Genomic DNA, 52,813 nt, shown 5'->3' on the forward strand with positions numbered 1-52,813 from the left:
TTCCGGTTTTTCCTCCGCCGCAGGGGTTTCCTGCTTAACCGTCTCAGGCTTTTCCTGTTCGGCGTTCGGTACCGGAAGCTTGTAGCCATACTGTTTAAGGACTTTCTGGATCAGGCTTTCGATGTCCAATTTGGAGATGTCGTCACCGTTGTTACGGATGACTTCTCCAGCTACATATGTATGCAGGGATACACCTTCCACGTTGATCTTCTGGAATTGTTCGTTTTCTGTTGTCTGCTGTGCTTGCGCAGTGAGGCCCGGCGTAAGAAGCGTCGCGCTCATAGCGAGAACGGAAATCGTTTTTTTCATTCTCAATTCCTCCCTTCGGCACCATCGTACACGAAGGAGCGGATGCATATCGTTCCAGCACTTTCCTCCAAGACCAGTCATCCCCCCGGACTATGAAAATAGGCGTCCTGCCGGATGATTCATAGGAAATCTCCGGCAGGACGCCCGACTATTTCATATTAAGTGCTGTTGACATCAGAGCATCAGAGACCGATAGAAGCAGATCAGGATTTCCTGATCTTCATCAGGAAGAGCGGAAGAACGAATGCGATCTTTGATTTCAGTGAACTTGGTTTCACGGCCTTTTCTCAGTCTCGGATGGGTCAGCCTGTCGGCCAGCTCATCTTCGGCAAGGGAGGAGATTTCCTGGATGGACGATGCTTGCTGCGCTGCCTCCCTTCCCTTCCACAGTCTGCTGTATGCCGAAATCAGACGCTCTTGGTCATTCATCGCCCGCACCCGGGACACGGATTTCGGAGAGCCCTTCACCGATCAGGACAAGATTTGCCGGCATGTTCATGTATTCCGGAATCCACTGGACCATCCCATATGCATATTGGAACAGCGATGGATATTTGTTTCCCTCAAGAGGTACATAGCCCTTCATCCGGTATACCGTCTCCGGCAGCGACCGGATCCAGTCCTCAAACGCGTCCCGGCCAACCGGCTTGCTGAATCTCACAAGGCGTGTGCCGATCGGAAGGTGGCTGCCGATGCCCGCTTTCTGCACCGGGATTCCAGCCGGTTTTTGAGTCATGATGCGTAGAGCATCCAGAGGAACTTTGCTGTTGATGGTTTCCACAATCCGGGCACCGGGATTCAGTGACTGGATGCCCATAACGGCTTCCGCCTTCTCTGAATCCGTCAGCAGGTCGCTTTTGTTCAGAAGGACGAATCCGGCATGCCGGATCTGTTCAAGGAACAGCATGCGTACCTGGGGTGTCATGCCGTCAGCGGCAAGGTAGCGTCTGCCGTCAGCCACGGTAACGATTCCCTTCACATCGAGTTTGTCTCCGAACAGCGGTGAATGGACGGCATCGAGAACCTCCACCGGATGCGCAGCCCCGGTCGTCTCGATGAAAATGATGTCTACTTCCTCATGCAGCAGAGCCTGCATCTGTGACTCGGTCTTTTCCGAGCCGGTGCAACAGATGCATCCATTCAGGATTTCCTTTAGCGGCACGCCGTCTTCCACTGCTTCCGAATCAAATGCCAGTTCTCCGAGTTCATTCATGATAACCCCCGGTTTCAGCCCTTCCTCCTTTGCTTGCCTGATCAGCCAAGTCAGCAGGGAGGTTTTTCCGCTCCCCAGAAAACCGCTCAGGATATACACTTCGGTCATTGGTCAGTCATCCTTTCAATGAAGCGGGCGGAATCCAGAATGGACTCCGCCCGCCAATATTACTTTAGTTGTTCGTGGAGAATTTCCTTGGCTTTTTTCATCATCGGATCATCGGTCTCGATCTTTTTGCGCAGCTTGTCCATGAGGGCATAGGTTGTATCCCCTTCAAGTACGCCAGTTTCCTCGAGTCCGGCTTCCGACTGGAGATCACGGACCGCTTCTGCCGTCGCTTCGTCAAAGACGCCGTCCGCTTCTCCCGGATCATAGCCCACCGCGTCGAGCATCTGCTCGGCGGAGAGGATTGTCATCGACGTATCGCCGTCCTCCATCGCTTTTTCCGGGTCGATATAAGGGAGTTTCACGTATTCCGGATAGGCGACCGGGTCGGTCGGCTCGATGCCTTTCTCGTGGATCCAGTTGCCGTCAGGCGTCAGCCACTTGGCAGTTGTCAGCTTCAGGTTCGAACCATCTTTGAAATCCTGGGGAGACTGTACGGTACCTTTGCCGAAGGACTTCTCACCGACGCTCCGGATGCCCGCTGATTCCATAAGGGCACCTGCCAGAATTTCGGATGCAGAAGCGCTGCCCCCATCAATCAGCAGGACGACCGGCATTTTCAACTTGGTTCCGCCGGTTGCATAAGTAATCTGGGGCTTCTTGCCTTTTTCCTCGATCTGGAATAATCCCTTGCCCTCCTCTACGAAGAGGTTCGAGATATCGATTGCAGTGCTGAGAAGCCCTCCGGGGTTCTGCCGGACATCAATGGCCATCGCTTCCATTCCCTTTTTCTCCATGGCTTCGATCGCTTCAAGCAGCTCATCGAATGTGTTTTCAGAGAAGCTGGTGATCTGGATATGGGCGACTTTGTCATCTGCCATCTCGGCATAAACGGTCTCAATCGGAATAACGTCCCGGGTAATCGTGACGTCGATCGGCTCTTCCAGTCCCGCCCGCTCGATTTGCAGGGTGACTTCAGTGCCTTTCTCGCCGCGGATCAGCGTCACGGCCTCGGTCGAGGACTTGCCCTGAAGGCTCTCGCCGTCCACGGACAAAATGACGTCATCCGGCTGCAAATGCGCTTTTTCTGCAGGAGAATTTTTAATCGGCGATACGATCATGATTTTGCCGTTGCGCTCCTGGATTTCCGCACCGATTCCCTCGAAACTCGAGGAGATGCTTTCATTCAGGTGCTGGGCTTCCGTCTGGTCCAGGTAATCCGAATAAGGATCCCCCAGCGCATCGACCATTCCGTTGATTGCCCCGTTCACGAGCTCTTCGTCATCCACGTCTTCAAAGTACTGCTTTTTCACCGCATCATAGGCATTATAGAGTTTGTCGAACTCGCCGCGATCGGTCTTCGGCGAAACGACCTCGACCACTTTGTCCTCCCCGACGGTCAGTGCAAAAAATGTCACGCCTGCAGTCAGGAGGACGAGACCGAACATGAGCATCAGGAGAAAAAACGGCTTGATGCGCAAATAGCGCCCTGCGGGTGTCTGATGTTTTTCCTCCGGACTGTCGCTGTTCCGGCCATGATTGTTTTCATCCATGTTGTTTCACCACTTTCAACCGATGGCCCGCACTTCGTGCACGGGCCGATATGCGGAAAAGACCGCCACCGTCCGATGGCAGTCGATCCGGGTCATTCCTGGATGGCCGCATCGAGGGCGACTTCGATCATTTCGTTGAATGTCGTCTGCCGCTCCTCTGAGGATGTTGCTTCGCCCGTAAGGATGTGATCGCTGACAGTCAGGACGGCAAGTGCCTGGCGGCCGAATTTTGCGGCGAGCGTATAAAGTGCTGCCGTTTCCATCTCGACAGCAAGCACGCCGTAGCTTGCCCACTTTTCGTGTTCCGCATCTTCACTGTAGAAGAGGTCTTCTGTAAATACGTTGCCGACTTTCAGATGAAGGCCCTTTTCGCGTCCTGCCTCGTATGCTTTCAGGAGCAAGTCGAAATCCGCAGTCGGAGCGTAGTCGATCCCCTTGAAGATGATTTCGTTCATCTTCGAGTTTGTCGAAGCACTCTGGGCAAGGATGACGTCGCGGACCTTGACGTCTTTCTGGATCGCCCCGCACGTTCCGACACGGATCAGCTTCTGGACGTCATATTCCTGCATCAGTTCCGTGATGTAGATGGAGATTGACGGAACACCCATGCCTGTTCCCTGCACGGAGATCCGCTTGCCTTTGTAAGTACCCGTGTAGCCGAACATATTCCGGACTTCATTGTACTGAACGACATCTTCAAGGAATGTCTCAGCAATGTACTTTGCACGTAGCGGATCGCCCGGCAACAGGATCGTATCGGCGATATCGCCTTTTTTTGCATTGATGTGTACACTCATTTGGTCAAACCCCGCTTTCACAAATTCTTTTCCATCATATCGTGTTTTGGGAACGCCCGCAATCACAACACAGGCGTCCGCCATAAACGGACGCCTGGTTTTAGTCGGTTTCCCGGTATTCTTCCCAAAGTTCGTCGAAAACACGTGAAGGCATGTCCGGGTCCGCCCGCTCCTCCAGATATCGCGACAGCGGGTCAAATCCGGTTTCCGTCTTCGGGAACCCATGGTCGAGAAAAGCCGCTTCTGCAAATAGCGCTCTCGGATCATTTCTCGGCCCTCCCCGATGGGACATGAGGTACTGATAAAATGTCCGCCTCACCGGACCACCGCCCTTCCGTATTGTTCCGGAAACTGCCTGGCCGGAAAGCTCATTCCCCAAACAGCTTCAGATAGTTTCCGTATCCTTCCTCTTCCAGCTTGTCCTTCGGCACAAAGCGGAGGGCTGCGGAATTGATGCAATAGCGCAGTCCGCCCGCTTCCCTCGGTCCGTCCGGAAAGACGTGGCCGAGGTGGGAGTCGGCAGTTTTGCTGCGTACTTCCGTACGGCGCATTCCGTAGCTGGTGTCAAAGTGCTCTGTGACTTCCATGTCTTCGATCGGCTTCGTAAAGCTTGGCCAGCCGCAGCCGGCATCGTATTTGTCTTTGGATGAAAACAGGGGTTTGCCTGAGACAATGTCGACATAGATTCCATCATCGAAATGGGCATCATACTCGTTCTGGAACGGCGGCTCCGTTCCATTTTCCTGGGTGACCTTATACTGCATCGGTGTCAGTTTCTGCTTCAGATCTTCTTTGTTCATCGTGTCACTCCTCCCACATGGTCTCCTGGAACGCTTTTCTTCCCGAACCCGCGAAATAGCGGTTGTAATGGGCCGGGTTTTTCAGATAGTAATCCTGGTGTTCTTCTTCCGCCGGGTAAAATTCCTTGGCAGGGAGAATCTTGGCTGCAATGGGGCCGTCAAACCGGGCGGATGCTTCCAGCTCTTCCTTAGAGCGCTCCGCGGCTTCACGCTGGTCCTCGTTATGATAAAAGATTGCCGTCCTGTAGGAATCCCCGCGGTCGAAAAATTGTCCGCCGGGATCGGTCGGGTCGATCTGACGCCAGAAAACATCGAGCAGCTCCGAATACGAGATGATGTCGGGATCAAACGTGATTTCGACCGCCTCATAGTGGCCGGTCGTCTCCGAGCACACCTGGCGGTAAGTCGGATTCGGCACATGCCCGCCGGTGTAGCCGGACACGACCGCTTCCACCCCGTCATATTTGTGGAACGGCTTCACCATGCACCAGAAGCAGCCCCCTGCAAATGTTGCTTTTTCGGTTGCCATATATGCCTCCTATTTCCGCGGAATGAGAATCTCAAGCTCGATTTCATCCTGCGGAAGATTGATTTCTTTTGCCCTCACCTGGATGCCCCCTGATACAGGAAGCCTGGACAGGTCGATAAACAGTTCCTCTTCCTTCGGGCGCACGATCATCCAGGCCGGCATCCCGACCGTATCGCCGAGAAGCTTGAGAATGGTCGAAGGCGGAATCGTCAAGTTCCCGACCTCCACCGATTTCTGCTTGAGTGACAAGTTGCCATCTTCAAGCACCACCGGCTCAAAATGCATCATGACCGGCAACTGTACGGCAAATACCGTCAGTTCGGAAACAAGGAGCACATCGTCCTCGAATTCCAGCGTGACGGGAATCCGGTCATTGTTGATGGCCTGCCGGATATACGTATTGGCGATGCCCTCCAGGTCTTCCCGGGTTGCCTTCACGGTCAGCCTGTCCACCTCTTCGCCGGCCGGAGCGGCCTCGGGGAGCGGAGTCCCTTCGACCGGCCGGCTGATCCAGAAAATAAACGCCAGGACGCCGGTAACGATCAGTGCAGCCAAAAGAAAAAACGCGATTTTCCATTTGTTCAACCGGCATCCCCCTCTCAAAACTCCAATTCCCCGCCGGACAGCCTGTTCAAACCGCAACGGGACAGAGATTCCATGATCCGGTCTGTCATACGGCTGTACCCTTTGCTGTTCGGATGGAAAAAGTCAGTGTGGTAAACCAGATCGCGGTTGGAGACGAACAAGTCGTCCACAGGGACGAAACATGCCCTCCCGTCCGCAACCGCAGCGTCTTCGAGGACGCTGTTCCATTCGGAAAGGATCCGGTCAAAGTCGCTTTCTTCGTCGGTCACGACCGTCAGGGGGTTATAGAGCCCCATGATAATGAGTACGGCATCCGGATTGGCCCTGCGGACCTGGAACAGCGAAGTCGACAGGCGGTCCATGAACGGTTCCAGCTTGCCTTCAAAGGCTTTCGCGTCGAGATTGAACAAATCCTTCTTGATGACCTTCATCAGGTCGTTTCCGCCGATGGTCAGTGTCAGGATGTCTGCCTCGGCGACGGCCTCCCTGACCCTGGGGTCGGAAAGCTGCTCTTCAAGCTGATCGCTTCTGCGGCCCCGCTTGGCCAGGTTCCGAACCTCCACATTTTTGACGCCTTTCCACTCCTCCATCCTAACCGCGAGACGCCCGACGTATCCTTCCCGTTTCCTTTCATCTCCGACTCCCTGTGTGAGGGAGTCCCCGAGCCCCACCAGCACGACAGTCCTCGGTGCAAAAGTCGGCGGCACGACATATTCGCCGAAGCCGCTTTCGCCAATCTTCCCAAAGCTGCCCGGATCGCCTCCCGGTATGCAGCCGGTCAGGAAAAGGACTGCAGCCAGCATCCAAATCCATTTTTTCATTTCTCTATTCCCCTTTTCGAAACAAAAAACGGGGAACCGCAGGCTCCCCGACTACCATGCTCAGTCCCAGTAATACATGAATCCAATCGCACCGGGACCGGTATGGGTACTGATGACGGGAGAAGTGAACATCATCTTCACGTCATTGAATCCGTCCTCTTCAATCATTTGCTTGAGCGGGTCTGCCATCGCCAGGCCGTTAGCATGCGAGATGCCGACTGCCCGGAGCTTGCGGCCGACCGTCTGCTCTTTGAAGCTTTTGAACAGTTGTCGCACAACCTGCTTGTGACTTCTTGCCTTCCCTACAGGTGTATAGACCCCGTCCTTCAGGGCCGCAATCGGCTTGATGTTCATAAGCGAGCCGATCATGGCCTTCCCTTTTCCGATTCTGCCGCCCTTGACGAGGTTTTCAAGTGTATCCACCACCACATACAGTGCGGTGTTTTTCCGGATCGTGTCAACCCGCTCCAAAATCTGCTCGAAGTCTTTCCCGTCCTTCGCCATTTTGGCAGCTTCAAGAACCTGGAACGACAGGCCGAAGGAGATGAACTCCGAATCGATCACGGTTACGTCGGCATCGGCCAGTTCGGCTGCCGCACGTGCCGACTCGACGGTCCCGCTCATGCCGCCGGTCATATGGATGGACAGGATCTTTCCGCCGTCCTTACCGAGAAGCTCGTACAGTTCCTTGAATACACCGACGGGCGGCTGGGAACTCTTCGGCAGTTCCTCGCTTTTCCCCATCATGTCCAGGAATTCTTCCGGAGACAGATCGACCTGATCCACGTACGTTTGGCCGCCGATCTGGATGGAAAGCGGCACGACGTGGATGCCGAGCTCGCGGACGGTCTCCCTGCTGATATCTGCTGTTGAGTCTGTTACGATATGAATGGTTGTCATCTTGTCGCCCCTTAAGATTGCGCTGATTCGCTTGCTGGTATTGGTGGTAAGAGAAGAATAGAATCCGGCGGACGGCAAAGTCAAGAAAAGAGAGGTGGAGGCATTGGCCTTTGACTACAAAAACAACAGGGAAGAGTTGTGGAATGCCATCACGCACGCACTCGGTTTCGTCCTGAGCATTCCCGCACTTGTCTTCCTCATCCTGAAAGGAAGCGAATATCGGTCTGCACTTCATGTGACCGCCTATACCATTTTCGGCGTGTCGATGCTGGTTCTGTACCTCATGTCGACATTGCTTCATAGTATGCCAGCCAAATATAAGCGATTCTTTTCAATCCTCGACCATTCGTCGATTTATGTGCTGATTGCGGGCACCTACACCCCGCTCGTATTGACCTCACTCGGCGGGGCGCTTGGCTGGACCCTGTTCGGTATCGTATGGGGACTTGCAATCCTGGGAATTCTGTTCAAGGTATTCTTTATCCACCGGTATGAAGCGGTATCCCTCATCTTCTATATCGCAATGGGCTGGCTGATTGTCTTTGCAATCCGCCCTCTCCATGCGGTGATCGGCACCGGCGGGATTACGTTGCTCGTCATCGGCGGCCTGTTGTATACCGTCGGTGCCATCTTCTATGCCTGGCGCCGAATTCCTTACAACCATGCCATCTGGCACCTGTTCGTCATCGGCGGAAGCGCCGCGATGTATATTTCCATATTGCTTTATGCGTGAAAGGCAGCCGGGTTCCCGGCTGTCTTTTCGTTTGTCCGGATTTAAGCCGTCCTGCCGGGTTCCTGTTGCCGTTTTTCCGCGGCCCGTTCTGCCGTAGCTTCGCGGATCCTGTCTTGGATGAGCCGGGTGATTTCTGCTGCTGATCGGCCGAGGATCTCCTGGTGGCTGATCGGCTCCAGAACATCCACCGTGACATGGGCCGGACGGATCCGGTTGTTGTTCTGCTCCATGATGCTTGAAGTTCCATGGATGGCGACCGGGACGATCGGGACACCGCCCTCTTTCGCGATACGGACGAATCCGGTCTTGAAGTCGCCCGGCTTTCCGCCCCGGCTCCTCGTCCCCTCAGGGAAGATCAGCATGGAATGACCGGAACGGAGTTTTTCCGCCATATCCCGGATGGAACGGACGGCGCTGCGCCTGTCCGACCGGTCAATGAATACGCAGTTCATTTCTTCCATCCACTTTCGGATAACCGGCAGTTTCCTGACTTCTTCTTTCGACATGAATCCGAACGGCTTCGGCAGACGGGAGATTAAAACCGGGATGTCAAAGTTTCCTTCATGGTTGCTGACGAACAGCACCGGGCCGTCCGGCAATGCCTCTCGGATCGACATGCTGATGTCACTGTTTGTCCTGTTCAAAATACCGGTTGCCCACTTTCTCGGCTCCCTGCTGACCGTATCGGCCAGCTGTTCCGGAGAAGCATTGTGCTTGATCCGGCGAACTTTCCTGAGGGCCGGGATGGTAAAAGGCAGATAACCGAAAAGATAGCCATATGTCCGGATGGATCGTACCACGTTCAAAGAGTCTGCTTCCTTTCGTAAATCCGGTAGTCATACCGGATGCCGTCACCTGATTCATGTTCTTCCGACCGGGAAACGAGAACCCAGCCTTCCTTGTAGTCGGGGAAATAGGTATCTCCGTCGAACGGCTGCTTGATGAGTGTGATGTAGAGCCGGTCCGCCCGCTCCATCAGTTCATTGAACAGTCCCGCGCCACCGATGACCATCACTTCCGGCGCATATTCTTCTGCCCGGCTGATCGCTTCCTCAATGGAGTTCACGACAACCGCACCGTCCGCGCAATAGTCTGGATTGCGGGTGACGACGATATTCAGACGCCCGGGGAGCGGACGGCCGATCGATTCGAACGTCTTGCGTCCCATGACCATTGCCTTGCCCATCGTCTGTTTTTTAAAATAAGCCAGGTCACCAGGCAGATGCCACGGCAACTGATTGTCTTTTCCGATCACGAGATCCGGATCGTGTGCCACAATATAGGAAATCATCAATAGTCCTCCTTTTGATCAGACTGCAATCGGCGCTTTGATCCTCGGGTGCGGATCGTATCCATCCACGCGGATGTCCGACGTTTCCAGCTCGAAGATCGACTTATCGCCAGTCTCAATGACCAGCTTAGGCAACTTTCTCGGTTCGCGGGACAGCTGCTCGTTCACCTGGTCGAAGTGATTGGAGTAGATATGCGCATCGCCGAGCGTGTGGATGAATTCTCCCGGTTCAAGTCCGGTTTCGCGTGCGATCAGATGGGTCAGGAGCGCATAGGAAGCGATGTTGAACGGCACCCCGAGGAAAACATCCGCACTGCGCTGGTAAAGCTGGCAGGAAAGCTTGCCGTCAGCCACATAAAACTGGAACAATGTGTGGCACGGCGGCAGCGCCATGTCTTCCACCTCAGCCGGATTCCATGCACTCACGATATGGCGCCGGGAATCCGGGTTGTTCCGGATCGATTCAATGACGTTCTTGAGTTGGTCGATTGTCCCGCCGCGCCCGTCCGGCCACGAACGCCACTGCCTGCCGTAGACAGGTCCGAGGTCTCCATAAGCTTCCGCGAACCGGTCATCCGACAGCACCTTTTCACGGAACTTATCCATTTCCTCATTCAGAATTTCCTTGAATTCTGGATCCTTTGCTGCACGGCGGCCGAAGTCTGTCATGTCGGGACCGCTGTATTCCTCGCTTTTCACGTATTTTTCGAATGCCCATTCATCCCAGATCGGGTTTTTTTCCGCGATCAGTGTCCGGACATTGGTGTCCCCTTTGATGAACCAGAGCAGTTCCGAGACAATCAGGCGGAACGCTGTTTTTTTCGTTGTCAAGAGCGGGAACCCATCACTCAGGCCGAACCGCATCTGATGGCCGAAAATGCTCCGAGTCCCGGTACCCGTGCGATCCCCCTTGTCTGTCCCGTTTTCCAAAATCGTTCTGCAAAGCTGCAGGTATTGCTCCATCGATTCAACCTCCCATGGTCCGAATCCGGACCGTACTCCATGCAGGATTTTTATGTATGTCTTCTTTCCGGAAAAACAGGTTTCCGCATTCTTATTGTACGGGAGAATCGGAAGGGAATAAAGAAAAGACCCGACTGGGAAATAAGTCCCATTCAGATCTTCACGACAGCCATTTCGGCGGTGTATTTTTGGACCAGAAGATATCGCCCAGCTCGATATGGCGGCTATATCCGTCTTCAGAAGTGTGATAGTGAAAATTGAAGAAATACCCGTCGAGCGGACGCTTGTCCGTCCGGACGTGGAAGCGGATCAGGTCCTCGCCGCTTTCTGTGTCGAAAATGTGAAAGATTTTTTCCGAATAGCCGCCTGCCGGCTGTTCGCTGATGGAAAGTGAGCGGACCGCATCATCATCAATAGTAGCGAGCGTCATCTCGATCGCTTCTTCAATCTTCGGGAGGATGACCTGATCGAACTCGCCGGAGATTGCCGGCCCGATTTTGGAACCGAATTTTTCGTAGGATTGATCACGCGCTGCAACTTTTGCCAGCTCCGAAAATGGTGCTTCATCAGATTCTATAAGCGTTGCCGGCAATTCTGCAGCAACAGCGGCGCCGGTAGTGCCTGCAATCTCCTTCTGGCCACGTTCGTCCAGCAGCTGATCCCAGATTTCATGGCTCGGAGTAATAAAGCCGAAGGTGACAAGCGCAACGGCAGCCATCAGTGATTTCTGGATCCACTTCTTCATGGTCTTCCCCCCGTTTTCTTCTATTGGCCGGCAGATCCTGCCTCTGTTTTGTATAGTGGTTTCCTTCTCGCTGTTTTCATTGTACAATAGACGAGGACTGAATATAAATAGTTCCCAAGCTCCAAAGGAGGTACAATGATGGACGCAAGCATCTGGATCGGAATCGGCTTCCTCGGGCTTCTTGCCTATCTGAGCTACTTCAACTTCACCCACTGATCAGCAATCAAACGCCCCCCTTTTCGGGGCACGAGAAACTCCCTGAGCATACCGCTCAGGGAGTTTCTTCTATAGTTACGGAAACCGCTTTTTGATCCATCAGCCGGTTGTAGGCATTTTCCTCTTCAACAGGGCGGCAGACAGAATCTTATGGGTTGCCGAAAGGTAAATGGCCGCGGCTTCCGTGTTGCCCGCTTCCGCCTCCTCGATTCCCTTAGGGATCTGTTCAAGGAGCAGGTCTATTTTTGCCCTTGTCCGCTCGCGGGCATCGTGGATCTGATGAAGCCGTTCAAGTTCCTGTTCAAATTGGTCACACATTGCGATATCTCCTTGTATCTTCCGGGCTCATTTGATTACAGAAACTCACATCATTTTCTTTAAGCGATCATCAAAACCCGCCGTGCAATATTGGGCACGGCGGGTTTTGTCTCTGGTCAAACTTCTATATAACCATAATGAAACTTTGTGTTCGGGCGGTCGATGCGTGTGAAGCCGTACCGGTCGAACAGCTCCGAGCGGTAGTGGGCTTTCAGCACGACTCTCCGCCTGGCGACCCGCACAGCTTCCGTAAACAACCGGTCGTCCGGCCGATCATGGACGCCGGCGGAACGGAGCGGCGCAAAAGCGGCCGCTTCCTCGATCGCTTCCTCGAACATCGGATCCAAGTAAACGACATCGTAGCTGCCCGTCTCGCAGCTTTCCAGAAAATCGGCCGCTTTCGCATTCCGGACATCGATCCGGTGCATGGCCTCCAGCACCTCTTCCGGTGAGTCGGTGTAGGTCGCCAGTCCATGCCCGACAATATAAGTGACAATCGGGTCCGCTTCACAGGCTGTCACCAGACCGGAGGGGCCAGTGACAAATGAAGCGACGGTACTGTCCGATGCAAGGCCCATCGTGCAGTCGAGAAACAACTCTCCCGCCCTCAGGCCACACACATCGACCATGGCGTCATTTCCTCCGCGCTGCAGCCGTTTGATACGGATGGCGGCAAGGCCCGGGTGGAAAAACAGCGGCTTCACATCAGGGTTGGTGTGGTACTCATACCGCTCCTTGCCGGCAACGACGACCGGCCGGCCATATTCCCGCATGAGTTTCCTGACAGAACGTTTTTTGCGCGGCTCAAATTCTGTGCCGATTTCACCCGCCACTTGCGTTGCAAGCCGGACACTCTCACCGTCCGGATGCTGGCCGGTGGTGACGATGGGCAGATTCACTTCACCATCTGCCGGAGAACTCCGGATATGTGTGACTGGACCTGCTCCAGGTCATGGTCTTCGATCTGCTCACGCGGAATAAAGTATTTTAGCTCGGAGCCTTCAAGCACCGCAATTGACGGAGAACTCGGAGGCACTTCTTCGAAATAGCCACGCATTTTCTCTGTCGCTTCCCGGTCCTGCCCTGCGAACACTGTGACGAGGTTCTCTGGTTTTTTGTCCAGTTCCTCCAGCGCCCCTGTTACCGCAGGGCGCGCAAGTCCTGCCGCGCAGCCGCAGACGGAGTTGATGACGACGAGTGATGTGCCCTCTGCCGACGCCATGAATGCATCCACTTCCTCGGCTGTCGTCAGTTCCTGGAACCCCTGTCCTGTCAGTTCGCGGCGCATCGGTTCCGCCACCTGTTTCATGTACGCTTCATATGCTTCCATCGTTCATTCCCCTTTCGCTTTCGTTCTCATCTCGGTCATCTGTTTCCACATCGATCCCTTTGCTTCCTCCCCGCCCTCGATGCGCGCCTCGGCCATCTTCGCCTGGAGCTTGACCTCGAATTCCGGATCGTCTTCCATTTCCTTCAGGGCAGGGAGCGCTTTTTCCGTACCGGTTTCGTACAGGTACATCGCACCGCGCCAGCGGACGATTTTGCTTTTGTCCTTGAGCGTGCGGATGGCGAGGTCCTCGAATTCAGGGAATCCGAGGTCGCTCATCGCGTCGGCTGCCGTGCGGCGGACAGGAGCGCTCTTGTCTTCCATCGCCTTCTCGATATACGGGACGACCGCCGGGTCCTCAATCATGCCGAGATAAACGACGGCCAGGCGGCGGACGGACATCTTCTCATCCTTCAGTGCTTCCATCAGGAGCGGCACATCGGACATATCCGGGTCAGGCAGCTGGTCCAGCAGACGGAACCGTTCTTCCCAGCTGTCTGCCGCCTGGTACTCGTCAAGCGTCACTTTTCGGCGGCCGAGGACCGGCGATTCTTTCGTCTCGCTGCCGGCTTCCATGATGGCATCCAGCCGCTCCTGCGGGTAGGCGGCTTCAATCTCCTTGACGACCTCTTCGCCGATTTCCTTTTTGTCGCCGTACCGGATCCCATAATCCGCCCATTTGCGCTGAAGGATGTAGTTCTCGTCGTCCCCTTCCATAAGCGAATTCATCGCGTCGACAAACCGCTGTCCGAGACCGAATCGTTCCTCGCCGCGGTCGTCGAACACTTTTACCTGGAGCGGGACGCCTTTATATTGCTGGACATGGATGTACAATTCGCCAAAGTGCTCGTCCGCTTCCGCCGCTTCGGTGCTTTCCTCTTCCTGCTCCTCTCCGAACACTTCGCGGACACCGGCCAGGATCGGCTCCCAGTCATACTTGCCGCTCCGCTCGATCGCGAAAAAGTCCATGACGTGATAAATGCCTTTCACGCCTTCGATATTGAAAATCTGCCGGATAAACTCCGGAGCTTCATCCAGGCTGTCCGGCTTATAGTTGTATGCCTTGCCGAACGGCAACTCCCTGTCGATCACGACTTTCATCGAGTTCGGGCTCGGCGTCGGTTCGATTGTAATGATTTTCATGTCTGATGCCTCCATTGTAAATCATGCTTCGGCGATTTCTTCCAGATAGCTCCACCGTTCGATCAGGGCCTCATACTCCCTGTTGAGCTCATCCAGCCGGGCTGAAATCTCGCTTACTTTCCCGTAATCGGCCCCGGCGTCGGCCAGCGCTTCCTCCGCTTCCATAATCGCCTGTTCAGCGGCCTCGATCTTGCTGCCGATCTCTTCCCATTCCTTTTTCTCACCGAGCGTCATCTTCTTTTTCTTCGGCTTGTCCGTCTGCTGTGCCGGTTTCTCGGAAAGGGTAGGCGATGCCGCAGTCTGTTTCTCCTGCCTTGACGCTTTCTCCAAGTAGTCCGTATAAAGTCCGAGCTCCTGTGTGACTTCCCCGGACCCGTCAAGAATCCACAGCTTTCGGGATGTCCGGTCCAGGAAGAACCGGTCGTGGGAGATCGTCACGACAACACCCGGGAATGAATCGATGAATGTCTCGAGCACGGACAATGTCTCCAGGTCGAGGTCATTTGTCGGCTCGTCAAGAAGCAGGACGTTCGGCTGTTCGATCAGCAACCGCAGCAGATACAGCCGCTTCCGCTCGCCCCCGGACAGCTTTCCGATCAGCGTGCCGTGAACGTTCGACGGGAAAAGGAATTGCTCGAGCATCTGCACGGCGGAATAACGGGTGCCGTCCTGTCTCCGGATGTCATTCGAAGCCTCCGTGACGTAGGCGATGATCCGCTGATTCGGATCCATTTCAGGCAGATGCTGCGTGAAATGAGCGATCTTCACCGTCTCGCCGCGGATCAGTTCCCCGCTGTCCGGCCGGATGGACCCGGCCAGCAGGTTCATGAGCGTCGACTTTCCAGCCCCGTTCGGTCCGATGACCGCCACGCGGTCGCCGCCCTGAAGCAGGAACGAAAAGTCGTTGATGATGTTCCTGCCGCCATATCCTTTTGTAATCCGCTCCCCCTCGAGCACTTTCTTGCCGAGGCGCGATGCCGCAAGCGACAGATCAAGCGGATCCGGACCGTCCTCCCTTTTCACTTTCTCCGACAGTTCCTCAAACCGCCCGATCCGGGCTTTCTGCTTGGTCGAGCGGGCTTTGGCACCCCTACGGATCCATTTCAGCTCATTTCGGTAGCGGTTCTTGTTTTTCTCGAATGTGGCTTCATCCTGCTCGATCCGGAGCGCCTTCGCCTCAAGGAAGTCCGAGTAGGTCCCCCTATGGCTGTAAAGTGTCCGGTCGGCCAGCTCGTAAATCTTGGTCGCGACCGAATCCAGGAAGTAGCGGTCGTGCGTGATGAAAAGAATCGCGCCGCCAATCTGCTTCAAGTAATCTTGCAGCCACTCGATCGATGTGACGTCCAGATGGTTGGTCGGCTCGTCCAGGAGCAGGAGATCCGCCGGCTCGAGCAGCACCTTGGCCAGTGCCACCCGTTTGCGCTGACCTCCTGAGAGGCTGCCGGTTATGGCTTCGTAATCAGAGATTCCCAATTTCGAAAGGATCGTTTTCGCCCGGGCGTTCAGGTCCCACCCTCCGTCAGAGTCCATCCGGTTCTGAAGCTTCGCAAACCGGTCCTGGGCCGCTGCGCTTTCCGGATCGGTTCCGAGTTCGCGAAGCGCCTCTTCGTACTCCCGGTTCAGCCGGATCAGCGGTGAATCCCCTCCGAACACGGTACGAAGCACCGAGTGCTCAGGATCCGGACGCGGGTCCTGCGGCAAATGAGCGATCCGGTAGTCATTCGGATGGTCAAACGACGCCGAGTCCGCATCCAGCGCTCCGGCGATGATCGACAAGAGCGTCGACTTTCCGGTCCCGTTGATGCCGATCAGGCCGATCCGGTCCCCTTCGTTGATGGTGAAGCTGATATCGTTGAACAGTGTCTTGTCCCCGACGGTCTTCGTCAGGCCCGACACGATGAGATGCCCCATGCTACCCACTTCCTATTCCGTATATAGACAGTTCCATCATACTAAAAATAGAGGGCCGGAACCAATCCTGCTGTTTTCGTCCCTTTTTACAGGAAAATTTTTCAGAATCTTAACCTTTCCGGGAAGCGATATTGATACAATGGTAGCAAGTGACGATTTATCACGAGGGGGGAGCTATTTGAAATTCCGGCTGACCAAACAAGAGAAAAGCTGGGCGTTCTACGACTGGGCCAACTCCGCCTATTCCATCATCATCACGACGGCCGTGTTCCCGCTGTTTTATAAGGCGGCAGCGACCAACGCGGGAGTAAGCGCCACCGACTCGACGGCCTATCTCGGCTACACCATCTCCATCTTCACGTTCATCTTAGCGCTGCTTGCACCGATTCTTGGGACGATTGCCGATTACCGGGGCATGAAGAAAAGATTCTTCACAGGCTTCTTTATTCTGGGGACCGGTGCGACGGCCGCACTTGCCTTTATCCCAGCAGATAACTGGCTCATGCTGCTCGTCGTCTACACATTCGCCGCACTCGGTTCGACAGGGGCGAATGTGTTTTACGACTCTTTCCTCACTGACGTCTCCACGTCCGAACGCATGAACCGGGTATCGGCGTTTGGCTATGGGATCGGGTATATCGGAAGCACGATCCCGTTCATCATTTCAATCGCAATCATCCTGTTGTCGCAGTCCGGCGTCATCCCGCTGTCCGTGACCAACGCAAGCCGTGCCGCATTCCTGATCACTGCCGTGTGGTGGCTCCTGTTCTCGGTGCCGATGTTCCGCCATGTGCACCAGATCCACTTTATCGAACCTGATCCGAAACCGGTGGCGCAGGCATTCAAGCGTCTCGGCAACACGTTCCGCGAAATCAGGAAATACCGGGGACTGTTTTTGTTCCTGCTTGCCTACTTCTTCTATATCGACGGTGTCGGCACGATCATCTCCATGTCGACCGCCTACGGCTCGGACCTCGGCATCGATGCCAACAGCCTGCTGATCGTGCTGTTCGTGACACAGGTCATCGCCGCTCCGTTCGCGGTCATCTATGGCCGTCTCGCCGACCGGTTCGGCACAAAGCAGATTTTGTATGTCGGCATCGCCGTCTACACATTCGTCTGCATCTATGCGTACTCGATGGACTCCGTCGCGGACTTCTGGGTGCTCGCGATGCTCGTCGGCACCTCGCAGGGCGGCATCCAGGCACTTAGCCGCTCCTACTTTGGACGGCTTGTCCCGAAAGAAAACTCCAATGAATTTTTCGGCTTCTACAACATTTTCGGGAAATTCGCTTCGATCATGGGGCCGCTTCTCGTCGGGGTCACGGCTCAGATGACCGGCAACACAAATGCCGGCGTCTTCAGCCTCGTCGTGCTCTTCATCATCGGAGGCATCATATTGTACTTCGTCCCGAATCCGGCAAGGTACGAGCCGGTGCCGGAAAGTTAAAAAAGACGATCCGGAGCGTGGGGCTCCGGATCGTCTTTTTTGTAGTTATTCATAAAGTAGATAGCTGCAACGAATCATCGTAATTCGAGCACAAAAATGCAGGCACGGATGATTTTTTTGCCCTTTGGCAGTGGTTCACGGTAAAATGGTGACGTTTCACTCGGCATGACGAGTTCAATAACAGGATAAGAGGCGTTGTAATGAAACAAGTTTGGAAGATTTTCACGACTGACATCCGGAACCTAACTACAAACTGGGTTGCAGCAATTCTTGTAGGAGGACTGATCTTCCTTCCCTCTCTTTATGCATGGTTTAATATCTACGCGTCCTGGGATCCTTATGGGAAGACCGATCAGCTGCCGGTTGCGATTGTCAATGAAGATCAGGGCGCAACCGTTCGCGATGAGGAGATCGACGTCGGCAGTCAGCTTGTCGATTCGCTCAAAGAAAACGATACGATCAACTGGAAATTCACAGAGCGGGAAGATGCGCTGAAGCGGGTGGAAAACGGAGAGTATTTTGCCGCAATCATCGTTCCGGAAGATTTTTCCGAAAAGCTGGCTACAGTGACGACCGGACATCCCAAAAAAGCCACGATTGAGTACTATGTGAATGAAAAAACCAATTCCATCGCTCCAAAAATCACTGAAAAAGGCGCAACTGCCATCGTCGAAACCGTCAGCAAAGAGTTCACCTCCACTGTGAACCAAGTTATTTTCGACATGTTCAACAAGCTGGGCATCGAATTGCAAACAGATCTTCCTGACATTGAGAAATTCGAACAATATGTATTTTCCATGGAAGAAAAATTGCCGGGCGTCCGAAAATTGCTGGAATCGGTTTTGACCGATGCCGACCAGGCTCAAGCTCTCCTCAGCCAGGCAGAAAACAAAATGCCGGAGGCCAAGCGGCTGACTGCCGAAGGTCTCAGTACGGTCAACCGAACGCTCGGTTACCTGGATACAGCCGAACAGCAGCTCGCGGCGCTTGAGCCGCAGATCGAAAAAGATCTGGAGACGGCCGCCCGTGTCTCCGGCGAAATCAACGACATGCTGCTTGAAATCCAAAAAGCAGAACTCGACACAACCCAGCTGGATACAGCCAAAAGTGGGTTGGATGATAAAATGACCGAAGCCATACAATCCGTCGATAACATCCATAAACAACTGCTCCTGTTAAAAGAGATTAATCAGAAGGCATCGGAAACCCCCGTTCCCGATGCCGATAAGGAAGAGGCTCCGACATTGCCCGAAGAAGGTCTGCAAAGCAGACAGACGGAGTCATCAGCGGCCGGCCAATCTGCGCTTGACAACGCCATCCAGGCAACCGGGCAGCTGAAATCCGCGCTACAGGAAGCGCAGGACAACGCCCGCGCGGTCGATGAGGCGGCCGCCGGCTATGTGCAACAGGCAAAAGGCTGGGTGAATGATGTTCAGGGGATCGCCCAGAACGTTTCGGTCAGTATCGACAGCTATACGAAAACATATAACGAGACCATTAAACCGACGATCCAGAAAGAAATAAAAGATGCCCGCAGCACGCTGACGGAGGCAAGGGATCTGCTGTCGGGCATTCAAGCCACCCTTCCTCAGGCCGAAAAGATTATCACCAGCACATCCGGCCACCTGTCGGAAGGAGAACAAGGGATCGAAGAGGCGCTTAACCAATATCCGTATGTCTATACAAAAATCACCGAACTGGCGGACCGGATCCGTTCCGTACAGGGAGAAACGGACATCAATGAAATCATCGATCTGCTGTTGAACGATCCCGAGGCCGAGAAGAGCTTTTTTGAGGAGCCGATCCGGCTTCATGAGAACAAGTTATTTCCAATCGAAAATTATGGCACTGGCATGACTCCGTTCTACACGGTGCTTTCCATATGGGTCGGATGTTTGTTGCTCGTCTCTCTGCTTTCGACGGACATACATCATGCGGAACAATTTTCACCGAAGACGGTTTATTTCGGGCGTCTGCTGCTGTTCCTTCTGATTGGAGTGCTGCAAGCATTGATCGTGACGATCGGGAATATCCTGATTCTAGGTGTGGATGTTACTGAACCGCTTGGATTCATCTTATCAGGCCTTCTGATCAGCACCGTTTTCATGTCCATTGTTTATACGCTCGTCTCTGTTTTCGGGGACGTCGGAAAAGCCATGGCGATTGTGCTTCTGGTGCTTCAGATAGCGGGTTCCGGCGGGACGTATCCGGTCGTCCTGTTGCCTGACTTCTTCCAGATGATCAGTCCTTACTTGCCGTTCACCTATGCGATCGATCTCATGAGAGAAATGACCGGAGGTGTCGTTAAAGCTCGTATTGTAAAGGATATTCCGACTCTGATCGGGATTGGAGCTGCCATGATGATTTTCGGTTCAATCCTTAAACCCATCTTGAACAAGTGGATGAACCAGATTCTGAAGAAATCCCGTGAATCCGGCTTATTCCATTAATACTACGGCAGAACAACTCTATGCCTTTCCGTAGGCCACTGAACCCCCCAAAAAAAGAGCCATCACTTTGAGAGTGATGGCTCTTTTACGTCTATTAGGACCTGCTAAGTTCTCCAATAGATCCGGAGGCCTGTGAATGCAGTCATTTCCCCCTTGCTGCCGATTTCGAACCGGATTCTTTTACCGGTCCGTCCATTAACGAACCACCCTCGACCTGCAGGGTGCAATTCATCGACACGCACGCCGGAATTCAATGTCAAGCTGTTTAAATCCGCATGGATACAGAATCCGTCCGGGTCTTCTTCATTCCGGTAGAATCCGGCGAATGAGATCTGTTCACCTGGAGATTGCGCCATATTCGGAAGGGAGACAGCCGCTTCTTCAGGAGACTTTCCGAGCACCGTAAAGGCGGCTCCTTTCATCAGCTTTTCCGCGGACACGCCCGTCCGGTTCGTGAGGACTGCAACCGTGATCCCCTGTTCGGGAAGAAATCCGAATGACGAGGAGACTCCCGGCTGGCCTCCTCCGTGGTGGACGAGGACGCTGCCTCCGAAGTCAGGCGTAACCATCAGGCCGTGGCCGTAGAACGTGTTTCCATCGACCGTGCCAACACGTTCTTGCATCCCAGCTGTATCGACATCTCCGATCACGGATTCGCGGAATGCACGGTCCGTATACAATCTTCCGTACACGAGCAGATCATTCATGGTCGACCGGATGCCGCCGCCGACTGCGTAGTTGCCGAGTTTCGGCCAGTCCACCGGCAGAAGTTTCTCCGTGTATTGAATAGCGGTGTTCGAATGCACCCCTTGCTCGGGAGGCGTGAAAGAAGTTCTCTTCATACCGGCAGGCCGGACAATGCGCTTCATGATAAATTCCCGGTAATCCATTCCTGCCACACGTTCGATGATTGCGCCAAGCAAAAGGAACGCATCATTTGAATAGCTGATCCGCTCTCCGGGTGCACCGATCGGCTTCAGGGCCAGGTTTTCCAGATATCTGATATGCTCACCGAACTCTGTAAGCTCTTCACGGCGCTTCACCGGCGGCATGCCGGTTGTATGAGAAAGGAGATGACGGATTGTCGCGTTCCTTAAAACAGGAACCGTCCCTGCTTCCGGCAAATGCATAATCACCGGGTCCGTAGGCGAGAGCTTCCCTTCCGCAGCCAGAATATGTACGGCAAGCGCCGTGAATGATTTCGTCACGGATGCCGTTCCGAATATCGTGTCCGGCGTCACGTTTGTGGTGCCTTCCGCTTCAATTGTCCCAAAGCCATTTACAAAAAGGGCTTCCCCGTTGTGCGAGACTCCCACTGCCATTCCGGGAATTCCTTCCTCCGCCCGGATCTTCTCTGCAAACTGTTCAAATGCCTTCCATTCCATGTCTTTCTCCTCCTTGCACACTATTATTCGACTGCCGGGCCGAGTGTACCTCCCCTAATCAAAAAGGAAGCCTCCCTCTGCAGCATGCAAAGGAAGGCTTCTGTTCACTTCAATACAAATTCGGTCGAGCTGTGGCCCGCCTTTGACTTGGTCACCTTGAGAACCGCGGGCATGGCTGATTTGAGCTCTTCGACATGGGAGATGACACCCACGACGCGGCCGTTTCGCTGCAGACCGACCAGCGCTTCGATGGCTTTTTGGAGGGACTCCGGATCGAGCGAACCGAACCCTTCATCGATAAACATCGTATCGACGCGGATGTTCCCGCCGAATCCCTGGATGACGTCCGCCATTCCGAGAGCGAGGGAAAGCGACGCATTAAACTTCTCGCCGCCGGAAAGGGTCCGGACATCCCTCGCCTGTCCCGTATAGGCATCGTACACATCAATGCCCAGGCCGCTCTGCCGTCCGCGGGCTTCCTGCCTGTCGCTGCGGAGAAGTTCAAACTGGCCGTTTGACAGATCCTTTAGCCGCTCGTTTGCCGCAAGCAAGATACGCTCCAGATATTCAATCTGAAGGTAACGCTCGAACGACAGTTTATCGGCGTTCTGTCCGCGGATGAGGTCATGAAGGCCCGCCACCTTGCCGAGTTTTTTCTCGAGCGCTTCCGCTTCGGTTGCGGCTTCCCTCATGGCGGCAATGCCTTTTTTGATCGTGTTCAATGTGTTGCGGGAATGGATCAGCCGTTCCTGAGCCTGCTCGAATGCGGCTTTTGTGTCTTCAGCAAGTTTCCGGAGACCATCCAGGTATTCCCGTGCGTTACCTTCAAGGCTTGCGGCGAGTTCATTTTCCCTCAACTTGACGGCGTGCAGGTCGTTCTCGAACGCCCGGATGGCTGCTTCCGTTTCGTCCGCAAGATGATCTGGCATGAGTGCCGTGCGGTAGGCCTCAGAAGAATTGAACGTTGATGCGGCAAGCTTTTCTTGGAATGCGGCAGCCGCTTCAACGAGCCGCTTTTCCGCTTTTTCTTTCTGGCTGCGGGCAAAAGAAAGTGACTGCTCTGCGGCCTTACGTTTGTCCGATGCTTTCGTGGCGGCCGCTTCCAGCTGTTCCTTGAGACGATCGTGCTTTCCGATCTGATTGCGGAGTTCCGACAGGCTTGCATCAAGCGAGCGGACATTATCGTAGCCTTCCGGAATCGACTGTTCCAGCCCTGCGATTGTCGCTTTTAGCGAGGCGATCCGGCTGGAAGTGCCGGCCAGCTCCTCCGTAAGCTGTGCCAGTTTGGCTGCCACCTCGTCTGCCTTTAACCGGAGAGTCTCTTCGTCTTTCCGCATTGATGCAAGACGGTTTCGGCGGGACTTGGCTGCTGCGATGTCTATCCTCAGCTGTTCTGCTTCCTTTTCCCGTTTGGAGAGAAGATCGGCAGCATCAGAGGCTTCCAACCCCCGTCCGTGCAAGCGGTCAGCGGATTGCTCCAATAGGCCGTTTTGAATCTTAAGGGCGCCTGCAGAGCTGATTGCATCTGACTGGGCTTTAAGAAATGCCGCCTCCGCCACTTCAAGCTCCTCGGCATCCGGACCATCTGCCGAACGTGCAGGTGCAGGATGTTCGGCGCTGCCGCACACCGGGCATGGCGAGCCGTCATGGAGATGAGCGGCAAGTGCTGCGGCCTGGCTGTCTTGCAGCTGCTGTTTCAGCCGCTGCAGCATGGACTCAGCCTCTTCCTTCAGGCGTGCGTCCCGCTCTGAGTTTTCCGCCGTTTTCCTGACGGTTTCCTGGAGGCGGAGATGTTCGGCCAGCAACTCACCGTCCCGCTCGGCTGATGTAAGCCGTTCGTGTAGTTCATCGGTGCCGGCAAGGGCTGCTTCAAGCGCCGAGATGTCTTCGCGGAGCGATTCCTGCCTGTCCCGGAGCTTTCCGGCATCCGTCCGTAGCGACTCCGTCTCTTCCAGCAGCCTGTTTTGGCCCGCCTCGGCAGTTGTCAGGTCCTGAAGCGCCTGTTCCCGCTCGTGCAGGCGTGGCCGGGCCTCTTCCAGTCGTTCTGCTTCCCGCCTCTTGGCATCGATCAACGTGTCTTGCTCCCTCAGCTCGGATGACCGTGCAGCGGCCTCTGCCTCGGCCTGCTGTGTCGCGGCAAGCGTCTGGTCCGCCTGTTCGACGGCCTTAATCGCCTGCTGTTGCTCCTGCTCAGCTTCCGCCAATTTCTCTTCAGCAGGACGGATCCTCGCTGCAAGTCGTGCAAGAGTGACAGCGCGGCGTTTATCCTCCATCTCAGGCAGGCGTTTATTCAGTTCGGACATTTGCCGCTTTTTTTCTTCCCATTCTTCCAAACGAGTATTTAGTTCCTCTGCAAGTGACAGACGCCGATTGGCCCCCGTGAGATCAACTTCCCTCTCCTCAACCTCTTTTGCCAGCTGCTCCGTCTCGGCTGTCCGGCGCTCCTGTTCATTGAACAGCCCCTCGATCACTTTCCCCGCGTTCGGGTGTTCATCGGAAAGGCTGGCGGCCAGTTCTTCACTGAGGTCCGGCAGCGTGTCCAGCAGATGCCGGGCCTGCCAGGCAATCCGGCCCGATGATTTTTTCCATTCCGCCTCAACGGAAGATTTCCGCTCTTTCAGGACCGCTTCCATGTCTTTGTATTTCTTCGTCCGAAAAATCTTCCGGAAGATCTTTTCTTTGTTTTCCGTATCGGAAGTGAGCAGTTTTCGGAACTCACCCTGCGGCAGCATGACGATCTGACTGAACTGGTCGTGGCTGAAGCCGATCAGCTCAGCCACCTTTGCATTCACCTCGGTCGTCATCTGTCTGTCTGTGACCGGCTTTTCCGATTCCCCGTCGATCCTAAACAGTTCGATCCGGTCACCGGTCGCGCTTTTGTTTCCGGCCTTCACATGGGGCATGCGGCGCATGATCCGGTACGTATCTCCGGCTGATTCAAACCAGAGCTCGACTTCCGTATGTACTTGGTCGTCCGCAAAGTCGGAGCGGAGGCTCCGGTCTTCGCGCTCCTCACCGCTTGCCTTGCCGTACAGGGCGTAGCAGATGGCATCGAATATCGAGGTTTTCCCGGAACCGGTCGGACCCGAGATGGCAAACAGCCCCCGGTCCCCCAGTTCCCTGAAGTCGATCGTTTCGCATTCCTTGTACGGTCCGAATGCCGTCATTTTCAGCTTCAGCGGCTTCATCGTTTCACCGCCTCCTTCACTGTCTCGCGCTCATCCGCCAGCAGCTCATCCAGCACGCTCCGGAAGAGCTCTTCGGTCTCCTCATCAGGCGCACTGCCGGTGATTTCCTCGTGGAATGCCCGGAACATGGCGGCATCATCCATCTCTTCCGTGCGTCTGCCCGGCTTGTCCGTTCCGTCAGGGCGGACAGGCATCACCCGGGAAACATGAAGGGCGTTCGGAAAGACGGAACGGATCCGCTCCATCGGATACAGGACAGGCGTCTCATCGAGCAGCCGGACAAACACATAGTCTTCCGAATGCGGCATCTCAAGAATTTCAGCCAGCGTCCCCTCCACCGTCCTCATATCACGCCGCGGGTTCAGCGGACGGTGTTCAGCGGTTACCTGCCCATCGCCGTCCAGTTCCACGCAAAGGAAGCCCTTGTTGTGGGTCTCCTCGGAAATCGAATACTTCAGAGGGGATCCGGAATAGCGGACGACCGGGTTTCCGACAGCATGGGCCCGGTGAAGGTGGCCGAGTGCAGTATAATGGAACTTCTCAAATCGCCCCGCATCCACGTATTCCGCCCCTCCGACAGACAGCGGGCGTTCGGAGGTGCTTGTGTTCTCCTCAGGTTCCGCGCCGGGTGTCACGAAGGCATGTCCGATCATCACATGGCGCGCTGCCGGATCCAAATTCCCGCAGCGGCGTTCCAGCAGACAACGCATCGCCTCATCATGGTTCGTAACCGTATCGTCTTCATACAGTGCCCGGACGACCGATGGGTCGGCAAACGGCACACAGTGGAAATGCACTTCACCGTGATCGTCTTCCAGGATGACCGGAGCGGCATCCGGTTCCAGGATACCGGTCATATGAAACCCTTTTTCCTTCATAAATCCGCTGCCGAAATGAAGGCGGTTTGGGCTGTCATGGTTGCCCGACACCGCGATGACCGGAATTCCGAGCCCGAGCACGATTTCCGACAGGACGTCATCCAGCAAGCGGACCGCGTCGGTCGGCGGCACCGCCCGGTCGTACAGATCACCCGCGATAATGATGGCATCCGGCTGTTCCGTCCGTGCGGCTTCGGTCAGTTGCTCAAGGACATGGCGCTGATCGTCCGTCATATGCACCCCTTGGACAATCTTGCCCAGATGCCAGTCGGCCGTATGGAAGAATTTCATCTTTTCCCCACCTTTTCTTCCGAGTCTTTTCTATATATATGATTATAGACCATCTCAGGCCGTCGCACAGAATCGGTTTTCCGGCTCAGTCCGTTTCCCCGGCCCGCAGGACTTCCGCCTCGAGGCCGATTTCGACATTCCCTTTGATGGCCCGGCTGATCATGCAGGACGACTCTGCCTTTTCCGTCAGGCGCCTGGCAAGGGAGAGCTTCTTCTCGTCTGTCCCCGCAGCAAGCACCAGCCTCGGCTTGTGCACAATCCTCTTATAGGTAAAGACCCCATTCGTCACATCCACGGTCGCCTCGGAATCCATCGTGAGCGACTCCTTGTCGATACCGGAACGCTCCAGCATGGCCGCCAGCGTGATGATATAACAGGTCGCCGCCGCCCCCAGAAGCATCTCATCAGGATTCGTCCCGATTCCCGGGCCGTCCATTTCCGGAGGGATGGAAATCTTCGTCTTCAGATTCCCTGACTCAATCTCACCCACATCATTCCGATGACCCGGCCAATCAGCTTTCAATTTGAAAATATGTTCTGCCATGGGATCACCTCCCTCTTATTCTTTTCTTATTCTTTATGGTAGAACGGATGTACGTACATTAGCAAGACTAACGAAAAGAGCTGCACACAATCACGAAAACACCCCCATCCATTGAATGGCGGGTGTCATACAATTAGACGGCACCTTAATCAGCGCTAGAATTTTTCTTGTAAACAATGATTACTGAACGCTCTAAGAAATCACCTATTTTACTTACTATTGAAGCATTCTTAATAATGTCAGTTTTTAACACAAAATTATCATCAACGAATGTGTTATACAATGCCAATCTTACTTCTCTTTGGTATCTAAACAATTTGCTTTTCCAAAAAAACATTTTAACCGATCTTTGATTTAATGCTTCCAATTTACTTAAACTTTTTCCAGAAAAGCTATCGTATTGTATTTCCTTGAAAACTGAGTGAAGTCCCGCTGAATCTGTTGCGTGTCTAAATATCTCTTCTATATCTCTTGGAAATATAACTGCTGTATCTCCAAACTCCTTAAATTTCTTTAAGTCCTCGCCGATGTTCAACTTAAAACTCAAGTAAGTATCAGTATCTTCAAAGAGCGAATAGTCATTTGCAGTGAATCTGGAAAAGCAAAATATAGGAACCTTTTTCGCTTGCTCATATCGAGTAATTATTTCGCCTCTTCCTAGGTGCTTTATGATTTTTTTCTCTTTACTATCGTATAGATACATCTCATTAGATTCGAAAACATGAGCAGCTTCCCATTTATCACCTACCCCTTTAATTTTGTTTTTATTTTCGAGTTCAATGAAATAATTTATGTTTTTCATATAAAAGTTTCCGTTCAATAACGAATCTACATGTTTTTCTTGTGTGAACTTCACAAATAGCTCAAAATCCTTTAACTCATCAATTTCGCTCATTTTCACTTTGCATCCCCCTTAGCCTCTTCCGACATTCGACATTCACAAGAGGGAATCCTCCAATATCCATTCATTTTCCAGGGTGAATATGCCCGTCTGCAACCACTAACTAGAAGACAATCAAAGAGATGAACCGTGTAGTAAGTAAATAAAACTCTTGACGACCTGAATGTCGCCCCGTCTTGAATTGAACGAATCAGATTCAAAATTTTTTTTGTCAGCCTGGGTATGAATCGCTCTTAAGGTTTTCAAAACTCTTCCCTCCGCATCCGCTTAACTTTCCCCCTGATGCGTCACTATCTTATACTCCCCAAACTACGGAAGTTAGCGGACCTTTGCCTTACCCTCCGAAATAACCACTACACAATTCGTTTGTAGGTCCATTATATCAATTCCGAGCTTCCTGCGACCATCAATTGTAAATTCGCCCATGTATGTCCTTCCCCAATAGAAAATACGCCGGTCGACACACCTATTCAGAGGTTGATCAGCGTCTCGGTTGGTCCGATAACGTATCCACTTTTTCACTTTAATCCATATCAACGTGTGAGGGCTTCCCATGCTCCCGTCACAATAGGACGTGTCCTGTTTTGAACTGGCACAATTCGTTCCCGATCCAAACATGAAAACACCCGCCATCCAATGAATGGCGGGTTTCACTTTTAAATACCGAGCGCTTCAGTCTCATCTTTCGTAAAGGCCCTGGACCGCGAGAGGAACCGCTTCCCCTCCACCCCTTCCAGGGAGAACATGCCTCCCCGTCCGTCGACGACGTCGATGATGACTTGTGTGTGCTTCCAGTAGTCATACTGGTTTTTGTTCATATAGAACTGGCACCTCCGATTTCGCCGAAGAGGACATCCTGGCTGCCGATCAGCAGGTTGCCTTGGGGGTAGCACATCAGGGATGATCCGTCGCAGCAGCCTCCTGACTGAGGGAACATGACCGGTCCGTGCTTATTTATTGGACCTTCGCTATTGAAGATACACTACTCTTAGAAAAGCTTAGAAACAGAAAGCGTCCGACCTATTACCGGGAAGTCTGCTTATTGATATTTAGTCTTGTTTTTTTTCGCCGAAGCAAAGTCTCCTCTCTTAAGTATTAGATATAACGCTCCCAGAAAACCTACCAATAGAATTACGTTTGTACCAAACGGAACTTGGTTTAAATAATTTTTAACTATAAAATATATTTCTAGTAGAATCCATGCAACGCAAAAGATGATTAACAAAGTTTTCTTCTTCATCTTTAACAACCCCAACCTCTGTGTACTCTACTTCCGCGTCCCCGGCGCTCGGACAACAGTCCTTCCTCGCCAAGCGATTCATACGATTTTCTCCACCGTTTCAATGATTGTGTAGGCGTATCAGTGCCGATCTGTTTGGGATCCAGCCCCGCCTCCAGGAAGATTTCATAGGGCGTCTTGCCTTCCTGATAGGCCTTCACGGCCTTCAGCTGATTCACTAATGGGTGGGCGGCTCATCAAAATCTCCTCCGTTCAACTTTGTGTTCAGTATATCGGAGTTTTGACAACGCAAAAACCCCGAACCGGACTTTTTTAAAGTGTCCGTAGTTCGGGGTTCAGTTCATCCATAAATGGCCGGTGTCACTTTTAAATGCCGAGCGCTTCGGTCTCATCTTTCGTAAAGGCCCTGGACCGCGAGAGGAACCGCTTCCCCTCCACTCCCTCCAGGGAGAACATGCCTCCCCGTCCATCGACGACATCGATGATGACTTGGGTGTGTTTCCAGTAGTCATACTGGTTTTTGTTCATGTAGAACTTGGCACCGCCGATCTCGCCGAGGAGGACATCCTGGCTGCCGATCAGCAGGTCGCCTTCTGGGTAGCACATCGGGGACGAACCGTCGCAGCAGCCTCCGGACTGGTGGAACATGACCGGCCCGTGCTTTTCCTGCAGCTTCCGGATCAGTTCGATCGCTTCATCCGTCGCGGTGACGCGTTCGACCATTCGAAACCCTCCTTCCGGATCAGAAGAAGCCCTGTTTGTTCTCGTCGTAGCTGACGAGGAGGTTCTTCGTCTGCTGGTAGTGCGAGAGCATCATCTGGTGTGTTTCGCGGCCGATGCCGGACATCTTGTATCCGCCGAATGCCGCGTGCGCCGGGTAGGCATGGTAGCAGTTCGTCCAGACACGGCCGGCCTGGATGCCGCGGCCCATTTTGTAGGCGGTGTTCATATCGCGGGACCAGACGCCCGCACCGAGGCCGTAGAGTGTGTCGTTGGCGATTTCAAGGGCTTCTTCGGTGTCCTTGAACGTCGTGACCGCCACGACCGGTCCGAAGATCTCTTCCTGGAAGACGCGCATTTTGTTGTTGCCCTTGAAGACCGTCGGCTTGACGTAGTAGCCTTCCTCGAGGTCGCCCTCCAGCTGGTTGCGCTCGCCGCCTGTCAGGCATTCCGCGCCTTCTTCCTTGCCGATCTTCAGATAGGAGAGGATTTTCTCCAGCTGTTCGTTGGATGCCTGGGCACCCATCATGACATCCGGATCCAGCGGGTTGCCGGTCTTGATCGCCTCGACGCGTTTGATGGCGCGCTCGATGAATTTGTCATAGATGGATTCCTGAATCAGCGCACGGGATGGGCATGTGCACACTTCGCCCTGGTTCAGCGCGAACATGACGAACCCTTCGACCGCCTTGTCGAGGAAGGCATCATCTTCTTCGAACACGTCTTCAAAGAAGATGTTCGGCGACTTGCCGCCGAGCTCGAGCGTAACCGGAATGAGGTTTTGGGACGCATACTGCATGATCAGGCGGCCGGTCGTCGTTTCGCCGGTGAACGCGATTTTGCTGATGCGCGGGTTGGATGCGAGCGGCTTGCCTGCTTCAAGACCGAAGCCGTTCACGACGTTGACGACGCCTGCAGGAAGGAGGTCTTCGATCAGCTCGACCAGCACCATGATCGACGCCGGTGTCTGCTCGGCCGGCTTCAGGACCACGCAGTTTCCTGCCGCTAGCGCCGGCGCGAGCTTCCAGACCGCCATGAGGATCGGGAAGTTCCATGGAATGATCTGTCCGACCACGCCGAGCGGCTCATGGAAATGATAGGCGACCGTATTTTCGTCAACCTGGCTGATGCCGCCTTCCTGAGAGCGAAGCGCGCCCGCGAAGTAACGGAAATGGTCGATGGCAAGCGGAATATCGGCATTGAGCGGCTCACGAATGGCCTTGCCGTTGTCCCACGTTTCCGCGACGGCCAGCTTTTCAATGTTTTCTTCCATGCGGTCCGCGATTTTCAGGAGGATCCTGGAGCGCTCCTGGACGGAAGTCTTGCCCCAGGCATCCTTGGCGGCATGCGCGGCGTCAAGCGCCTTCTCGATGTCCTCTTCCGTGGAACGTGCCACTTTCGTGAACACCTGGCCCGTCACCGGGGTGATGTTGTCGAAGTACTCACCCTTAGCCGGAGGCACCCACTGCCCTCCAATATAGTTATCGTACTTCTCGCGGAAGTTGACTTTTGCACCTTCCGTGTTCGGCTTCGCATAAACCCGGGACTTGATCACTTCTACCATTTGTTCATTCCTCCCTTTCTTGTATGCGCTTTCTTCCTACCATTATCTATATTGTCAGAAAGCGCAGAACTTTTCAACCTCTATCTCTTCTATGGTGGAAATTAGTTTGCCGCGCACCTAGAAATAGAACCGCAGCCTATATATACATATGTGGCGCGGCCCCGTTTATGACAGAAACTATTAAAGTCGGAATGTTCAGTTCAATCAGAGCTCTATTCCAAAGTATTCGGTCAGGGGCTTCTCCCTGCCTTCTTCATGCCAGGTGTTGTACTTGCGGAACACCCCATGGGCGCTCCCGTTTTCCCGCCCGACCAGTTCACAGACCGCCAGAAAACTGCGCCAGTAGTCAAACATCATGGAAGGAAGCGTTCCTTTATAGGAGGCCGCTCCAAAGTCATCAAGCGAGTGGTTGCCGTATCGATGTTTCAGCGCATCGTAAAGGTCCTTTTCTGCAACTGTCACGTCATTGAAGTAAGTATCGCCAAGCAAATGCCGTCTGGGCAGATAAAAGCACATGCCTTCCTCGAACCAGATGGCGTCCGTTCGTTCGTCCTCAAAATCATCGGGGAACAGATCCAGATGATGAGTCAGTTCGTGGGCCAGGATATCAAGAAGCTGCGCCTCACCCGACGATTCATAAAACGCCCTCACATCCGGAAGGTCTTCCCCGTCCATCTGTTCGAACATGATCCGCTTCCATTCCTCCTGATCTGGACACATGAAAATCAGATCCTCCCGGGTATAGGCAGGAATCGGAACATTCCCGAATACATCCCGCGCGAGATCCCCGCTCGTCCACACTATGGCCTTCGGCACTTCCGTAAGGCCGAACGCATTGCGGAGAAACGCTTCGTAGGAACCGAGCCGCATCATGAGCCGTTTGACGGTCGTTTCGTAAGCGGCCCCTTCCCCCGGGCTTTCGAAAGCAAAAACCGATTTCATTCTTTCCCGTCCCCCTTATCCAGCCGCATTTTCATGCCCTCATGAGTCGGGCTGAATCCGAGGCTTTCATAGAACCGGATGGCATCCGGACGGCTCTTGTCTGTGGTCAGCTGGACGAGCCTGCATCCCTTTTCTTCGGCAAGTCCAATCGCATGCCGGATGAGTTCCCTGCCGATTCCCCTCCCCCTCATGGAGGATGCCGTCCTGACACCTTCAATCATCGCCCGCCAGCTTCCCCTGTACGTGATGGATGGAAGAAATGTAAGCTGCAGAACGCCCGCGAGCTTTCCGTTTAATTCTGCCACGATCAGCTCATTATTCGGGTCCTCATCAATGGCGCGGAACGCATCTCCGTAAGAACGCTCAAGCGGCAATTTCGGATTTTCCCGTGTCCGGCCCAGCTTGTCGTCTGCCAGCATGCCGACGATCCCCTCAAGATCGGCACGTACCGCGGGACGGAATAACACGTTTTCATTTTTCATCGGAAGCCCCCCTTTCGGTCAACGATACCGGAATCCGGGCAAAGAAAAAAGCACGGAAATGAATTTCCGTGCCGTTGCCGTCAGGAGACGTCTTTTTTGATTTGCTTGCTGCGGAGCTGTCCGCATGCCGCATCAATATCGGTGCCTTGCTCGTGGCGGACGCCGCATTGGATGCCCTTGGCTTTCAGCGTCTTTTCAAACGCGGCAATCGCCTCAGGAGTACTGCGGCTATAGCGGTCATGCTCTTCAACCGGATTGTACGGAATCAGGTTGACATAGCTGAGGTGCTTTTTGTTCTGCAGAAGCTTGGCGAGCTGCTGAGCTTCCTCGACATGGTCGTTCACATCATGAAGAAGGATGTATTCAAACGTGATGCGCCGGTTTTTCTTCGACAGGAAGTAATCGATGGCGTCCATGACCTGCTCAAGAGGGAACGCCTTGTTGATCTTCATGATTTGCGTGCGCAGCTCATTGTTCGGTGCATGGATCGAGAGCGCGAGGTTGACCTGCAGGTCCTCGTCGGCAAACTTGCGGATGCCCTTCACGAGACCGCTTGTCGAAACGGTAATGTGGCGGGCGCCGATGCCGAGTCCGTTCCCGTCGTTGACGATCCGCAGGAAGTTCATCAGGTGATCGTAGTTGTCGAACGGCTCACCGATGCCCATGACAACAATATTGGAAACGCGTTCGCCAGTTCCGAGACCGTCAAGGTGCTCCTGGACGTTCATGATCTGTTCCACAATCTCACCGGCCGTCAGGTCTCGGCTCTTCCGGAGAAGTCCGCTCGCACAGAAGCTGCAGCCGATGTTGCAGCCGACCTGGGTGGTCACGCACACCGATTGCCCGTAGCTGAAATGCATCAGGACCGTTTCGATCAGGTTGCCGTCCGCCAGACGGAAAAGGAACTTGACCGTACCGTCCGCGGATTCCTGTTTGACTTCGATGTCCATTGTACGGATCGTAAATGCGCCATCGAGAATCGCGCGGCAATCCTTGTTGACGTTTTTCATTTCATCGAACGACTTGACCCGTTTTTTGTACAGCCAATCCCAAACTTGAGCCGCACGGAATTTCTGCTGGCCATGTTCCGCCATCCATTGCTGAAGCTGTTCAAAGGTCAATCCGTAAATCGATTGTTTCATTGTATATTCTGCCTCATTCCGTTGAAATTCTTTTATTATCCTAAACGATGCAGGGCAATCCGACAAGTATTCAGACTTGACTCTTTCTGCCTGTTTTGTTGACATACAACGCATGGTCCGCCGCATCCACCAGGGACTCCAGGTCCTCACCATCAGCAGGAGCGACTGCAATGCCGAACGACACGCCGATCGACCGGCCCCCGGCATAGCCGAGGGAATTCATCCGGGCTGCAATTTCTTCCGCTCCATAGATTTTAAAGTCTTCATCCGCATCCTTGAAGATGGCGAGGAATTCGTCCCCTCCCCACCTGGCGATGATCCCCCGGCTGCCGATGAAATCCGTAAGAGTCTCTGCGAAATCACGGAGAACGGCGTCTCCGGCTTCGTGCCCATACGTATCGTTGATCTCTTTGAAGTCGTCAAGATCAAACAGGACAACTGCGTATCCCGGATGTCCTGAAAGCCGTAGTTTTCTGACATGGTCAATCAGCGATCGGCGGTTGTAGGCACCTGTCAGCGGGTCCCGCCTCGACAGATAATCCGCACGGTCATAGTGGTAGCCGACTGCGTAGGCGACGGCCAGAAAAACCGCCGTCAGCACGAAGAACGTGCCGTCGAACGGCAAGTCATAATAGACATGATAGTAGAAATAACGCATGATGTTGAACAGCACAACAATACCGGCTGCGATGAGCCGCCCCCTCCAGCGCATGTCCATCCCCCCGTCCGAAACTGCACAATGCCTTTCATTATACCATAAAAAAGGAAAATCCCTTGAAGGCGGAATTAACTGAACGATCCTGCTTACATAGGCAAAGGAACTTTCCGGCTGGTTATTCCGTATAGTGATCAGCGATTGAAAGGAGTGTCTCTATGGCACCAATTAACAAGGAACAACAGGACGCCGGCATCGGGCTGTTTATCCGCCTGATCCGTTCTACAGGCATCCCGAAAGCGGCGTTCGGGGTCGGCATCGCCGGTTTTCTCATCACAACTGTCGTCGGGCTCGCCATCCCGCTTCTTACCAAACAGCTGGTTGACGGGTTTTCCCTGGCAACCTTGAGCCCTATGCTGATTGCGGCCATTATAGCCGCATTTCTTATTCAGACCGTCATCGACGGGATCTCGACTTATCTCCTGAGTTACACCGGGCAGAAGCTCGTTGCGAATTTGCGAGAAAAGATGTGGCGCAAGCTGCTCCGGCTCCCGGTCTCGCATTTCGACGCGGAGACAAGCGGCGGAACGGTCAGCCGGGTCGTCAATGACACGGGAATTGTAAAGGAACTCATTTCGAACCATGTGCCGCAGTTTATCAGCGGCATCATCTCCATTATCGGCGCGGTGGTCCTGCTGCTGGTCCTCGACTGGCAGATGACGCTCGTCATGCTGATCTCCATCCCGGTCACGATGGCGCTCATGATTCCCCTCGGCCGCCGGATGGCCAAGATTTCCCGCGGCATGCAGGACGAGACCGCCGCCTTCAGCGGCAGCATCCAGCAGACCATCAGTGAGATCCGTCTGATGAAGGCATCGAACGCCGAGGAAGACGAGGAGAAAAGAGGCATGGGCGGAATTCTGAGGCTGTTTGACTTCGGGCTCCGGGAAGCGCGGATCAATGCAATCATCGGCCCGCTGATGGGCCTTATCATGTGGGTGGTCATCGCATTCATTATCGTCTACGGCGGTATGCGCGTCGCGGACGGCTCGATGTCGACAGGAACGCTGGTCGCCTTTCTGCTGTATCTTTTTCAGATTGTCTTCCCCGTCACGACGTTTGCCATGTTCTTTACGCAGCTGCAGAAAGCCAAGGGAGCGACGGAACGGATTATCCAGATTCTCAGCCTGGATCCGGAGCCGGGACAGAACGGGGCCAAGTTGGATGTTTCGGGTCTTCCGATCATCGTGGAAGACATAAGCTTTTCCTACAAGCCCGAAGAGCCGGTCCTGAAAAGCATTTCGTTCCGTGCGTATCCGGGTGAAATGATCGCTTTCGCCGGGCCGAGCGGCGGAGGCAAATCCACGATGTTCGCTTTGCTTGAACGGTTTTACGAACCGGACAGCGGAAAAATCCGCGTCGGGGATACACCGATTGCCGCCCTGTCCCTCGAGAATTGGCGGAGCCAGATCGGCTATGTCCCGCAGGAGAGTGCGATGATATCCGGAACGATCCGGGATAATCTTCTCTACGGGCTCGAACAGGACAGCACCCCTGAAGAAAAGATCTGGCAGGCGGCAGATATGGCGTTCGCCTCGGAATTCATCAGGAGTTTCCCTGCAGGCCTCGACACCGAAATCGGAGAGCGGGGCATCCGGCTTTCCGGCGGCCAGCGACAGCGAATTGCCATTGCCCGGGCGTTTCTCAGAAATCCGAAGATCCTCATGATGGATGAGGCTACGGCCAGCCTCGACAGCCATTCGGAAGGGATTGTGCAGGAAGCCCTTCAGCGCCTCATGGCCGGCCGCACGACATTTGCCATCGCACACCGTCTGTCCACGATTGTTGATGCCGACCGCATCATTTTCATCGAGGGAGGGCAAGTGACCGGAACCGGTACTCACCAGGAGTTATTCGACTCCCATCCGGTTTACAGGGAGTATGCCGAGCAGCAACTCATATGAAATCATTTCCTTTGACTTACGATTGTGCATCTGATATTGTAGAAACTTGTGATGTTTCATTTTGAACGGAATCGGTTAGAACTGGCGTCCATTCGCATGATGCGGAGGACACTCATTCACGCTGGCGCGGCTATAGGGCCGCAAGGACGCAATAGCAGGTAGGGATTGCGTTGCTTGGGTTAGCATGTGAGTGGATTCATACCGCGGCAAAGAACCCCCAAAGCAAAACGGGGGAGAAAAACGGAAACGATTGGCTTCAACTGAAGAACATTGCCGAATTAAAAAGGGATGCTCCGCTTATGCGGACGCATCCCTTTTCCAATTCACCTATAAGATTACATGAACATGCCGGCGATCGATGCGCTAAGCAGTGAAGCAAGCATACCCGCCGCAACGGCACGCATCCCCATGCGGGCGATGTCCGGACGGCGCTCCGGCGCCATGCCGCCAAGGCCGCCGAGCAGAATCGCAAGCGAGCTCAGGTTTGCGAAGCCGCAGAGCGCGAAGCTGATGACCATAACCGTCTTATCGGAAAGCTCGGCAATCTGAGGGGCAAACGATGCGTATGCCACGAACTCGTTCAGCACAAGCTTCTGGCCGATAAAGCTGCCCGCCTGCACCGCCTCCTGCCATGGAACGCCAATGGCAAACGCAAGTGGCGAGAACACATAGCCAAGGATGCTCTGAATCGTGAGGTCTTCTGCGCCGAACCAGGATCCGATTCCTCCGAGAAGACCGTTCAGAAGGGCGATCAGTGCGATAAATGCGAGAAGCATCGCACCGACATTGAGTGCAAGAGACATTCCGTCCCCCGCTCCTTTTGCTGCAGCATCAATGACGTTGGTGGCACCGGTGTCTTTTTCCATGACAAACTCATCATCTTTCGGCTTTTCTTTTTCCGGCATGATGATTTTTGCCATGATCAAACCTGCCGGGGCAGCCATGAAGCTTGCCGCGATCAGATACTCAAGCGGAACGCCCAGAAGCGCATATCCAGCGAGTGTGGAACCGGCTACGGAAGCAAGGCCTCCGGTCATGACCGCGAAAAGTTCCGAGTTGGTCATGTTCTTCAGGAACGGACGGACCACGAGAGGTGCTTCCGTCTGGCCGACGAAGATATTCGCCGCCGCAGAAGTGGACTCTGTCTTGCTTGTCCCAAGCAGCTTCGAAAGTCCGCCGCCGAGCAGTTTGATGATCCACTGCATGATGCCAAGGTAGTAAAGAACCGAAATCAGAGACGAGAAGAAGATGATGATGGTCAATACCTGGAAGGCGAAGATGACACCCAACTCTCCGTTGCCGTCAGCGAGCGGTCCGAACAGGAACGAAATCCCTTCCCCGGCATAGCCGATCACATTGTTGACGGCTTCGGTCACATTCAACAGGATCTTCCGGCCGATCTCCGACTTAAGGACGATAAATGCAAACAGCAGCTGAAGCGCAAGACCGCCGATGATTGTTCGCGGGTTGATCGACTTTTTCCCGGTTGAAAACAGAAAAGCGATACCGAGAACGACGGCCATACCCATCAGGCCCCACAAAATATTCATGACTAATCCCCTATCATTTCAAATCCTGCCTACGCGGGTGGAAGGCGGATCGATTAGTTTGTTGTCTGACATCAGACATTCTCGTTATTAAAGGTATCAAATAGGCCATACAATTGTAAATGCTTAATGTCCTACTAATTCATTTACGCAATTGCTTAAACCATCCGAAATCAATAGCATTTCCACCATTCCCGGAAAGTCTCCGCCATAAACAGCAAAAGCCGGCAGTCCGCTCTGCTTTTTCGGAGCGGACTGCCGGCCTATTCGTAAATCCGTTCTTTCGAAAAGCCATGGCCCAAAATTTCCGAGGCATTCAGGAAAACGACAAAGGAAGCAGGTTCTTTCTCATTAAGCATTTTTTTCAGGTACACCGCTTCCGATTGTTCCGCGACACAAAGAATCATGGTGCGTTCGCGGTTGGAATGCCCGCCCGTCACTCGAAGCTTTGTGAGCCCGCGATCAATTTCATCCCGGATAATCTTTTTTACTTCGTCTTCCCTCTCGGTGATGATCAGGATCAGTTTTTGCGGCGAAGTCTGCAACTGGACGAAGTCGATGACTTTACTAGTTACATAGATGGACATCAGAGCGAACAGCGCGAGTTCAAAATCAAAGACGAACGCCGATGCCAGGACGACCCCTCCATCCACGATCAGCTGGGCGAATCCGCTCGAGATCCCGGTAAACTTTTTCAGGATCTGCGCAATCAATGCCGTCCCTCCGGTGGACCCGTTGCCCCGGTAGACGATGCCAAGCCCGACCCCGAGAAGGATTCCGCCGTAGATTGAGGATAAAAGCGGATTTTGCACGCCAAGGTTTATACCGCCCGTCACCCAGATGGTGAACGGGACGAATAAAGTACCGACGAGGGACTTCATGCTGAAATCTCTCCCGGCCAGGATGACCGCGAGAATGAAAAGCGGAATGTTGATCAGCCACTGCACATAAGCAGGGTTGGCGCCATAAAGTTCATAAATGATGGTGCTGATTCCGGATACTCCGCCGGCCGCCAGCCTGGCCGGCAGCAAAAACAGATTAAAACTAAGCCCTACCAGTGCCGATCCGAAGAGGATCAGCAGATAATCATTGAATACAGTTTGCCTAAATGTTTTCAAACCGGTCCCCTCCCTGTTGCATCCCATCTATTTTAGCAGTCCCGCACAGGATGGGATTTCTGAATTCCTTTAGCTGACTGATGGGGTAGACGGATGCGAGTGGTGATAGATAGTGTTTCACCAACGAAAAAAGTTGATGGTTGTGTCGACTGTTATCATTTCTGCTTTCATAAAGGATTCCATGCGACGCGATGACAAAGTGCCCGGAATCGGTCCGCAATTTAAAACCGCACTGCCGAAATGACAGTGCGGCTTTTTCTGTATCAGGAAGCTTCCTGCGCGCTTTCTTTCACAACGGCGGTGCTTTTGTCGGCTGCCGGTACGGATACTTTGGACGGCAGCATGTTGAAGACGATATTCAGCGCAATGGCAGTGAAGCTACCGGCGACGATACCGTTGCTGGTCAGGATCTGCACGCCTTGCGGCAGTGCGCTGAACAGATCGGGAACCACGGAGACGCCGAGGCCGAGGCCGACCGAGCAGGCCACGATCAGGGAGTTTTCCTGAGATTCGCCCATGCATTTGCTCAGCATCTTGATGCCTTGTGTGGCAACCATACCGAACATCGCCAGCATCGCCCCGCCCAGCACTGAAGTCGGGATGATGGTGGTGATGGCGGCGACTTTCGGGAGGAAGCCGAGCGCGATCAGCATGATTCCGGTAATGACAATCACACGGCGAGTTTTGACTCCGGTCATCTGGACGAGTCCGACGTTCTGGGAAAATGCCGTATAAGGGAAGGCGTTAAAGAAGCCGCCCAACATAACCGCAAGCCCTTCGGCACGATACCCGCGGGAAAGGTCTTTTCTCGTAATCTTCTTGCCCGTGATATCGCTCAGCGCGTAATAGACTCCGGTCGATTCAACGAGAGACACGATGTTCACGAGGCACATCGTGATAACTGCCGGCCATACGATCGAAGGAGTTCCCAGATAAAACGGCTCAAGCATATGGAACATGGAGGCTTCCCTGACATTGGAGAAGCTGACCATTCCCATTGCCGCCGCCATAAGCGTTCCGGCCACCAGCCCGAGAAGGATGGAAATCGCGCGGATGAAACCGGTCGAGAATTTATAAATCAGGATGATGATCATCAGAGTTGCAAAAGCGAGTGTCACATTGGCCGCCGATCCGAAGTCTGCGGAACCCTGCCCCCCTGCCATGTTGTTGATGGCAACCGGGATGAGCGTAAGACCGATGATCGTGACGACCGTACCGGTGACAATCGGCGGGAAGAATTTCCTCAGCATGCTGAAGAACGGGCTGATCAGCACGATGAACAAACCAGATAGAATGATCGAGCCGTAAAGTGCCGACAGGCCATATTCTCCGCTGATGGCGATCATAGGGCCGACCGCGGTGAACGTACAGCCGAGCACGATCGGCAGGCCGATTCCGAAGAAGCGGTTGGAGGCAAGCTGCATCAGTGTCGCCACCCCGCTCAGGCAGATATCCACCGCGACCAGATAAGTCAGCTGTTCGGCGCTGAGGCCGATGGCGCCGCCTACGATGAGAGGTACAAGCACAGCGCCCGCATACATCGCGAGAAGGTGCTGGATGCCGAGCGTTGTTTCACGGATTCCCTGCTTCATCGTGTTTCAGCCTCCTCACGGAAAACGGCTTTGCCATCTTCAAGAGAGTCGATGATGGCGAGCGATTCGACCCGCACGCCCTGATCGCGAAGGAACCTGCCGCCCTGCTGGAATCCTTTTTCAATAACGATTCCCACTCCGGCGACCGACGCTCCGGCCTGTTCTGCGATATCCAGCAGGCCAATGGCCGCCTGGCCATTGGCCAGAAAATCATCGATGATCAGGAGTCGGTCGTCCGCGGTCACATAGTCACCGGAAACGGAGATGGTGTTCACCGTCTGCTTGGTGAACGATTTGACTTCCGCGCTGATCAGCCCTTCCGTAAGGGTCAGCGAAGCCCGCTTCCTGGCGAAGACGACCGGAACGCCCATGATCAGCCCGGCCATGACGGATGGCGCGATGCCCGACGACTCTATGGTCAGAATTTTGGTGATTCCGTCATTTTTAAACCTGCGGGAGAATTCTTCCCCGATTGCCTGCATGAGCTTGGGGTCGATCTGGTGGTTCAGGAAAGAGTCCACCTTCAGCACTTCTTCCGAAAGCACGCGTCCTTCTGAAGAGATCTTTTCGTGAAGCTGTTTCAAAATGATTCCTCCCGTTTGTTTACCACGGCGCTCAATTGGCAAGAAACCAAAAAAACGGCGGCCGATGCCCTTTGGAGGGGCATGGCCGCCGGCTGAATGATTCCGGTGGAAAAGAAACAAGACGGGGGCTGTCCCCCATCCCGATTTCCTCTGCCTCTCATAGTCGGCCCGTTTACGGCGGGCCGGTAGAAACTTGCAGGCCATATCCCTGCGATTATATGAGCGTCTGATATTGATTGGGCTTAGTATATCACGGCAACAGAAGTTTTCAAGCAAGACCGCTATATACGGAATTCACCGAAAACGGGAAGCGTTTTCCGACCTCCGTTTATACTGCATTTTTTGGAGACTGCCACTTTTTACAACGGCGCAGCCCGGCGTTCATCCGGCAAGTACAGGGAGACCAGCCCGAGAATCGGCAAAAGGCTGATGATAACCATTGTTGTATAGACCCCAGCCATATCCATGAAAGCACCGATTGCGACGGATCCGATCGCACCCATGCCGAATGCAAAGCCTACGGTCAATCCGGCCATCGTGCCGATTTTCCCCGGTACGAGTTCCTGTGCATAGACGACGGCAACCGAAAAGCTCGACATGAGCACGAACCCGATGACACCGAGCACCGGTGCGACCAGCCAGATCGGCAGGTGAGGCAGTGCCGCCGCAAGCGGTATCGGAATGAGGGCAGAGGCCGCGATGACCCGCTTCCTTCCATAACGGTCCGCGAAAGGCCCGCCGAAAAATGTTCCGGCCGCGCCGAGTGCCAGGAACATGAAAATAAAGTACTGAGCCTGGCGAACGGTCAGCCCGTATTCGCCTGTCAGATAAAAAACGTAGTAACCCTGCATGTTCACCACGTAAAATGACCGAACGAAGATGACGATCAGGAGAAGCGCGAGCCCGGCTTTAACCTTTCCTGGTGTCAGTCCGGAAATTCCGGAAATCCGGCGCTTCTTGCCCTTGGCTGCTTCATTCTCTTCCCTGAGTCGATTGCTCGTCCATCGAGCGACACGAAACAGGATGAGAACCCCCGCTGCGGCAAGGATCAGGAACCAGGCGGCCCCTGCCTGCCCGAGCGGAATGAGGATCAATGCCGTGATGACCGGCGCGAGAGCCTGTCCGCTATTGCCTCCGACTTGGAAGATTGATTGGGACATGCCCCGCTTTGCCCCGCCGGCCAGATACGCCACGCGGGATCCTTCCGGGTGGAAGATCGCCGAACCGAGACCGAGGAACATGGCCGCGACGAGAAGCATCCAGTATTCAGGCGAAAATGCCAGCAACAGAATCCCGATAAATGCAAGTACCATGGCTGCCGGCAGCATGAACGGACGCGGTTTTTTGTCACTGATGATGCCAACCACCGGCTGCATGACCGATGACAGCATCTGCAGCACGAATGTAATCAGTCCCAGCTGAAAATAACTGAACCCGTTTTCCGCCTGCAGGATCGGGTACATCGCCGGCACGACGGCGGAAATGGCATCGTTCAAAAGATGGCATCCGCCGATGGCGAACATGACCGGATAAACGGGATCCGGCGCCCGTTTCAATGAAGCAGCAGTAGCCGCCGACATCGTGTCTCCCCCTTACTCCCCTGTGATTGCCTTATCCGGACTGTACAGTGATGGATCAATGTCCAGCGGCTCCCCCGTTGCCATTTTGGCAAGCTGGACGCCGAGGTAAGGCCCCACAGTCAGCCCCGAAGAGCCAAGCCCGTTTGCGAAATATAGACCGCTGACCCCGCCAAGCTGTCCGGCGACAGGCAGGTTGTCCGCCGTGAACGGCCGGTAGCCCACGTTTACTTCCTCGAAAATGCCGTCTTTTAAAGGCGGCGCGGTGACAAACGCCTTGTCGAGCATTTCATGGATCGCTCCGGCAGTCGGTGTCATCTCAAATTCGTGATCGTCTTCATGGGTCGTTCCGACGATGACCTTTCCGTCATCTGCCGGAACGATGTAATGGCGGCGCGGCGGCATGATGACCGGCCACTCTTCTGTATGCTTATTCTCAAGCCGCAAATGAAGGATCTGGGCTTTCTGGGCATGGACTTCAAGCTTCAATCCGATCGGCGCCACCGCTTCCGGCGCCCAGGCACCCGCTGTCACCATAACGGCGTCTGCGCGGATCAGCTCACCGTTAACCACCGCCCCGTTTACTTTCCCGTCTGCCGCGGAAACGACCGCTGAGCCATGGACAATTGACGCGCCATGTCTTTTGGCCGCGGATAGCATTGCGTCCCGAAGCTGACCTCCGTTGACTCTGGCCGCCCCGCTGATCCAGACCGAGGCAAACCCTTCGCCGAGCATCGGGACAAGTTCCCGTGTTTCCTCTTCGCTGAGTCTTCGGATTTCCCCGATTTCGGGAGCCTCGACTCTTCGGGTGGTCGCCCGTTTTTCCGCAAGATCCAGCACTGCCGGGTCTGTATGTACGCTTACCGCGCCGACGCGGCGATATCCGGTTTCCGTCTCACCGTCGAGTTCGAGGGAGCGGATGAGTTCCGGATAAAAGGCCGCTCCGCCTTTGGCAAGCGCATACCACGCCTTGTTCCGGCGCTGCGACAGCCACGGACAGATAATGCCCGCGGCGGCTCCTGTCGCCTGCCCCGGTTCTCCGCGATCAATGACTGTTACCGCATGTCCTGTTTTTGCAAGATGATAGGCGGCGGAAGCTCCCAGGATTCCGCCGCCGATGATGATGACTTGATTCATTGGCAACACCCGATTTCTAATTGGATTCCAGTTCTATTGTAGCCGAACGGCACACACAGGCAAACTGATCCAGCCCGGCTGGCGCTTTCCATGAAACAATTCGGGTATAAGAGTCGTATATAGATCAGACAAAACGGACGGAGGCTGCTTATGGAATCAAGACAATGGCTGGAACAGGAACTGGAACAGATCCGCAAATGGGAGAAATCCCAGGGGAAAAAGAAAATCTGGGACCGGATCGGCAGGATTCCCTTCGCGCTGCTGGACAAGGTGACCCCGGACTTTATCCAGGACAAGGTCGGAAAGGCGCTGGACGAACTCGGCAAATTTGTCCAGACGGGCGGAGGATACCTGAGCTCGGAAAAATCGGTCGCCAACTATTTCAGCAACCAGCAGGTCCGCACGATTGCCGATGCGGCGCGGATGCCGGTCTCCGCGATGGATGAAGCCGCGGACCGTGTCGCCGGCAACAGGACGAAGATGGCGACCGTGCAGGGGGCATCGACAGGCTTTGGCGGCATCTTCACCCTGTCGCTGGATATTCCCGTCCTGCTCGGCCTTCAGCTAAAGACCCTCCAGGACATCGCCATGTGCTACGGTTACGACCCCGAGGATCCCAAGGAGCGGCTGTTCATCGTCAAGGTGATGCAGTTTGTCACTTCAGACAGCCATGGCAGGGAGGCCACCCTGAAACAACTGGACCATCTGGACGGAGGCAGCGAGGAAACCCGCCGGGAAATCGTTTCGGAGCTGAAGGGCTGGCGTGAAGTCGTCCTTTCTTTCCGGGACCGCTGGGGGATGAAAAAAATGTTCCAGCTGATTCCGGTGGCAGGGCTCGTGTTCGGCGCCATCACCAACCGGAACACGATTTCCGAACTCGCTGAAGCCGGTGCCATCCTTTACCGGAAACGCCGCATCCGGGAGCGGCTGGCTTCACTGGAACCGCACAGAGTGTGACCCGTTTACACATTTGGACGGCGACTTTACACGTTCGCCCATTGAGTTTACACGTTCACTCGCCGGGTTAATATGTTCCCCCGCCGAGATTACACATTATCAACCCCAATGAACGACAAAACGCCTGCCGGGCCGGCAGGCGTTTTTCAATCGGTTCAGGAGGCAAGGCCATCCAGGAAAGACTCGATCTCTTCTTTTGTCTTGCGGTCCTTGCTGACAAAGCGGCCGGTCTCTTCGCCTTCGCTGTAGGCGATAAAGCTCGGGATTCCGTAGATGTCCAGTTCCCCGCACAGATCGATGAATTCGTCCCGGTTCACAGAAACAAAGGTATACTCCGGATAGTCCGCTTCGATCATCGGCATGAACGGATCCACAAAGCGGCAGTCCGGGCACCAGCCCGCAGTGAACATGAACACTACACGTTCTTCCTGTTTCAGTTCGTTAAACTGTTCAACTGATTTCAACTCTTCCATTCTAATTCCCCCTTTTGCTTACTCGGCGACTGTGACGTCGGACACCTGGAAGAAGCCGTTTTCGTCGATGATGACTGTATATTCACGGTTTACTTGTGTCTCTTCCACCGTACCGTCGGCTGCGGTCGTCTGTTCTGTTTCGGTCGAATAAACGATTGCATGGTCTTCCTTAATTTCAACAGATGTGACGTCCTGACCGGTCAGCTTGTACCTGATGCCGCTGCCGGCCAGCTCATTCGCCTCTTGAGTCAGTTTATCATAGGCAGGACTTCCCGGCAGGACAAGGTCCGCAACCCAGAAGAAGTCACCCGCATCTTTCATGAGTGAATGGAAGTGACCAAAGCTGAGTGCGAAGTTTTCAAGAGCGATTTCGTTTAACGTATCGCCTTCCCAACCACCCTCAAACTCGTCATCTTCCGGCGAAGCGGCCCCGCCCTCAAACTCATCGTACGTACCGAAAACGCCGACGACCTGATCCGGAGACATCGGGCTCGCCGCCCACTGGTCTAGCAGGCCTGTCATGCTGTAGAGAGGGATGGCGAAGCCTACGAGGCTGTTGTCCTGCATCACAAGGGAGTTGATGCCGACGACCTTGCCCGTCTTCGCATCAATCAGCGGGCCTCCGCTGTTCCCCCGTTCAATCCGCGCATTGATCTGATAAATATTTTCATAGATAAAGCCCAGCTCAAGATTCTGGTCATGGGCGGTCAGCTTGCCTGTCGTGACCGTATTCGAGAGGCCGTGCGGACTGCCGATCGCGATGACTTCCGTGCCGATCGGCGTCACGCCGTTTTCCAGCTTGAAAGGTTCGATATTGGCAAAGTCATCGACCTTGACCAATGCCACATCCGAGCGGTCCGAGATGCCGATCACCCGGCCCGCGGCTTCCTTGCCGTCACTGTTCCGGACCGTGACATCCGTAAATCCGCTCACCACATGAGCGTTGGTGGCAATGAGCCCGCCCTTCTTGTAAAGAAAACCGGAGCCGATGTTATCATCGGTCAGGATTGTGAACACCTTCGGCAACGATTCTTTAATGATCTGCTGGACATCCCGCTCCTGTCCGGCAATCTTCTCCGGGAGAATGATGGCTTCCTGGGCAACAGCATTGTCTTCCTTGATCGCGCGTTCTACGGTTCCCTCGCTGACAACCGGCTCCTCGGGTTCCTCTTCGGCGGCATCCTGCTCAGCTGCCTCCTCCTCTTCCGCAGCTTCTTCAGGCTGTTCCTCTTCTTCTGTCCGGTCGGGTTCATCCGTCTCCGGCAAAGTCTCGACCTCCGGGGCGACCGGCTCCTCGGCCGCTTCTTCATCTCCCAAGAATTGGAGTGTCGCGAATGCCCCCCCTGTCAGGATGAACAATGCCGCAACTGTACCGGCAATGATGCCTTTTCTTTTCTTTTTCCGGTTGCCGCGTGTCATCCGATTACCGCATTCCGGGCAAGTCCCTTCAAATTGATCTGATTTATGTCCGCAATTTGGGCATTTCATTATTTGTTCACTCCGTCCGCTGATGGATATGTAAATTTTAGTAGTTGATTACCGCAAAATACGACAATTAATCCTCATTCTATCATGGATATGGGAGGGCAAGCACGGGAAAATAGATGGATTTTGAATTCTCGCCCCCGCTTCCGCTGTCGGGTATACTGGGAACTGACAAAGGGGTGTTGACCATGTGTCTCGTATTGTTTAATCACGGCGATCATCCGGTCTATCCGCTGATCGTGGCTGCCAACCGGGATGAGTTTTATGACCGGCCGGCTGCACCCGCCCATATATGGGAACAGCCCGCCGGCCTTGTTGCCGGCAAGGATCTGACCGGGGGCGGGACCTGGCTCGGGCTCACTCACTCGGGGCGATTTGCTGCCCTCACCAATGTCCGGAGGCCGGATCTGCCACCTCCTCCTGGCGCGCGGACCAGAGGCGGCATCGTCACGGACCTGCTGGATGATTCGGTGCCGATGGAAAAGACGTTGGAACGCCTTTCCGAACGGGGAAAACAGTACGACCTTTACAATGTTATCGCCGGGACGCCTGGTCGTCTAATGTATGAGACGAATCAGTCAACGGGAGGTTTCAGAGAGATTCCGCCCGGCACGCATGGCCTCAGCAATGCCATGCTGAATACGCCGTGGCCGAAGGTCGAACACGGGGTTGAGCGTTTATCGCGGATTGCCGATGATGTCTGTCCGATCGACCCGGATGCTCTCTTTGAAATCTTGAGCATGGCGGAACCGTTCCCTGATCCCCGTCTTCCGGACACAGGCGTCGGTCCCGACCTGGAGCGCTCGCTTTCCCCGCTCTTCATCCGCATGAGCGGCTACGGCACCCGGTGCCAAACCGTCATCCTCGTCGACCGCGACGGACGCGCGACATTTATCGAACGCAGCTTTGTGGGCGGGAAATTCACGAGCGAAGAGCGCTTTACCTTCCAGATTCGTCCCCGGAAATAACCGAGGCATAAGAAAACCGGCAGGCCCTGAGCGGAGGCTGCCGGTTTTCTTACATCACGGCTTCGAGAAGGACGACAATTACGATGCCCGCAAGAGCAACCCAGAACGATGCCCATAGCGGTTTTTCCGTATCGTACGGATACGGACGGCTGTCCGGATAGTGCTTGGCCAATGCAAATCCCCCCTGTCTGATCGTCATGATCGTTTGCATGTAGGATTCCCTGAATGAATCTTGCCAAAACAGCCTCTTCCAAAGGTTTCTTCATTTACTGCGCCGTGTAGCCGCCGTCCAGTACAACCGCCTGGCCGGTCATTCCTTTGGCATCGTCGCTTGCGATGTATTTGGCAAGCGAGACGATTTCTCCGATTTCAATCAGGCGTTTTTGCGGGATGAGAGGATAAAGCACTTCTCCCAGGACTTCCTCAACCGAAACACCCCTTGTCTTGGCAAGGTCGCCCATCTGGTTTCTGACCAATTCTGTATCGATGTAGCCCGGGCAGATGGCATTGACGGTAATCCCGTCCTGTGCGGTTTCTAGCGCAGCGACCTTTGTCAGGCCGATGACGCCGTGCTTGGCTGAATTATAGGCCGCCTTTCCGGCAAATCCGATCAGGCCGTTGATGGATGCCATATTAATGATGCGGCCCCATCCCTGCTTTTTCATATGAGGCAGCACATGCTTGGTCGCCATGAACGGTCCGACCAGCATGATGTCAATGAGCTGGCGGTATTTGTCCGTCGGGAACTCTTCAAGATCGGCAACATGCTGCATGCCGGCGTTGTTGATCAGAATATCGATATTGCCGAACCGTTTCACCGTAAAGTTGATTGCCCGGATAACATCGTCTTCATTTGTGACATCACAAACTATGCCCTCGGTGTGTTCCCCGAGCGTTGACGCAGCCTGTTTGACGCCTTCTTCATTCATATCAGAAAGGACGACTTTCGCCCCCGCTTCAGAGAATCCCTTTGCAATCTCATATCCGATTCCCCTAGCTGCCCCTGTGATCAGCACTACCTTTCCTTCCATGCCGTTCTCCCCCATCAAGAATTTTTGACCGACCTGATAAACTCATCAAACCGAGTCCGGTCATCCAGCCGCCTGTTGCAGGCCATGCTGTCTGTGCAAATATAATTGCCACGTTTCGTGTACGTCTCGCCTCCGGCATGCCGGGTCTCAGTCAGGAAAAGACCGGTCTCATCGATTCCGTTGCAAATCGAACAGACCCCTTTTTTGCCGGATGGGCGGAACTGTCCATAAAAGCCGGTGAATCCGCCGCCTTTCTCAAACACGATATATTTCCGGTTCGTGCCCGGGTCATTCCAGCCCAGGTAAGTCAGTTCTTTACGGACCGCTTCTGCAAACTTCGGCATGCGCAAATTTTTCACTTTCGGGAACATCTTCTTTAACTCCATATCTGTCACTTCTGCCATCGGCCTGACGAACGGCTGGATCCGTTCCCTGAATCGGTCAAAGTCTTCTCGCTCCCTGATGTTTCCGATCATTCGGATCACCTGAGCCAATTCGTCTGGCAGATCTGCCGCAGACTGTTCAGCCCGCTCGATCGCCATCTGGCCGACCGCGGCAAGCACATCCTCGTCATTGGCATGCATATGACCATTCATCACATTCCGCGCCTGCCGGAGAATAAAATGAAACTCGGTGCTGGTGATGGATTCCTTCAAGAACAGACACCTCCTATCAATAAAAGTGTACACATTTTGCACCTTTTTGTCCGGTCAGATGGCTGTCAAACCGCTGGATACATTTAAAATTCCAATTATAAATGGGAGCGTGATTGTCGTACGGCTGCAATATGGGGCGCTATTTGCACTATGGACTCACCATTTGAAACATGGGATCGCCATTTGCACTATGGGCACGCCTTGCAACACTCCTAAAAAAACCGTCACCCGGAGTCCGGAGTGACGGCTTTTGAGGCTGTGCTGGCTTAATGGATGGATTGTTCGTAGAATGCTTCTTTTGGAACTGGGGCTTCCTTGCGTTCCTTGTTTTTCGGGTGCTGGTTATCGAAGCGGGCGCGGTCGTATACGGCTGCAGCCACAATTTCAGCAACATCCAAAAGCTTTTCCTTGCTGATCTTGTCGAGTGTATCCTGCGGCGTATGGTACCACGGCTCAAGCGGGCTGTGGATAAAGAGAGCTGCCGGGATGCCTGCCTGGTGGAACGGCACATGGTCACTTGAACCGCTTCTTCCACGGGTTGTCGGCTCGCCGTTTAGTTTTTCGCTGGCTTTCTGGGTCAGCTCTGTCACAAGGTTGGGCTCCCCGTCCACGGAAGCGACAATCAAGTCGCCCGCATCGCGGCTGCCGACCATATCCAGGTTAAAGTTTGCGATGATCCGGTCTTTTTCATCCTCAGATAACTCACTAACGTAATGGTGGGAACCAATCAGGCCAAGTTCTTCCGCGCCAAACGAAGCAAAACGGATCTCTGTATCGGATGGCAGGTTCTTCATAGCGCGGGCAAGTTCCAGTGTCACTGCGGTGCCCGAAGCGTTGTCATTCGCGCCCGGCGCGCCTGGCACGGAATCCATATGGGATCCGATGACGATAACTTCGCCGGTATCCTTCTTTTTATTGGTTGGGTGCTTGGTGGCGATTACGTTATGGGAAGTGTGCTCTCCTGTTTCCGCTCCTTCAACGACAATCCGGGCCTCTGCTTCGGAGTTGACTTCCAAAAGCTCCAGAATTGCCTGTCCCTCCTCCCGTGAAAGCGATACAGCCGGAATGAAGCGGTCGTCGTGGCCGCCCAGCGTACCATTCAGTGCGCCCGTTCCATTATTATAGAGAATAACTCCCGCGGCTCCCGCTTCCGAGGCGTTGATGATTTTCTCCGCGAAGCTGAATTCTCCCCGCTGAATAACGGCAATTTTTCCTTCCGCGTCGATGCGTTCAAAATCTGCCGCCGAGCCGATTCCTGCATCAACGAGATTGGCCGTCACATCGCCGGAAACCCCGTAAGTGAAGTTGCCGGGGCTTAACTCGCGTTCAAAGCCCTGGACAGTAAGGTCAATACGGGTAGGTTCTGTATAGCCGGTGTACTTGAACGGCTGTACTTCAACGTCATAGCCGTACGACTCAAACTCGCCTTTCAGATACTCAACAGCCCGATTTTCAACTTTTGTTCCCGCCACGCGCGGCTCTTCGGAAAGAATAGCGATGTGGTTGTAGATCCGGTCCACATCGATTTTCCGGATCGCTTTTTGGTCGAACTGGTCAAGCGCTGCCTGGTACCCTGCCTCGACCGGCTTGGCAACGACTGCTGTGGGCATTGCGGCGCCTGCTGCAAGCATTGCCGCAAGTGAAAATGCAATGGTCTTCTTTTTCATCCAACTGCCTCCTCCGATTCATAATTCAGACAGTTTTATCATAACAAGCTCACCTCCTCCTGAAATCAGAACAAAGTGGCAGTTCATTCGACCCGGTTTCCAACTGTGTTTTCACTGTCGAATAAACCAAATGAACCAGCCGGCATGACTTTAAAACCTCGCAAAAAAATACGGACAGAAGGGTTGCGCCCTTTTTCCTCAGGTGCTATAATTTTTCTTGTCATCAAAACATGGAGATGTACCCAAGAGGCTGAAGGGGACTGACTCGAAATCAGTTAGGGCGTTCACGCGCCGCGGGGGTTCAAATCCTCTCATCTCCGCTAGTGGCACCGGCTTTCCAAAATGGAAAGCCGGTGCTTTTTTGTATAGTTTGATTCGGATTCCACACCCTATACTGATCAATATTTTATGGGAGTGGAATGATTTGGACGTCATGAACGAATACCTGGTCACCATTCTGCGCTCGCTGTTCGCATTTTTCGCCCTTCTCCTCCTCACCCGGATTATGGGCAAAAAGCAGATGAGCCAGCTGACTTATTTTAATTACATTGCAGGCATTACAATCGGTTCAATTACGGCCGATTTGGCAGTCAAACCCGCCGGAAATGATACCGTCCATGACTTGATCGCCCTGATAGTCTGGGGCGGCGCGGTCATTCTTCTCGGGATTGCCGGACTGAAGTCAAGGAAAACCCGGCTTTTGATTGACGGAGAACCTTCTATCCTCATCCGCAAAGGTATTGTGCAGGAAGATATACTCTCGCAGCTCAGGCTGAACATGAATGACCTTAGTATGCTGTTGCGTCGGGAAAAAGCATTTTCCATTTCCAGTGTGGACTATGCCATTCTCGAACCGAACGGCCAGCTGAGTGTCATGATGAAACCCGGACAACTTCCGGTCACTAAAGAAGATTTACAGATCCCTTCTAAAATCCAAAGGAATCTGCCGACATCCGTCGTGCTTGATGGTCAGATGGTCAGCCATGAAATGAACGAGCTTGGCTTATCGTCAGAATGGCTGATCAGTGAACTGAGAAAACAAAACATCACTTCCGTTTCGGATGTGTTCTATGCAGAATATCTGCCAGACGGGACGTTGGCCGTCCAAAGGAAAAAGGAGCGCTGATTGCGCTCCATAGTAGTCATACTTTACCCTATTCCGTTCGTTTCTTTCCTTCTTCCGTATAAGCAAATGACCGAGTCATCCTTTTTATATCCGACACCTTCCGATACCTTAATGCGGACCAGTCATCATCAATGGCAATCTGGCGGACCGGTTCGAATCCAAAATCAGCGGGAATCTTGGCAACCGTCTCCCTGCTGCAGTCAGACTGATAAGCTTTGGAAGATTTCTTAGGATAACAAAGCCAAAAAAGGGCATTTTCGCCGAGGAGGCCTGCTGTTTTTTCCACCTCTTCCCGGATTGCCTGATTGGTTGTGCCAAAAAGCTGGACAAAGGTATACCGTTCTTCGACAACTTCTGTATCAACACGCGCCCCGATGGATTCCATTACTTCATTGTAAGACTGTGGCGCTCCGAGAATGAGAACTGGTGTGTCGCTGCCTTTGTACTGCAGTTTTTTCAGTATTTTTTCTGATTCCAATGAAATGCTCCTTTTTATTAAGAGATCTCTTCACTTCTTATCGTAACAGAACATAAACCGATTATAGGCATTCCTTTCGGAATCGCAGTGGAACTCGCTCTTCCTCAGATTTCTCTTTTACCGCGGGTCCTCGTGTAAGGCAGACAAGGGCGGATTCCATTTCAAATAGATCCGTGTCCCAGAAACGCCGTTCGTAGTTCTTACCGAAAGTCGAAAAATGAGGCACCTTACGCCTCATATCGCAAAGGTCATGATCGATTATATAAACAGGTACCTCAATAAGCAATATGGCGGATTAAAGCGGAGAGCCCGAGACACCTGCGGGAAAAGCGTTAGCCGAAGACCCCGCAGGATGTTGCGCA

51 protein-coding genes, 1 tRNA gene, 1 pseudogene and 1 riboswitch (1 of these 54 only partly in view) are annotated in these 52,813 nt (G+C 53.9%); of the genes and pseudogenes, 8 read left to right on the top strand and 45 right to left on the bottom strand.

Annotated features, from left to right (window positions below; translation table 11 throughout):
* The 11 genes from KHA84_RS08335 to KHA84_RS08385 all read right to left on the bottom strand — a co-directional run.
* On the bottom strand, positions 1-309 hold the 5' portion of the coding sequence (locus KHA84_RS08335; protein ID WP_213423064.1) for a CAP domain-containing protein. It extends 570 nt beyond the left edge of the window; only the first 309 of its 879 coding nucleotides appear in the window; the start codon lies at positions 307-309; its stop codon lies beyond the left edge, outside the window.
* Positions 310-483: 174 nt separating this feature from the next.
* On the bottom strand, positions 484-738 hold the full coding sequence (locus tag KHA84_RS08340) for a hypothetical protein (protein ID WP_213423065.1): 255 nt from the start codon (positions 736-738) through the stop codon (positions 484-486).
* Positions 731-1,630 (bottom strand): CobW family GTP-binding protein, encoded by a 900-nt coding sequence (locus KHA84_RS08345; RefSeq protein WP_157295427.1) that lies wholly within the window; start codon positions 1,628-1,630, stop codon positions 731-733. Before KHA84_RS08345 ends, KHA84_RS08340 begins: the two co-directional genes overlap by 8 nt.
* Positions 1,631-1,689: 59 nt before the next feature.
* The gene (locus KHA84_RS08350; RefSeq protein WP_213423066.1) at positions 1,690-3,180 is read right to left on the bottom strand and encodes a lmo1851 family serine protease; all 1,491 of its coding nucleotides are present in this window, start codon (positions 3,178-3,180) and stop codon (positions 1,690-1,692) included.
* Positions 3,181-3,272: 92 nt separating this feature from the next.
* Positions 3,273-3,977, bottom strand: coding sequence for a purine-nucleoside phosphorylase (gene deoD, locus KHA84_RS08355; protein WP_213423067.1), 705 nt, complete (start codon positions 3,975-3,977; stop codon positions 3,273-3,275).
* 100 nt (positions 3,978-4,077) lie between these two features.
* Positions 4,078-4,296 carry a YozE family protein gene (locus KHA84_RS08360; RefSeq protein ID WP_213423068.1) on the bottom strand — a complete coding sequence of 73 codons (219 nt, stop codon included), beginning with the start codon at positions 4,294-4,296 and terminating at the stop codon, positions 4,078-4,080.
* 49 nt (positions 4,297-4,345) lie between these two features.
* The gene (msrB, locus tag KHA84_RS08365; protein ID WP_213423069.1) at positions 4,346-4,777 is read right to left on the bottom strand and encodes a peptide-methionine (R)-S-oxide reductase MsrB; all 432 of its coding nucleotides are present in this window, start codon (positions 4,775-4,777) and stop codon (positions 4,346-4,348) included.
* Between the two features lie 4 nt (positions 4,778-4,781).
* The gene (msrA, locus tag KHA84_RS08370; RefSeq protein WP_213423070.1) at positions 4,782-5,306 is read right to left on the bottom strand and encodes a peptide-methionine (S)-S-oxide reductase MsrA; all 525 of its coding nucleotides are present in this window, start codon (positions 5,304-5,306) and stop codon (positions 4,782-4,784) included.
* Positions 5,307-5,315: 9 nt separating this feature from the next.
* A complete protein-coding gene (locus KHA84_RS08375) occupies positions 5,316-5,891 on the bottom strand; it encodes a YpmS family protein (protein ID WP_213423071.1) in 576 nt (191 codons plus the stop codon).
* 14 nt (positions 5,892-5,905) lie between these two features.
* Positions 5,906-6,712 carry an SGNH/GDSL hydrolase family protein gene (locus KHA84_RS08380; RefSeq protein ID WP_236823187.1) on the bottom strand — a complete coding sequence of 269 codons (807 nt, stop codon included), beginning with the start codon at positions 6,710-6,712 and terminating at the stop codon, positions 5,906-5,908.
* A 60-nt stretch (positions 6,713-6,772) separates the two neighbouring features.
* The gene (locus tag KHA84_RS08385) at positions 6,773-7,612 is read right to left on the bottom strand and encodes a DegV family protein (protein WP_213423072.1); all 840 of its coding nucleotides are present in this window, start codon (positions 7,610-7,612) and stop codon (positions 6,773-6,775) included.
* Positions 7,613-7,715: 103 nt separating this feature from the next.
* Between KHA84_RS08385 and trhA the strand changes: the two genes are divergently transcribed.
* Positions 7,716-8,345, top strand: a complete 630-nt coding sequence (trhA, locus tag KHA84_RS08390; protein WP_213423073.1) for a PAQR family membrane homeostasis protein TrhA — start codon at positions 7,716-7,718, stop codon at positions 8,343-8,345.
* A 41-nt stretch (positions 8,346-8,386) separates the two neighbouring features.
* Here the strand turns inward: trhA and KHA84_RS08395 are convergent, their stop codons facing one another.
* From KHA84_RS08395 to KHA84_RS08435, 9 genes are all read right to left on the bottom strand, one after another.
* A complete protein-coding gene (locus KHA84_RS08395; protein WP_336511122.1) occupies positions 8,387-9,145 on the bottom strand; it encodes a lysophospholipid acyltransferase family protein in 759 nt (252 codons plus the stop codon).
* 2 nt (positions 9,146-9,147) lie between these two features.
* Positions 9,148-9,636, bottom strand: coding sequence for a dihydrofolate reductase (locus tag KHA84_RS08400; RefSeq protein WP_213423075.1), 489 nt, complete (start codon positions 9,634-9,636; stop codon positions 9,148-9,150).
* A gap of 18 nt (positions 9,637-9,654) precedes the next feature.
* Positions 9,655-10,599, bottom strand: a complete 945-nt coding sequence (locus KHA84_RS08405) for a thymidylate synthase (protein WP_213423076.1) — start codon at positions 10,597-10,599, stop codon at positions 9,655-9,657.
* Positions 10,600-10,759: 160 nt separating this feature from the next.
* Positions 10,760-11,344: a YpjP family protein gene (locus tag KHA84_RS08410; protein ID WP_213423077.1), complete on the bottom strand. Its 585-nt coding sequence runs from the start codon at positions 11,342-11,344 to the stop codon at positions 10,760-10,762.
* A 315-nt stretch (positions 11,345-11,659) separates the two neighbouring features.
* Positions 11,660-11,878, bottom strand: coding sequence for a hypothetical protein (locus tag KHA84_RS08415; RefSeq protein WP_213423078.1), 219 nt, complete (start codon positions 11,876-11,878; stop codon positions 11,660-11,662).
* A 116-nt stretch (positions 11,879-11,994) separates the two neighbouring features.
* A complete protein-coding gene (locus KHA84_RS08420) occupies positions 11,995-12,777 on the bottom strand; it encodes a class I SAM-dependent methyltransferase (RefSeq protein WP_213423079.1) in 783 nt (260 codons plus the stop codon).
* Positions 12,774-13,208: a BrxA/BrxB family bacilliredoxin gene (locus tag KHA84_RS08425; protein WP_213423080.1), complete on the bottom strand. Its 435-nt coding sequence runs from the start codon at positions 13,206-13,208 to the stop codon at positions 12,774-12,776. The genes KHA84_RS08420 and KHA84_RS08425 overlap by 4 nt, the downstream gene beginning before the upstream one ends.
* 3 nt (positions 13,209-13,211) lie before the next feature.
* A complete protein-coding gene (locus KHA84_RS08430; protein WP_213423081.1) occupies positions 13,212-14,348 on the bottom strand; it encodes a conserved virulence factor C family protein in 1,137 nt (378 codons plus the stop codon).
* Positions 14,349-14,369: 21 nt separating this feature from the next.
* Positions 14,370-16,259: an ABC-F family ATP-binding cassette domain-containing protein gene (locus KHA84_RS08435; protein WP_213423082.1), complete on the bottom strand. Its 1,890-nt coding sequence runs from the start codon at positions 16,257-16,259 to the stop codon at positions 14,370-14,372.
* 139 nt (positions 16,260-16,398) lie between these two features.
* Here KHA84_RS08435 and KHA84_RS08440 point away from each other — a divergent pair, with 139 nt between their 5' ends.
* Together KHA84_RS08440 and KHA84_RS08445 are read left to right on the top strand one after the other, a co-directional pair.
* Positions 16,399-17,709 carry an MFS transporter gene (locus KHA84_RS08440; RefSeq protein WP_213423083.1) on the top strand — a complete coding sequence of 437 codons (1,311 nt, stop codon included), beginning with the start codon at positions 16,399-16,401 and terminating at the stop codon, positions 17,707-17,709.
* 200 nt (positions 17,710-17,909) lie between these two features.
* Positions 17,910-20,159 carry a YhgE/Pip domain-containing protein gene (locus KHA84_RS08445; RefSeq protein ID WP_213423084.1) on the top strand — a complete coding sequence of 750 codons (2,250 nt, stop codon included), beginning with the start codon at positions 17,910-17,912 and terminating at the stop codon, positions 20,157-20,159.
* 104 nt (positions 20,160-20,263) lie between these two features.
* On the opposite strand, the gene KHA84_RS08450 is transcribed toward KHA84_RS08445, so the two are convergent.
* The 12 genes and pseudogenes from KHA84_RS08450 to KHA84_RS08505 all read right to left on the bottom strand — a co-directional run bounded on the left by KHA84_RS08450 (position 20,264) and on the right by KHA84_RS08505 (position 34,148).
* Complete coding sequence (locus KHA84_RS08450; protein ID WP_213423085.1) at positions 20,264-21,544, bottom strand: serine hydrolase domain-containing protein; 1,281 nt, start codon at positions 21,542-21,544, stop codon at positions 20,264-20,266.
* A gap of 104 nt (positions 21,545-21,648) precedes the next feature.
* On the bottom strand, positions 21,649-24,732 hold the full coding sequence (locus KHA84_RS08455; RefSeq protein WP_213423086.1) for an AAA family ATPase: 3,084 nt from the start codon (positions 24,730-24,732) through the stop codon (positions 21,649-21,651).
* Positions 24,729-25,901 (bottom strand): exonuclease SbcCD subunit D, encoded by a 1,173-nt coding sequence (locus KHA84_RS08460; protein ID WP_213423087.1) that lies wholly within the window; start codon positions 25,899-25,901, stop codon positions 24,729-24,731. The genes KHA84_RS08455 and KHA84_RS08460 overlap by 4 nt, the downstream gene beginning before the upstream one ends.
* An 85-nt stretch (positions 25,902-25,986) precedes the next feature.
* Entirely contained in the window at positions 25,987-26,445 is a 459-nt protein-coding gene (locus KHA84_RS08465; protein WP_213423088.1) for an OsmC family protein, read from the bottom strand.
* Positions 26,446-26,590: 145 nt separating this feature from the next.
* On the bottom strand, positions 26,591-27,346 hold the full coding sequence (locus tag KHA84_RS08470; RefSeq protein WP_213423089.1) for a hypothetical protein: 756 nt from the start codon (positions 27,344-27,346) through the stop codon (positions 26,591-26,593).
* A gap of 656 nt (positions 27,347-28,002) precedes the next feature.
* Positions 28,003-28,325 (bottom strand): annotated as a pseudogene (locus KHA84_RS08475) (DUF779 domain-containing protein).
* 627 nt (positions 28,326-28,952) lie between these two features.
* Positions 28,953-29,309, bottom strand: a complete 357-nt coding sequence (locus KHA84_RS08480) for a DUF779 domain-containing protein (protein WP_213423090.1) — start codon at positions 29,307-29,309, stop codon at positions 28,953-28,955.
* Positions 29,310-29,328: 19 nt separating this feature from the next.
* A complete protein-coding gene (gene adh, locus KHA84_RS08485; RefSeq protein ID WP_213423091.1) occupies positions 29,329-30,870 on the bottom strand; it encodes an aldehyde dehydrogenase in 1,542 nt (513 codons plus the stop codon).
* A 204-nt stretch (positions 30,871-31,074) separates the two neighbouring features.
* Complete coding sequence (locus KHA84_RS08490; protein WP_213423092.1) at positions 31,075-31,812, bottom strand: hypothetical protein; 738 nt, start codon at positions 31,810-31,812, stop codon at positions 31,075-31,077.
* Positions 31,809-32,294, bottom strand: coding sequence for a GNAT family N-acetyltransferase (locus KHA84_RS08495; RefSeq protein WP_213423093.1), 486 nt, complete (start codon positions 32,292-32,294; stop codon positions 31,809-31,811). Before KHA84_RS08495 ends, KHA84_RS08490 begins: the two co-directional genes overlap by 4 nt.
* A gap of 80 nt (positions 32,295-32,374) precedes the next feature.
* Positions 32,375-33,436: a dual-specificity RNA methyltransferase RlmN gene (gene rlmN / locus KHA84_RS08500; RefSeq protein ID WP_213423094.1), complete on the bottom strand. Its 1,062-nt coding sequence runs from the start codon at positions 33,434-33,436 to the stop codon at positions 32,375-32,377.
* Positions 33,437-33,506: 70 nt separating this feature from the next.
* Positions 33,507-34,148: a GGDEF domain-containing protein gene (locus KHA84_RS08505; protein ID WP_236823188.1), complete on the bottom strand. Its 642-nt coding sequence runs from the start codon at positions 34,146-34,148 to the stop codon at positions 33,507-33,509.
* A 161-nt stretch (positions 34,149-34,309) separates the two neighbouring features.
* Here KHA84_RS08505 and KHA84_RS08510 point away from each other — a divergent pair, with 161 nt between their 5' ends.
* Entirely contained in the window at positions 34,310-36,055 is a 1,746-nt protein-coding gene (locus KHA84_RS08510; RefSeq protein ID WP_213423096.1) for an ABC transporter ATP-binding protein, read from the top strand.
* A 335-nt stretch (positions 36,056-36,390) separates the two neighbouring features.
* Here KHA84_RS08510 and KHA84_RS08515 read toward each other — a convergent pair whose 3' ends face one another.
* The 6 genes from KHA84_RS08515 to KHA84_RS08540 form a co-directional block, all read right to left on the bottom strand.
* Entirely contained in the window at positions 36,391-37,605 is a 1,215-nt protein-coding gene (locus KHA84_RS08515; protein ID WP_213423097.1) for a NupC/NupG family nucleoside CNT transporter, read from the bottom strand.
* Between the two features lie 260 nt (positions 37,606-37,865).
* Complete coding sequence (locus KHA84_RS08520) at positions 37,866-38,720, bottom strand: YitT family protein (RefSeq protein WP_236823189.1); 855 nt, start codon at positions 38,718-38,720, stop codon at positions 37,866-37,868.
* A 263-nt stretch (positions 38,721-38,983) separates the two neighbouring features.
* Positions 38,984-40,312 (bottom strand): nucleobase:cation symporter-2 family protein, encoded by a 1,329-nt coding sequence (locus KHA84_RS08525; protein WP_213423099.1) that lies wholly within the window; start codon positions 40,310-40,312, stop codon positions 38,984-38,986.
* Complete coding sequence (locus tag KHA84_RS08530; protein ID WP_213423100.1) at positions 40,309-40,896, bottom strand: xanthine phosphoribosyltransferase; 588 nt, start codon at positions 40,894-40,896, stop codon at positions 40,309-40,311. Before KHA84_RS08530 ends, KHA84_RS08525 begins: the two co-directional genes overlap by 4 nt.
* A gap of 140 nt (positions 40,897-41,036) precedes the next feature.
* Positions 41,037-41,138, bottom strand: a riboswitch (purine riboswitch).
* Between the two features lie 117 nt (positions 41,139-41,255).
* Positions 41,256-42,476 (bottom strand): MFS transporter, encoded by a 1,221-nt coding sequence (locus KHA84_RS08535; RefSeq protein ID WP_213423101.1) that lies wholly within the window; start codon positions 42,474-42,476, stop codon positions 41,256-41,258.
* 12 nt (positions 42,477-42,488) lie between these two features.
* Positions 42,489-43,610 (bottom strand): NAD(P)/FAD-dependent oxidoreductase, encoded by a 1,122-nt coding sequence (locus KHA84_RS08540; RefSeq protein ID WP_213423102.1) that lies wholly within the window; start codon positions 43,608-43,610, stop codon positions 42,489-42,491.
* A gap of 150 nt (positions 43,611-43,760) precedes the next feature.
* On the opposite strand from KHA84_RS08540, the gene KHA84_RS08545 reads away from it, so the two are divergent.
* Positions 43,761-44,567: an EcsC family protein gene (locus tag KHA84_RS08545; protein ID WP_213423103.1), complete on the top strand. Its 807-nt coding sequence runs from the start codon at positions 43,761-43,763 to the stop codon at positions 44,565-44,567.
* A 155-nt stretch (positions 44,568-44,722) separates the two neighbouring features.
* On the opposite strand, the gene KHA84_RS08550 is transcribed toward KHA84_RS08545, so the two are convergent.
* The gene (locus tag KHA84_RS08550) at positions 44,723-45,040 is read right to left on the bottom strand and encodes a thioredoxin family protein (protein WP_213423104.1); all 318 of its coding nucleotides are present in this window, start codon (positions 45,038-45,040) and stop codon (positions 44,723-44,725) included.
* An 18-nt stretch (positions 45,041-45,058) separates the two neighbouring features.
* Positions 45,059-46,459 carry a S1C family serine protease gene (locus KHA84_RS08555; protein ID WP_213423105.1) on the bottom strand — a complete coding sequence of 467 codons (1,401 nt, stop codon included), beginning with the start codon at positions 46,457-46,459 and terminating at the stop codon, positions 45,059-45,061.
* 254 nt (positions 46,460-46,713) lie between these two features.
* Here KHA84_RS08555 and KHA84_RS08560 point away from each other — a divergent pair, with 254 nt between their 5' ends.
* A complete protein-coding gene (locus KHA84_RS08560; protein WP_213423106.1) occupies positions 46,714-47,493 on the top strand; it encodes an NRDE family protein in 780 nt (259 codons plus the stop codon).
* 49 nt (positions 47,494-47,542) lie between these two features.
* Here the strand turns inward: KHA84_RS08560 and KHA84_RS08565 are convergent, their stop codons facing one another.
* From KHA84_RS08565 to KHA84_RS08580, 4 genes are all read right to left on the bottom strand, one after another.
* Positions 47,543-47,704 carry a hypothetical protein gene (locus KHA84_RS08565; protein WP_213423107.1) on the bottom strand — a complete coding sequence of 54 codons (162 nt, stop codon included), beginning with the start codon at positions 47,702-47,704 and terminating at the stop codon, positions 47,543-47,545.
* Positions 47,705-47,759: 55 nt separating this feature from the next.
* Positions 47,760-48,524 (bottom strand): 3-hydroxybutyrate dehydrogenase, encoded by a 765-nt coding sequence (locus tag KHA84_RS08570; RefSeq protein ID WP_213423108.1) that lies wholly within the window; start codon positions 48,522-48,524, stop codon positions 47,760-47,762.
* Positions 48,525-48,538: 14 nt separating this feature from the next.
* Entirely contained in the window at positions 48,539-49,180 is a 642-nt protein-coding gene (locus KHA84_RS08575) for a FusB/FusC family EF-G-binding protein (RefSeq protein WP_213423109.1), read from the bottom strand.
* A 266-nt stretch (positions 49,181-49,446) separates the two neighbouring features.
* Entirely contained in the window at positions 49,447-50,847 is a 1,401-nt protein-coding gene (locus KHA84_RS08580) for a M20/M25/M40 family metallo-hydrolase (RefSeq protein WP_213423110.1), read from the bottom strand.
* 232 nt (positions 50,848-51,079) lie between these two features.
* Here KHA84_RS08580 and KHA84_RS08585 point away from each other — a divergent pair.
* Positions 51,080-51,167, top strand: a tRNA-Ser gene (locus KHA84_RS08585).
* Between the two features lie 113 nt (positions 51,168-51,280).
* A complete protein-coding gene (locus KHA84_RS08590) occupies positions 51,281-51,973 on the top strand; it encodes a YetF domain-containing protein (RefSeq protein WP_213423128.1) in 693 nt (230 codons plus the stop codon).
* Between the two features lie 28 nt (positions 51,974-52,001).
* Here the strand turns inward: KHA84_RS08590 and KHA84_RS08595 are convergent, their stop codons facing one another.
* A complete protein-coding gene (locus tag KHA84_RS08595; protein WP_213423111.1) occupies positions 52,002-52,451 on the bottom strand; it encodes a DUF3052 domain-containing protein in 450 nt (149 codons plus the stop codon).
* Positions 52,452-52,813: the final 362 nt, after the last annotated feature.

It is taken from the genome of Bhargavaea massiliensis (assembly GCF_018390575.1).
Classification (GTDB): Bacteria; Bacillota; Bacilli; order Bacillales_A; family Planococcaceae; genus Bhargavaea; species Bhargavaea massiliensis.

What these genes read in the sequence shown, in the direction of transcription:
- KHA84_RS08405 (WP_213423076.1), bottom strand. Translation starts at nt 10,599, where the DNA reads ATGGAGCAATACCTGCAGCTTTGCAGAACGATTTTGGAAAACGGGACA.
- KHA84_RS08480 (WP_213423090.1), bottom strand. Translation starts at nt 29,309, where the DNA reads ATGGTCGAACGCGTCACCGCGACGGATGAAGCGATCGAACTGATCCGG.
- adh (WP_213423091.1), bottom strand. Translation starts at nt 30,870, where the DNA reads ATGGTAGAAGTGATCAAGTCCCGGGTTTATGCGAAGCCGAACACGGAA.
- KHA84_RS08410 (WP_213423077.1), bottom strand. Translation starts at nt 11,344, where the DNA reads ATGAAGAAGTGGATCCAGAAATCACTGATGGCTGCCGTTGCGCTTGTC.
- KHA84_RS08580 (WP_213423110.1), bottom strand. Translation starts at nt 50,847, where the DNA reads ATGAAAAAGAAGACCATTGCATTTTCACTTGCGGCAATGCTTGCAGCA.
- KHA84_RS08510 (WP_213423096.1), top strand. Translation starts at nt 34,310, where the DNA reads ATGGCACCAATTAACAAGGAACAACAGGACGCCGGCATCGGGCTGTTT.
- KHA84_RS08535 (WP_213423101.1), bottom strand. Translation starts at nt 42,476, where the DNA reads ATGTCGGCGGCTACTGCTGCTTCATTGAAACGGGCGCCGGATCCCGTT.
- KHA84_RS08515 (WP_213423097.1), bottom strand. Translation starts at nt 37,605, where the DNA reads ATGAATATTTTGTGGGGCCTGATGGGTATGGCCGTCGTTCTCGGTATC.
- KHA84_RS08425 (WP_213423080.1), bottom strand. Translation starts at nt 13,208, where the DNA reads ATGGAAGCATATGAAGCGTACATGAAACAGGTGGCGGAACCGATGCGC.
- rlmN (WP_213423094.1), bottom strand. Translation starts at nt 33,436, where the DNA reads ATGAAACAATCGATTTACGGATTGACCTTTGAACAGCTTCAGCAATGG.
- KHA84_RS08345 (WP_157295427.1), bottom strand. Translation starts at nt 1,630, where the DNA reads ATGACCGAAGTGTATATCCTGAGCGGTTTTCTGGGGAGCGGAAAAACC.
- KHA84_RS08435 (WP_213423082.1), bottom strand. Translation starts at nt 16,259, where the DNA reads ATGGGGCATCTCATCGTGTCGGGCCTGACGAAGACCGTCGGGGACAAG.
- KHA84_RS08385 (WP_213423072.1), bottom strand. Translation starts at nt 7,612, where the DNA reads ATGACAACCATTCATATCGTAACAGACTCAACAGCAGATATCAGCAGG.
- deoD (WP_213423067.1), bottom strand. Translation starts at nt 3,977, where the DNA reads ATGAGTGTACACATCAATGCAAAAAAAGGCGATATCGCCGATACGATC.
- KHA84_RS08570 (WP_213423108.1), bottom strand. Translation starts at nt 48,524, where the DNA reads ATGGAAGGAAAGGTAGTGCTGATCACAGGGGCAGCTAGGGGAATCGGA.
- KHA84_RS08555 (WP_213423105.1), bottom strand. Translation starts at nt 46,459, where the DNA reads ATGACACGCGGCAACCGGAAAAAGAAAAGAAAAGGCATCATTGCCGGT.
- KHA84_RS08400 (WP_213423075.1), bottom strand. Translation starts at nt 9,636, where the DNA reads ATGATTTCCTATATTGTGGCACACGATCCGGATCTCGTGATCGGAAAA.
- KHA84_RS08460 (WP_213423087.1), bottom strand. Translation starts at nt 25,901, where the DNA reads ATGAAATTCTTCCATACGGCCGACTGGCATCTGGGCAAGATTGTCCAA.
- KHA84_RS08380 (WP_236823187.1), bottom strand. Translation starts at nt 6,712, where the DNA reads ATGAAAAAATGGATTTGGATGCTGGCTGCAGTCCTTTTCCTGACCGGC.
- msrA (WP_213423070.1), bottom strand. Translation starts at nt 5,306, where the DNA reads ATGGCAACCGAAAAAGCAACATTTGCAGGGGGCTGCTTCTGGTGCATG.
- KHA84_RS08565 (WP_213423107.1), bottom strand. Translation starts at nt 47,704, where the DNA reads ATGCAAACGATCATGACGATCAGACAGGGGGGATTTGCATTGGCCAAG.
- msrB (WP_213423069.1), bottom strand. Translation starts at nt 4,777, where the DNA reads ATGAACAAAGAAGATCTGAAGCAGAAACTGACACCGATGCAGTATAAG.
- KHA84_RS08550 (WP_213423104.1), bottom strand. Translation starts at nt 45,040, where the DNA reads ATGGAAGAGTTGAAATCAGTTGAACAGTTTAACGAACTGAAACAGGAA.
- KHA84_RS08340 (WP_213423065.1), bottom strand. Translation starts at nt 738, where the DNA reads ATGAATGACCAAGAGCGTCTGATTTCGGCATACAGCAGACTGTGGAAG.
- KHA84_RS08440 (WP_213423083.1), top strand. Translation starts at nt 16,399, where the DNA reads ATGGTAGCAAGTGACGATTTATCACGAGGGGGGAGCTATTTGAAATTC.
- KHA84_RS08350 (WP_213423066.1), bottom strand. Translation starts at nt 3,180, where the DNA reads ATGGATGAAAACAATCATGGCCGGAACAGCGACAGTCCGGAGGAAAAA.
- KHA84_RS08450 (WP_213423085.1), bottom strand. Translation starts at nt 21,544, where the DNA reads ATGGAATGGAAGGCATTTGAACAGTTTGCAGAGAAGATCCGGGCGGAG.
- KHA84_RS08465 (WP_213423088.1), bottom strand. Translation starts at nt 26,445, where the DNA reads ATGGCAGAACATATTTTCAAATTGAAAGCTGATTGGCCGGGTCATCGG.
- KHA84_RS08590 (WP_213423128.1), top strand. Translation starts at nt 51,281, where the DNA reads ATGAACGAATACCTGGTCACCATTCTGCGCTCGCTGTTCGCATTTTTC.
- KHA84_RS08490 (WP_213423092.1), bottom strand. Translation starts at nt 31,812, where the DNA reads ATGAAATCGGTTTTTGCTTTCGAAAGCCCGGGGGAAGGGGCCGCTTAC.
- KHA84_RS08540 (WP_213423102.1), bottom strand. Translation starts at nt 43,610, where the DNA reads ATGAATCAAGTCATCATCATCGGCGGCGGAATCCTGGGAGCTTCCGCC.
- KHA84_RS08525 (WP_213423099.1), bottom strand. Translation starts at nt 40,312, where the DNA reads ATGAAGCAGGGAATCCGTGAAACAACGCTCGGCATCCAGCACCTTCTC.
- KHA84_RS08445 (WP_213423084.1), top strand. Translation starts at nt 17,910, where the DNA reads ATGAAACAAGTTTGGAAGATTTTCACGACTGACATCCGGAACCTAACT.
- KHA84_RS08545 (WP_213423103.1), top strand. Translation starts at nt 43,761, where the DNA reads ATGGAATCAAGACAATGGCTGGAACAGGAACTGGAACAGATCCGCAAA.
- KHA84_RS08415 (WP_213423078.1), bottom strand. Translation starts at nt 11,878, where the DNA reads ATGTGTGACCAATTTGAACAGGAACTTGAACGGCTTCATCAGATCCAC.
- KHA84_RS08455 (WP_213423086.1), bottom strand. Translation starts at nt 24,732, where the DNA reads ATGAAGCCGCTGAAGCTGAAAATGACGGCATTCGGACCGTACAAGGAA.
- KHA84_RS08430 (WP_213423081.1), bottom strand. Translation starts at nt 14,348, where the DNA reads ATGAAAATCATTACAATCGAACCGACGCCGAGCCCGAACTCGATGAAA.
- KHA84_RS08495 (WP_213423093.1), bottom strand. Translation starts at nt 32,294, where the DNA reads ATGAAAAATGAAAACGTGTTATTCCGTCCCGCGGTACGTGCCGATCTT.
- KHA84_RS08505 (WP_236823188.1), bottom strand. Translation starts at nt 34,148, where the DNA reads ATGCGCTGGAGGGGGCGGCTCATCGCAGCCGGTATTGTTGTGCTGTTC.
- KHA84_RS08560 (WP_213423106.1), top strand. Translation starts at nt 46,714, where the DNA reads ATGTGTCTCGTATTGTTTAATCACGGCGATCATCCGGTCTATCCGCTG.